The organism is Halorubrum sp. F4 (assembly GCF_027257195.1).
GTDB lineage: Archaea > Halobacteriota > Halobacteria > Halobacteriales > Haloferacaceae > Halorubrum.
Genome location: NZ_JAPDFS010000001.1, coordinates 518048 through 573199, shown reverse-complemented (window position 1 = coordinate 573199; position 55152 = coordinate 518048). Strand labels below are relative to the sequence as shown.

59 protein-coding genes and 2 tRNA genes (1 of these 61 running past the window's edge) are annotated in these 55152 nt (G+C 69.0%); 40 read left to right on the top strand and 21 right to left on the bottom strand.

Translation table 11 applies throughout. The features are described from left to right. On the bottom strand, positions 1–17 hold the start of the coding sequence (locus OKW78_RS02965; RefSeq protein ID WP_281193814.1) for a DUF5806 family protein. 766 nt of this gene lie to the left of the window's left edge; the window shows 17 of its 783 coding nt (coding positions 1–17); its start codon is at positions 15–17; the stop codon falls past the left edge of the window. 119 nt (positions 18–136) lie between these two features. Here OKW78_RS02965 and OKW78_RS02960 point away from each other — a divergent pair, with 119 nt between their 5' ends. Continuing rightward, positions 137–505 (top strand): universal stress protein, encoded by a 369-nt coding sequence (locus OKW78_RS02960; RefSeq protein ID WP_281193813.1) that lies wholly within the window; start codon positions 137–139, stop codon positions 503–505. Continuing rightward, entirely contained in the window at positions 502–1050 is a 549-nt protein-coding gene (locus OKW78_RS02955) for a GNAT family N-acetyltransferase (protein ID WP_281193812.1), read from the top strand. Before OKW78_RS02960 ends, OKW78_RS02955 begins: the two co-directional genes overlap by 4 nt. Before the next feature lie 181 nt (positions 1051–1231). Here OKW78_RS02955 and OKW78_RS02950 read toward each other — a convergent pair whose 3' ends face one another. Together OKW78_RS02950 and OKW78_RS02945 are read right to left on the bottom strand one after the other, a co-directional pair. Beyond that, positions 1232–1987, bottom strand: a complete 756-nt coding sequence (locus OKW78_RS02950; protein ID WP_281193811.1) for a pirin family protein — start codon at positions 1985–1987, stop codon at positions 1232–1234. Positions 1988–2077: 90 nt separating this feature from the next. Continuing rightward, positions 2078–2209, bottom strand: coding sequence for a hypothetical protein (locus OKW78_RS02945; protein ID WP_275263146.1), 132 nt, complete (start codon positions 2207–2209; stop codon positions 2078–2080). Positions 2210–2323: 114 nt separating this feature from the next. On the opposite strand from OKW78_RS02945, the gene OKW78_RS02940 reads away from it, so the two are divergent. The 10 genes from OKW78_RS02940 (at position 2324) to OKW78_RS02895 (ending at position 7823) form a co-directional block, all read left to right on the top strand. After that, complete coding sequence (locus tag OKW78_RS02940; RefSeq protein ID WP_281193809.1) at positions 2324–2608, top strand: DUF357 domain-containing protein; 285 nt, start codon at positions 2324–2326, stop codon at positions 2606–2608. An 84-nt stretch (positions 2609–2692) separates the two neighbouring features. Further along, a complete protein-coding gene (locus OKW78_RS02935; RefSeq protein ID WP_281193808.1) occupies positions 2693–3832 on the top strand; it encodes a M20 family metallopeptidase in 1140 nt (379 codons plus the stop codon). Positions 3833–3945: 113 nt separating this feature from the next. Continuing rightward, complete coding sequence (locus OKW78_RS02930) at positions 3946–4098, top strand: 50S ribosomal protein L39e (protein WP_023498294.1); 153 nt, start codon at positions 3946–3948, stop codon at positions 4096–4098. After that, positions 4099–4377: a 50S ribosomal protein L31e gene (locus OKW78_RS02925; RefSeq protein WP_281193807.1), complete on the top strand. Its 279-nt coding sequence runs from the start codon at positions 4099–4101 to the stop codon at positions 4375–4377. It begins immediately after the preceding gene. Position 4378: 1 nt separating this feature from the next. After that, positions 4379–5044, top strand: coding sequence for a translation initiation factor IF-6 (locus tag OKW78_RS02920; protein WP_281193806.1), 666 nt, complete (start codon positions 4379–4381; stop codon positions 5042–5044). A gap of 105 nt (positions 5045–5149) precedes the next feature. Further along, positions 5150–5326: a 50S ribosomal protein L18Ae gene (gene rpl18a, locus OKW78_RS02915; RefSeq protein WP_281193805.1), complete on the top strand. Its 177-nt coding sequence runs from the start codon at positions 5150–5152 to the stop codon at positions 5324–5326. Then, a complete protein-coding gene (gene pfdA, locus OKW78_RS02910; RefSeq protein ID WP_281193804.1) occupies positions 5326–5781 on the top strand; it encodes a prefoldin subunit alpha in 456 nt (151 codons plus the stop codon). The genes rpl18a and pfdA overlap by 1 nt, the downstream gene beginning before the upstream one ends. An 11-nt stretch (positions 5782–5792) precedes the next feature. Beyond that, positions 5793–6932, top strand: a complete 1140-nt coding sequence (gene ftsY, locus OKW78_RS02905; protein WP_281193803.1) for a signal recognition particle-docking protein FtsY — start codon at positions 5793–5795, stop codon at positions 6930–6932. Positions 6933–7045: 113 nt separating this feature from the next. Next, positions 7046–7120 (top strand) — tRNA-Met (locus tag OKW78_RS02900). A 91-nt stretch (positions 7121–7211) separates the two neighbouring features. Next, entirely contained in the window at positions 7212–7823 is a 612-nt protein-coding gene (locus OKW78_RS02895) for a translation initiation factor IF-2 subunit beta (protein WP_122104928.1), read from the top strand. A gap of 65 nt (positions 7824–7888) precedes the next feature. Here the strand turns inward: OKW78_RS02895 and OKW78_RS02890 are convergent, their stop codons facing one another. From OKW78_RS02890 to OKW78_RS02875, 4 genes are all read right to left on the bottom strand, one after another. After that, positions 7889–8041, bottom strand: a complete 153-nt coding sequence (locus OKW78_RS02890; protein ID WP_281193802.1) for a hypothetical protein — start codon at positions 8039–8041, stop codon at positions 7889–7891. 61 nt (positions 8042–8102) lie between these two features. Continuing rightward, positions 8103–10457 carry an ATP-dependent DNA helicase gene (locus OKW78_RS02885; protein ID WP_281193801.1) on the bottom strand — a complete coding sequence of 785 codons (2355 nt, stop codon included), beginning with the start codon at positions 10455–10457 and terminating at the stop codon, positions 8103–8105. 75 nt (positions 10458–10532) lie between these two features. After that, entirely contained in the window at positions 10533–11705 is a 1173-nt protein-coding gene (locus OKW78_RS02880; protein WP_281193800.1) for an MFS transporter, read from the bottom strand. A 69-nt stretch (positions 11706–11774) separates the two neighbouring features. Beyond that, positions 11775–12434 (bottom strand): HAD family hydrolase, encoded by a 660-nt coding sequence (locus OKW78_RS02875; RefSeq protein WP_066415651.1) that lies wholly within the window; start codon positions 12432–12434, stop codon positions 11775–11777. A gap of 206 nt (positions 12435–12640) precedes the next feature. Between OKW78_RS02875 and OKW78_RS02870 the strand changes: the two genes are divergently transcribed. Next, on the top strand, positions 12641–13057 hold the full coding sequence (locus OKW78_RS02870; RefSeq protein ID WP_281193799.1) for a DUF3830 family protein: 417 nt from the start codon (positions 12641–12643) through the stop codon (positions 13055–13057). 40 nt (positions 13058–13097) lie between these two features. Here OKW78_RS02870 and OKW78_RS02865 read toward each other — a convergent pair whose 3' ends face one another. Continuing rightward, complete coding sequence (locus tag OKW78_RS02865) at positions 13098–13979, bottom strand: NAD(P)-dependent oxidoreductase (protein WP_281193798.1); 882 nt, start codon at positions 13977–13979, stop codon at positions 13098–13100. A 95-nt stretch (positions 13980–14074) separates the two neighbouring features. Here OKW78_RS02865 and OKW78_RS02860 point away from each other — a divergent pair, with 95 nt between their 5' ends. Then, complete coding sequence (locus OKW78_RS02860; protein ID WP_281193797.1) at positions 14075–14590, top strand: TIGR00725 family protein; 516 nt, start codon at positions 14075–14077, stop codon at positions 14588–14590. 22 nt (positions 14591–14612) lie between these two features. Then, positions 14613–14771, top strand: coding sequence for a hypothetical protein (locus tag OKW78_RS02855; protein ID WP_281193796.1), 159 nt, complete (start codon positions 14613–14615; stop codon positions 14769–14771). Positions 14772–14837: 66 nt separating this feature from the next. Here the strand turns inward: OKW78_RS02855 and dph2 are convergent, their stop codons facing one another. The 3 genes from dph2 to OKW78_RS02840 form a co-directional block, all read right to left on the bottom strand. After that, a complete protein-coding gene (dph2, locus tag OKW78_RS02850) occupies positions 14838–15878 on the bottom strand; it encodes a diphthamide biosynthesis enzyme Dph2 (protein WP_281193795.1) in 1041 nt (346 codons plus the stop codon). A gap of 166 nt (positions 15879–16044) precedes the next feature. Next, positions 16045–16194, bottom strand: a complete 150-nt coding sequence (locus tag OKW78_RS02845; RefSeq protein WP_281193794.1) for a hypothetical protein — start codon at positions 16192–16194, stop codon at positions 16045–16047. Between the two features lie 87 nt (positions 16195–16281). Continuing rightward, entirely contained in the window at positions 16282–18477 is a 2196-nt protein-coding gene (locus OKW78_RS02840; protein WP_281193793.1) for a hypothetical protein, read from the bottom strand. 125 nt (positions 18478–18602) lie between these two features. Between OKW78_RS02840 and OKW78_RS02835 the strand changes: the two genes are divergently transcribed. Continuing rightward, on the top strand, positions 18603–19664 hold the full coding sequence (locus tag OKW78_RS02835) for a phosphotransferase family protein (RefSeq protein WP_281193792.1): 1062 nt from the start codon (positions 18603–18605) through the stop codon (positions 19662–19664). Positions 19665–19688: 24 nt separating this feature from the next. Here the strand turns inward: OKW78_RS02835 and OKW78_RS02830 are convergent, their stop codons facing one another. Then, complete coding sequence (locus OKW78_RS02830; RefSeq protein WP_281193791.1) at positions 19689–20489, bottom strand: aldo/keto reductase; 801 nt, start codon at positions 20487–20489, stop codon at positions 19689–19691. A gap of 125 nt (positions 20490–20614) precedes the next feature. Between OKW78_RS02830 and OKW78_RS02825 the strand changes: the two genes are divergently transcribed. From OKW78_RS02825 to OKW78_RS02795, 7 genes are all read left to right on the top strand, one after another. Then, complete coding sequence (locus OKW78_RS02825; RefSeq protein WP_281193790.1) at positions 20615–21451, top strand: helix-turn-helix domain-containing protein; 837 nt, start codon at positions 20615–20617, stop codon at positions 21449–21451. A 90-nt stretch (positions 21452–21541) separates the two neighbouring features. Continuing rightward, positions 21542–21943 carry a BlaI/MecI/CopY family transcriptional regulator gene (locus tag OKW78_RS02820; protein WP_281193789.1) on the top strand — a complete coding sequence of 134 codons (402 nt, stop codon included), beginning with the start codon at positions 21542–21544 and terminating at the stop codon, positions 21941–21943. Further along, positions 21933–24032, top strand: a complete 2100-nt coding sequence (gene nosZ, locus OKW78_RS02815) for a TAT-dependent nitrous-oxide reductase (RefSeq protein WP_281193788.1) — start codon at positions 21933–21935, stop codon at positions 24030–24032. Before OKW78_RS02820 ends, nosZ begins: the two co-directional genes overlap by 11 nt. Positions 24033–24101: 69 nt before the next feature. Then, entirely contained in the window at positions 24102–24872 is a 771-nt protein-coding gene (locus OKW78_RS02810) for a hypothetical protein (protein WP_281193787.1), read from the top strand. Between the two features lie 4 nt (positions 24873–24876). Then, a complete protein-coding gene (gene nosD / locus OKW78_RS02805) occupies positions 24877–26394 on the top strand; it encodes a nitrous oxide reductase family maturation protein NosD (protein ID WP_281193786.1) in 1518 nt (505 codons plus the stop codon). A gap of 2 nt (positions 26395–26396) precedes the next feature. Next, positions 26397–27134: an ABC transporter ATP-binding protein gene (locus OKW78_RS02800; protein WP_281193785.1), complete on the top strand. Its 738-nt coding sequence runs from the start codon at positions 26397–26399 to the stop codon at positions 27132–27134. Next, the gene (locus tag OKW78_RS02795; RefSeq protein ID WP_281193784.1) at positions 27127–28110 is read left to right on the top strand and encodes an ABC transporter permease; all 984 of its coding nucleotides are present in this window, start codon (positions 27127–27129) and stop codon (positions 28108–28110) included. The genes OKW78_RS02800 and OKW78_RS02795 overlap by 8 nt, the downstream gene beginning before the upstream one ends. Positions 28111–28139: 29 nt before the next feature. Here the strand turns inward: OKW78_RS02795 and OKW78_RS02790 are convergent, their stop codons facing one another. From OKW78_RS02790 to OKW78_RS02780, 3 genes are all read right to left on the bottom strand, one after another. After that, the gene (locus tag OKW78_RS02790; RefSeq protein WP_281193783.1) at positions 28140–28877 is read right to left on the bottom strand and encodes a hypothetical protein; all 738 of its coding nucleotides are present in this window, start codon (positions 28875–28877) and stop codon (positions 28140–28142) included. An 83-nt stretch (positions 28878–28960) separates the two neighbouring features. Continuing rightward, on the bottom strand, positions 28961–30103 hold the full coding sequence (locus tag OKW78_RS02785; RefSeq protein ID WP_281193782.1) for a pyridoxal phosphate-dependent aminotransferase: 1143 nt from the start codon (positions 30101–30103) through the stop codon (positions 28961–28963). Further along, positions 30100–30588: an Lrp/AsnC family transcriptional regulator gene (locus OKW78_RS02780; protein WP_122104909.1), complete on the bottom strand. Its 489-nt coding sequence runs from the start codon at positions 30586–30588 to the stop codon at positions 30100–30102. Before OKW78_RS02780 ends, OKW78_RS02785 begins: the two co-directional genes overlap by 4 nt. A gap of 198 nt (positions 30589–30786) precedes the next feature. Between OKW78_RS02780 and OKW78_RS02775 the strand changes: the two genes are divergently transcribed. From OKW78_RS02775 to OKW78_RS02760, 4 genes are all read left to right on the top strand, one after another. Beyond that, positions 30787–31581 (top strand): SDR family oxidoreductase, encoded by a 795-nt coding sequence (locus tag OKW78_RS02775; RefSeq protein WP_281193781.1) that lies wholly within the window; start codon positions 30787–30789, stop codon positions 31579–31581. Positions 31582–31660: 79 nt separating this feature from the next. Next, positions 31661–33442, top strand: a complete 1782-nt coding sequence (locus tag OKW78_RS02770) for an alpha-glucosidase (RefSeq protein WP_281193780.1) — start codon at positions 31661–31663, stop codon at positions 33440–33442. A 270-nt stretch (positions 33443–33712) separates the two neighbouring features. After that, on the top strand, positions 33713–34996 hold the full coding sequence (locus OKW78_RS02765) for an MFS transporter (protein ID WP_281193779.1): 1284 nt from the start codon (positions 33713–33715) through the stop codon (positions 34994–34996). A gap of 135 nt (positions 34997–35131) precedes the next feature. After that, positions 35132–36328, top strand: a complete 1197-nt coding sequence (locus tag OKW78_RS02760; protein ID WP_369335028.1) for an MFS transporter — start codon at positions 35132–35134, stop codon at positions 36326–36328. 13 nt (positions 36329–36341) lie between these two features. Here OKW78_RS02760 and OKW78_RS02755 read toward each other — a convergent pair whose 3' ends face one another. Then, on the bottom strand, positions 36342–37103 hold the full coding sequence (locus tag OKW78_RS02755) for a bifunctional 2-polyprenyl-6-hydroxyphenol methylase/3-demethylubiquinol 3-O-methyltransferase UbiG (RefSeq protein WP_281193777.1): 762 nt from the start codon (positions 37101–37103) through the stop codon (positions 36342–36344). Between the two features lie 227 nt (positions 37104–37330). Here OKW78_RS02755 and OKW78_RS16890 point away from each other — a divergent pair, with 227 nt between their 5' ends. The 3 genes from OKW78_RS16890 (at position 37331) to OKW78_RS02740 (ending at position 38387) form a co-directional block, all read left to right on the top strand. Further along, positions 37331–37765, top strand: a complete 435-nt coding sequence (locus OKW78_RS16890) for a metal-dependent transcriptional regulator (protein WP_281193776.1) — start codon at positions 37331–37333, stop codon at positions 37763–37765. A gap of 89 nt (positions 37766–37854) precedes the next feature. Next, positions 37855–38034 (top strand): hypothetical protein, encoded by a 180-nt coding sequence (locus tag OKW78_RS02745; protein WP_281193775.1) that lies wholly within the window; start codon positions 37855–37857, stop codon positions 38032–38034. After that, complete coding sequence (locus OKW78_RS02740; RefSeq protein ID WP_281193774.1) at positions 38031–38387, top strand: amphi-Trp domain-containing protein; 357 nt, start codon at positions 38031–38033, stop codon at positions 38385–38387. Before OKW78_RS02745 ends, OKW78_RS02740 begins: the two co-directional genes overlap by 4 nt. 35 nt (positions 38388–38422) lie before the next feature. Here OKW78_RS02740 and dpsA read toward each other — a convergent pair whose 3' ends face one another. After that, on the bottom strand, positions 38423–38968 hold the full coding sequence (dpsA, locus tag OKW78_RS02735) for a DNA starvation/stationary phase protection protein DpsA (protein WP_281193773.1): 546 nt from the start codon (positions 38966–38968) through the stop codon (positions 38423–38425). A gap of 324 nt (positions 38969–39292) precedes the next feature. Here dpsA and OKW78_RS02730 point away from each other — a divergent pair, with 324 nt between their 5' ends. From OKW78_RS02730 to OKW78_RS02700, 7 genes are all read left to right on the top strand, one after another. Beyond that, positions 39293–40342 carry an FAD-dependent monooxygenase gene (locus tag OKW78_RS02730; RefSeq protein ID WP_281193772.1) on the top strand — a complete coding sequence of 350 codons (1050 nt, stop codon included), beginning with the start codon at positions 39293–39295 and terminating at the stop codon, positions 40340–40342. Then, positions 40339–41535, top strand: coding sequence for an iron ABC transporter permease (locus OKW78_RS02725; RefSeq protein ID WP_281193771.1), 1197 nt, complete (start codon positions 40339–40341; stop codon positions 41533–41535). The genes OKW78_RS02730 and OKW78_RS02725 overlap by 4 nt, the downstream gene beginning before the upstream one ends. Beyond that, positions 41535–42440 (top strand): ABC transporter ATP-binding protein, encoded by a 906-nt coding sequence (locus OKW78_RS02720; protein ID WP_281193770.1) that lies wholly within the window; start codon positions 41535–41537, stop codon positions 42438–42440. Before OKW78_RS02725 ends, OKW78_RS02720 begins: the two co-directional genes overlap by 1 nt. 89 nt (positions 42441–42529) lie before the next feature. After that, on the top strand, positions 42530–43714 hold the full coding sequence (locus OKW78_RS02715) for an ABC transporter substrate-binding protein (RefSeq protein WP_281193769.1): 1185 nt from the start codon (positions 42530–42532) through the stop codon (positions 43712–43714). A 1-nt stretch (position 43715) separates the two neighbouring features. Further along, complete coding sequence (locus OKW78_RS02710) at positions 43716–44999, top strand: ABC transporter substrate-binding protein (protein ID WP_281193768.1); 1284 nt, start codon at positions 43716–43718, stop codon at positions 44997–44999. Beyond that, positions 45000–45779: an FAD-dependent oxidoreductase gene (locus tag OKW78_RS02705; RefSeq protein ID WP_281193767.1), complete on the top strand. Its 780-nt coding sequence runs from the start codon at positions 45000–45002 to the stop codon at positions 45777–45779. It begins immediately after the preceding gene. Positions 45780–45817: 38 nt separating this feature from the next. Beyond that, entirely contained in the window at positions 45818–46906 is a 1089-nt protein-coding gene (locus tag OKW78_RS02700) for a hypothetical protein (RefSeq protein ID WP_281193766.1), read from the top strand. 17 nt (positions 46907–46923) lie between these two features. On the opposite strand, the gene OKW78_RS02695 is transcribed toward OKW78_RS02700, so the two are convergent. Next, a complete protein-coding gene (locus OKW78_RS02695; RefSeq protein WP_281193765.1) occupies positions 46924–48096 on the bottom strand; it encodes an alanine--glyoxylate aminotransferase family protein in 1173 nt (390 codons plus the stop codon). 164 nt (positions 48097–48260) lie between these two features. Between OKW78_RS02695 and OKW78_RS02690 the strand changes: the two genes are divergently transcribed. Further along, positions 48261–49805, top strand: a complete 1545-nt coding sequence (locus OKW78_RS02690) for an ATP-binding protein (RefSeq protein WP_281193764.1) — start codon at positions 48261–48263, stop codon at positions 49803–49805. A 24-nt stretch (positions 49806–49829) separates the two neighbouring features. On the opposite strand, the gene thrS is transcribed toward OKW78_RS02690, so the two are convergent. Further along, on the bottom strand, positions 49830–51803 hold the full coding sequence (gene thrS, locus OKW78_RS02685) for a threonine--tRNA ligase (RefSeq protein ID WP_281193763.1): 1974 nt from the start codon (positions 51801–51803) through the stop codon (positions 49830–49832). Between the two features lie 464 nt (positions 51804–52267). On the opposite strand from thrS, the gene OKW78_RS02680 reads away from it, so the two are divergent. Beyond that, a complete protein-coding gene (locus OKW78_RS02680) occupies positions 52268–53248 on the top strand; it encodes a PLP-dependent cysteine synthase family protein (RefSeq protein ID WP_281193762.1) in 981 nt (326 codons plus the stop codon). Positions 53249–53308: 60 nt separating this feature from the next. On the opposite strand, the gene OKW78_RS02675 is transcribed toward OKW78_RS02680, so the two are convergent. Continuing rightward, positions 53309–53731: a CoA-binding protein gene (locus tag OKW78_RS02675; protein ID WP_281193761.1), complete on the bottom strand. Its 423-nt coding sequence runs from the start codon at positions 53729–53731 to the stop codon at positions 53309–53311. Positions 53732–53770: 39 nt separating this feature from the next. Further along, complete coding sequence (locus tag OKW78_RS02670) at positions 53771–54370, bottom strand: recombinase RecA (protein ID WP_281193760.1); 600 nt, start codon at positions 54368–54370, stop codon at positions 53771–53773. A gap of 270 nt (positions 54371–54640) precedes the next feature. Here OKW78_RS02670 and OKW78_RS02665 point away from each other — a divergent pair. Next, positions 54641–54715: transfer RNA gene (locus OKW78_RS02665), tRNA-Arg, on the top strand. The last annotated feature ends 437 nt before the right edge of the window (positions 54716–55152 follow it).

Below are 55152 nucleotides of genomic sequence, written 5' to 3'. Positions count from 1 at the left end.
CCGGAAGGTTCGGTCATGTTCGACCACACTCGACGGGCGAATGAAAGGGTTGTGGGTGGCGTCTGAGGCTCCCCCTCGCCGTCGGTCCCGTTCCGCACGGCGAACCCTTTTGAGACCGGCACGCGAGGTGGGTTACATGAAGGTACTCTGTGGGATCGGGGGAAGCGACGACTCCCTCCGGGCGCTCGAGCGGACCGTCGACCGTGCCGCGGTCGCCGACGACGAGCTCACCGTGGCGGTCGTGGAGAACCCGAACGCCGACGCCGACGTGGATGAGGTCACGAAGCGGGCCGAGGAGGCGATCGCCGAGGCGGGGATCGACGCCGAGGTCCGACGCGTCGAGGGCGACCCCGGGAGCCGGCTCGTCGACATCGCCGAACGGGAGGGGTTCGACGAGATAGTTCTCGGCGGCGGACGGACCAGCCCGATGGGGAAGATCACGATCGGCCCGATCGCCGAGTTCGTCCTCTTGAACAGCATGACGTCGGTCACGTTGGTCAGATGAACGATCGACGGTATCCGGAGACGGCGGCCGACCGGTTCGAGCCGCCCCCGATCGCGTTCGTCGACCGGAAGGACCGCGAGATCGAGATACGGGCCTACGACGGTTCGGAGGGGGCCGAGGAGGCGCTGGTGTCGATGTACACCGCCTTCGACCCGTCGGACCGCGCACAGGGGATCCCGCCCGGCGGGGAACCGCGGATCCGCACGTGGCTCGAGGCGATCCTCACGGACGACTGTCTGAACGTGATCGCCTGGTGTGACGACGAGGTCGCGGGCCACGCGACGCTCGTCCCCGACGACGACGCCTACGAGCTCGCGATCTTCGTCCACCAGACGTACCAGGAGGCCGGGATCGGAACGCGTCTCATCCGCGGCCTGCTCGGTCACGGACAGGCCGAGGGCATCGAGAAGGTGTGGCTCACCGTCGAGCGATGGAACCGTGCGGCGGTGTCGCTGTACGAGAAGATCGGCTTCGAGACCTCCAACGCCGAGAGCTTCGAGTTGGAGATGGCGCTTCGGTTGAACGAGTCGGAAGCCGAGGGGTGACGGCCGAACGGGGCGGCCGCCTCTTCCGCTCGCGGATCGACGAGTTTCGCTCGGGAGGAAAGCGAACCGTTTCGCGGTTGCGGTGGCAGCCTATGAGCGTCCCGAAGGGGCGCGAACGGTACGCGAGGGACGCCACGAGCCGAGTCGTTCCTCGAGCGACGAGACCACTCTCCTCCGCCGCCTACCGCCCGATCGTACCCTGCCGGGTGACCGGCGCGTCCGGATCGATGCGGAACGCGACCACGGTCGCGTCGGCGTCGGCCGTCAGCGTGAGCCCCCGCCCGTCGCCGACGAGCAGCCCGCTCTCGGTCGCTTCGAGGGTTTCTCCGCCGCCGGAGACGGTCCCGTCGAACACGTAGAAGTACGTGTCCCAGCCGTCCTCGGCGGGGACGTCGACGTCGTCTCCCGCCTCGAGTCGGACGTCGTGGAGGTGGACCCGGTTTCGAACCGACAGCGGAGCGTCGGAGCCCTCGGGACCGAACAGGTGTCGCCACTCGCCCGCGATCGGCTCCGGAAGGGGTTCGTGCTGGATCCCCGCGGGGAGGTCGAGCTCGTACGGCCGGACGAAGATCTGGAGCATGCGTAAGGGCGGGTCGTCCGCGAGGGTACGTTCCTCGTGCCAGAACCCCTCGCCCGCGTTCATGACCATGAGGTGATCGGCGTCGGTGACGAGCTCGTTGCCCTCGCGATCGTCATGACGCATCACTCCGGCGGGCACCCACGAGACGATCTCCTCGTTTCGGTGTTGATGCATCGGGATCAGCGTGCCGGGGTCCATGAACGACTCGACCACGGTCGAGAGCGGGCCGTACCCGTGGTCCTCGTGGTCGGGACGCAGCCGACCGGGGAAGTTGAATCGGGTTCTGAACGCTCCTTGGTCGTGAAAAACCGTCGATCGCGGGGCGGTGTGAAGCGTCGCCGCCGATCCGGTGCTCATGTGGGTGATACGGGCGCGACGCACAAATAGACGGTGTCTCCCGCTCGACGGCCCGGGTTCGGATGAGAACGTGGAGGGAGCGGTCCGACGTTAGACCCTGAAGGCGGTAAAGAGGAGGAGTAGGATCGAAACGATGCAGACGAACGCGATCCAGGCGACCATGATGATCCCCGCACGCCGCATGGTGAGTTCTTCCCCGCTGAGGATCTTCCCGATGCTCATGCCGCAAGCATCGCTAAGCCGGAATATAAAACGTCGGCTTTCACTCCGCACGAGAGGGGTCGACGGTGCCCCCGAGTGTGAACGGTTTTTGCTCGCCGCCAACGATCGGACCGTATGTCCGCCGACCTCGAGGAGAAGACGGACCGGTACGAGCGGATGCTCGCCGACGCGCTCGACGCCGCGGAGCCGCGTCCTCCGGCGGACACGCCGCTCGGGGACGCCGCCGCCGACGTCGTCGAGATGGCGGAGTCGTACCTCGAGGACGGCCGCCACTTCCGGGCGAACGGGGACCCGGTCAACGCGCTCGCGTCCTACTCGTACGGGTACGGCTGGCTCGACGCCGGTGTCAGAATGGGGTTGTTCGCGGTCCCGGACGACACCGAACTGTTCACCACGTGATACGGCCGCCCACCGCGCGACCCATCGAGCGTCGCCTCGGGCTCTCCCGGCCGTATTTATGTGCCCGACTCCCGACGGGCGAGTATGGACGAACTCGCGGACCTGACCGAACGGCTCGTCTCGATCCCCTCCCACGAGGACGAGACCGCCGCCGGCGACGCCATCGAGGAGTGGCTCCGAACGGAGACCGACGCCGCCGTCGAGCGCGACGCCGCCGGCAACGTCGTCGGATATAAGCGGGCGGAAGGGAGCGACGTCCGTGGAGTCGGGACGGACCCGAACGCGGAGACGTTCGCGCTCGTCGGTCACCACGACGTGGTCCCGCCCGCGGAGCGACAGACGACGGGCGAGGGGACGGACGGGGAGTACGTGGTCGAGCGTCGGGACGGTCGGATCCACGGCCGCGGGACGGCGGACATGAAGGGCGCGGTCGCGGCCTGTCTGCTCGCGTTCCGCGACGCGATCCCGCCCGCCGGTCGCGAGCTCGCGGTCGCCTCCTTCGTCGGCGAGGAGACCGGCGGCGAGGGCGCGCGACACGCCATCGACGCGGGGTTCCGCCCCGAACACGCGCTCGTCGCGGAAGGGTCGACGAACTACTCGAAGCCGGGCGTGACCGACGTGGTCGTCGCACACAAGGGCCGCCGGGCGTCGACGCTCGTCGCGCAAGGGGCGTCGGCGCACGCCTCGGAACCCGAGGCGGGCGAGAACGCCATCTATCGAGCCTGTGACGCCGTCGACGTCGTTCGCGACCTCGACGCACCCGAGACGACGGTGTTCGGCGAGCCCGTGACGGGGTCGGTCGTCGTCACGATGTTCCACGGCGGCGACACCTGGAACGTGATCCCCGACCGGTGTGAGGTGACGATCGACGAGCGAACCGTTCCCGGCGAGCGGGCGGACCTCGCTCGCGCCGAGAGCGTCCCGGGCGTCGAGTGGACCGTCGACCAGGACCTCCCGCCGATGGGCTGTGGCGACGACGCGTTCGCGGACGCAGCGCTCGCGGTCTCACGCGAGGTTCACGAGGAACGCGGGCTCGACCGGCCGGAGCACGTCACCAAACCGCACGCGACCGATGCCGGGTGGCTCTCGGAGGCCGGGACGGAGTGTCTCGTGTGTGGCCCCTCCGAGCCCGGCGAGGCACACACGGAGACCGAGAGCGTCTCGATCGACGTGCTCGGTCGCTGTCGCGACCTCTACGCGGGGCTCGCGGAACGCGACTGGTGACCGGATCGACGGTCGAGCGCCGACGGATCGGCGGCCGAAAGTCGATTCGAGGCCGGAACCGACGCGACCGTATGGAAGGGGTTTTATGCGGTCCGGCGGAAGTGTGGCCCACTATGGGAGACAAATCGAAGGCCAAAAAGAAGCGTCTGGCGAAGGCGGAGCGCCAGAACACCCGCGTCCCCGCGTGGGTCATGATGAAGACCGACATGAACGTCACGCGAAACCCCAAGCGGCGCAACTGGCGCCGGAACGACCTCGACGAGTAAATGAGCACGAGTGATTTCGAGGAGCGTGTCGTCACCGTCCCGCTCCGCGACGCCAAGGAGAAGCCCGTCCAGCAGCGCGCCGACTACGCCGTGAAGATCGTCCGGGAACACCTCGCGAAGCACTTCTCGGTCGACGGCGACGACGTGATCCTCGACGCCTCCGTCAACGAGGCCGTCTGGGCGAAAGGTCGGCAGAACCCGCCGAGCAAGCTCCGCGTCCGCGCCGCCCGGTTCGTCGAGGACGGCGAGCCGGTCGTCGAAGCCGAGCACGCCGAGTAACGTGTTACGGGCGACCTTCACCGGCTCGTCGTACGTGGGGGTCTTCGCCCGCGTCGTCGACGACCTCCTTCTGGTCAGGCCGGACGTCGACGACGACCTCGCCGACGACCTCGGCGCGGAACTCGACGCCGACGTGCTCGCGACCACCGTCGGCGGCTCCAACACCGTCGGATCGCTCGCGGCCGGCAACGAGAACGGCGTCCTCGTCTCCGAGCGCGCGACCGATAGGGAGAAGGAGCGGATCGCCGAGGCCGCAGACCGGGAGGTCGCCGAGCTTCCCGGCCGGATCAACGCCGCCGGCAACGTCGTGTTGGCCAACGACTACGGCGCGTACGTCCACCCGGACCTGCCGCGCGAGGCGATCACGACGATAAAGGAGACGCTCGACGTGCCCGTCGAGCGCGGCGACCTGGCGGACGTCCGGACGGTCGGCACCGCCGCGGTCGCGAACGACACGGGCGTCCTCTGTCACCCGAAATCCCGTGAGTCGGAGCTACAAGCCGTCGAGGAGGCGCTCGACGTTCGAGCGGACCTCGGGACGATCAACTACGGCGCGCCGCTCGTCGGCTCCGGACTCGTCGCGAGCGACGACGGGTACGTCGTCGGCGAGGACACGACCGGCCCCGAACTCGGACGCATCGAGGAGACTCTCGGGTTCATCGACTGAGCGTCGAGAGATCCGCTTACGCTCCCGTTTTCGTCGCTTCTTTCGATACCGTTCCGCCGTCCGCTTTTAGGAAGATACTTCCCTGTCCCTGCCGGATGCCTGGACATGAGTACTTACACCGTGAGCGGACGGTTCCAGAGCAGGGACGGCTTCCAGCCGTTCAGCAAGGACGTAGAGGCGGAAAACGAGAACCTCGCACGCGAGCGCATCTACACGCAGGTGGGTAGCCAGCACGGGCGAAAGCGCACCCAGATCGAGATCGAGGAGGTGTCGGCGGCATGATGGGCGGCGGACAACAGCAGCTCCAGCAGCTCTCCCAGGAGCTTCAGGCCCTCGACGAGGAGCTCGAAGCGCTCGAGACGGAGGTCGAAGGATACCGCCAGGAGAAGGCCGACATCGACGAGGCCGTCGAGGCCATCGAGACCCTCGAGACCGGCGCGACGGTCCAGGTGCCGCTCGGCGGCGGCGCGTACGTTCGCGCGGAGGTCCAGGACATCGACGAGATCGTCGTCTCGCTCGGCGGCAACTACTCGGCCGAGCAGGCACAGGACGACGCCGTCGACGTACTCCGGCGCAAGCAGGACGCACTCGACGACCGGATCGCGGAGACCGAAGAGGAGATCGACGAGCTGGAAGACGAGAGCCAGGAGCTCGAACAGCAGGCCCAGCAGATGCAACAGCAGATGCAACAACAGCAGATGCAGCAGATGCAACAACAGCAGGCCGACGACGAGTGAGGTAACGGACCGTGTTCGACGGACTGAAGGACAAGCTGAGCAGCTTCCGTGAGGACGTAGAGGAGTCCACGGAGGGTGAGGAAGTCTCCGAAGACGAGGAGACTCACGAAGGCGAGGACGCGACGGCGGACCGCAACGAGCCGTCCGGGACCGGCTCCGCAGCCGAGACGGCCGGATCCGCCGCGGACGCCGACGCCGCAACCGGATCGGCGAAGGCGGCCGACTCCACTTCCGCGGACGATGCGGCCGACGCCTCGACGGAGCCGAGCACCTTCCAGCGCGCGAAGGCGTTCGCGACCGGCCGGATCATCATCGAGGAGGAGGACCTAGAACAGCCGCTCTGGGACCTCGAGATGGCGCTCCTGGAGAGCGACGTGGAGATGAGCGTCGCCGAACGGATCCTCGAGACGGTCCGCGAAACGATGCTCGGCGAGTCGCGAAAGCAGGTCGAGACGACCGGCGAGCTGGTCGAACGGGCGCTTCACGACGCGCTCCTCGACGTCATCGCCGTCGGTCAGTTCGACTTCGAGGAGCGCGTCGCCGAGGCCGAGAAGCCGCTGACGATCGTCTTCACCGGCGTCAACGGCGTCGGCAAGACGACCACCATCGCCAAGCTCTCGGAGTGGCTCGAGGCGCGCGGCTACTCGTCGGTGCTGGCGAACGGCGACACCTACCGCGCGGGCGCGAACGAGCAGATCGCCGAACACGCGGAGCGGCTGGACCGCGAGCTGATCGCCCACGACCAGGGCGGTGACCCCGCGGCCGTGATCTACGACGGCGTCGAGTACGCCGAGGCGAACGACGTCGACGTCGTTCTCGGCGACACCGCCGGTCGACTCCACACGAGCGACGACCTGATGGCGCAACTCGAGAAGATCGACCGCGTCGTCGACCCGGACATGACGCTCTTCGTCGACGAGGCGGTCGCCGGGCAGGACGCGGTCAACCGCGCGAAGGAGTTCAACGAGGCCGCCGAGATCGACGGCGCGGTGTTGACCAAGGCGGACGCCGACTCCTCCGGCGGCGCGGCGATCTCCGTCGCGTACGTCACCGGTAAGCCGATCCTCTTTTTGGGGACCGGCCAGGGATACGACGACCTGACGCGGTTCGATCCCGAGGCGCTCGTGGACAGTCTGCTCGGCGAGGAGTAGGCCGTCATCCGCACGGTGACGGGCTCGGACTCATTTATAAATCGCACGGGAGCGAACCGCACACGGGCGGCGGGATCAGAACCCTTAACAGTTTACCCCGATTTGTTCACGATAGCGGGATGGGATAGCCAGGAGATTCCGCCGGGCTCATAACCCGGAGATCGGTAGTTCAAATCTACCTCCCGCTACTTCTCTTCGACGATCACTCCGACGGGAGTCAGTCGTCTCGTTTCGGACCAACCCGGAAGCGATTTCCGTCGGCCAGCCGTTCGTACCCGTATGGAATACGAATCGAGCCTCGACCGTGCGATGGACGCGGTCCCGGACTTCGACGGATCCGACGAGCGGCTGTCGGTTCCCGACCCCGAAGCACAGAAGGACGGCGCGTTCACCCGACTGACGAACCTCTCGGCGATCGCCGACGCGCTGAGCCGCGACCCCGAACACGTCCACTCGAAGATCCAACAGGAGCTCGGGACGGCCGGCCAGTACGAGGACGGCCGCGCGCGCTACAGCGGGAACTTCCGCGAGCGCGACTTCCAGGCGGCGATCGACTCGTACATCGAGTCCTTCGTCACCTGCTCGGAGTGCGGCCTGCCCGACACGCGACTGGAGACGGAGAACCGGACGCCGATGCTCCGGTGTGAGGCCTGCGGGGCGTTCCGACCGGTCGCCAAACAGACGACGTCGAACACCCAGCGCCAGGAGGAGGCCATCGAGGAGGGCAACACCTACGAGCTGGAGATCGTCGGCACCGGCCGCAAGGGCGACGGCGTCGCCGAGCGCGGCGAGTACACCGTCTTCGTCCCCGGGGCACAGGAGGGCGACACCGTCCGGGCGTACATCAAGAACGTCTCCGGCAACCTCGCGTTCGCCCGCCGAGAGAACTAGCTACGACTCCATCGGACGCTCGAACTCCTTCGACGGCCACGACGTTCCGACACCTCGCGGTCCGATCAGTCCACTCGCCCGGCGACCATCGAGTGGGCGGTCCTGCCGACGTGTCGGGATACGAGCGAGTCGGCCTCCTCCGCGGATTCGAGGACGCGCTCCAGCGGGCAGTCGCGGCAGACGGCGTGGTACACTCGGGGTCGACTGGTGGATTCCATACGTCTCCCCCGTTCTCCGACGACGTAGTTAGGACCCGGCTTCCCGACCGGTAACGTCACCCTATTCGCCGGTTTCGAACCCGTCCAGGGCGACGGAAAGCATGTCGGTGCTGACCGGCTGGAACTCCTCGCGTTCGTGTTCCGGGAGGTACTCGCGGACGCCGTTCCAGGACTCGCGGGCGTACCGTGCGTCGAGGAGGACGCGAACGCCGCGCTCGTCCGGGCCTCGGATGACCCTGCCGATCGCCTGTCGAGCCTTCCGGACGGCGGGAACGGTGAGCGCGGTCTCGAAGCCCGATTCGAAGCGTCGGTCGTACGCCGTGATCACCGCCCGCGTTCGGGGTCGAGCGGTGTTGATGATGGGGACGCCACAGACGACCGCCGCGGAGAGCCGGTCGCCGCGGTAGTCGACCCCCTCGGTGAGCGTTCCGCGGAGGCTGGTGACGAGCACCTTCCCCTCGCCCGCGAAGAACGCGTCCTTGAGCGACTCGGTCTCACGGTCGCCGGAGGACTCGTCGATGAGCACCGGCTTCTCGAGGCGCGCGTCGAGCTCATCGGCGAACCACGCCGCCTCGGCGTAGTTCGGCGCGCCGACCAACACGTTGCCGTCGCGGCGCGCGACCGTCTCGACCGCGTCGAGATGGGCGAGCCGAGTGTCGGTCCGCTCGCCGGGCGCGCCGCGGTTGGCGTGGGTGAACTTCGGCGCGTCGACGGCGAAGCTCGCGCGATTCTCCTGCGGGAACGAGAGTCCGTACGTCCGTTCGACGACTGGCCGGCCCCGCTCCGCCAGGTGGTCGAGACCCGTCACCTCCCGGAACACGTCCATCGGCTCGAGCGTCGCGCTCATCACGACGCCGCCGCCGAACTCGCCGAGCCGCTCGCCGATCGGCTCGCTCGGGAGGCAGTTGTACAGCGCGAGGCTCCCGTTGTACGCCCGCCGCCAGGAGTCGGGCGGTTCGGTCCCGTCGTGGGTCCGCTCGAGGTCGATCGCCCGGAAGAAGTCCGTGTACCCCTCGCGATACCACGCGTTCAGCGTCCGCCCGACGCCGGGAGCGGCGCGCCGTTTGTCCTCCTCGGAGAGCGAGTCGAGGACACGCTTGACCGTCGCGCCGACGGCGGGCGCGCGCGACCAGACGCGGTCGCCGTACCCGGCCTCCCTTGCCCACGTCGTGATCGCGTCCTCGCCGGGCTCCTCGGGGTCCCGGAGCGGGATCTCGTCGTCGTCGAGTTCGCGCATCGACGCGCGCCAGTCGGGGCGTTCGCGGTCGAGATGGGCGGTGACTCGACGGTCGATCTCCGCCCGGAGGTCCGCGTAGAACTCCCGCACCGCCTCCAGCTCCTCGAGCGTCACGTCGCCGTCCTCGAGCTCCCCGCGAACGAGGGCGGCGTCGTCCGACTCCGCGCCTTCGGTTTCGAACGAGAGCGGCTGAACGACGCGCGTGATCTCCGAGACGGCGTCCCTGAGGCTCGCGTCGGCGACCGCGTCGCTGACGAGGTCCCGGACGCGCGGCTCGAGCATGTGTGCCTCGTCACAGACGACGAACGTCGACTCGTCGAGGAGCGCCCCCGTGAACGTCGCGGTCGTCGTCGGGTCGAAGGCGTGGTAGTAGTTCCCGATCACGACCTCGACCTCGGGCACGAGCGTGCCCATCACCGAGTGGGGACACGAGCCGCGGCTCGCCGAGAGGCGGACGAGTTCGTCGGCGTCGACGTGGCCGAGCTCGGTAACGTCGAACGGGACCGCCTCCGCCGGATCGCCGCCGTCGTCGGGGATGTCGTCGAGGAAGCCCGCATAGAACGGGCAGAACTCCGTCTCGCCGAACGTCTCGGTGTCCGGGCGGTACGGGGTCGGCTCGCCGTCGACGGCCAGGTAGTCGGCGGCTCCGCCGCCGTCGACCGATCCGGTCGCGGTTCCCGAATCCAACAGGCCGACCTGTTGGCTTCGCGCCTCGCTCGCGAGGGTGCCGGCGCTCGTCTCGCCGCCCTCGCCGACGAGGTTGCGGGTGCGTTCGCGGAGTCCCTCACATCGCTCGTAGACGTTCTCGCGATCGATCCCGCCGCGGTTCTCGCGTGCGTACGGACAGACGTCCGCCTTGCCGACGAGCGTCAGTCCGGATACGGGATCGTAATCGTCCGGGAGGTTCGCGTTGACGGCGTCGAGGTCCGTCTCGAACTGACGGAGCTGCTGTTTGACGCTGGTGAGCACGAACACGCGCTCGAAGTCCGAGTCGGGGTCGCGGACGCGGTCGATCCCCGCGGTCAACGCCAGCATCGTCTTGCCGGTTCCACACGCGCCCTCGAGCGCGAGGAACCCGCCGTCCTCGGCGGCGTCGATCGCGGCGTCGATGCCGTCCGCCTGCTCGGGGTACGGTTCCTCGTGGCCGAAGACGTCGGCCCACGGCGGATCGTTCGTCACTACGACCGGGTTACGCCCGACCCCGGATAAACCTTCAGAGCGGACGCGGGAGGCCGCCGTCGAATCGTCTCCCGGTCACTCGACGGTCCCGCGTCCGCCGGGGAGTCCCCTGCCGGCGTGGAGCGCCCCGAGAACGACCGCGACCGTGAGGACGCCGAGCCCGCCGGCGACGAACGCGGCGTCGAACCCGATCCGCTCGGCCGCGACGCCGAGCGCGCCGCTACCGGTCGATTCGAAGAGGAGGGCGATCCCGCTGAAGACGGCGTACGCGCTGGCGCGGTTGTCCGCGGGAAGCGAGTCGAGGAGGAACGTGTCGGCTGCGGGAAACATCGCGTGGATCACGAAGCCGATCGCGACGGTGGCGGCGACGATCGTCACGGCGGATTCGGCGACGACGAGTCCGAGGAGCGCGCCGGCAAAGGAGACGAGGATCCCGAGGAGGTACGGGATCTGCGGGAGTCGGTCGGCGAGCTGGCCGCCGAACCAGAACGCGGGAAGCCCCGCCGCGAAGACGACGGTGAGAAGCGAGTTCGCGAACGGGGTCGAGAGTCCCTTGATCCCGGTCAGGTACGTGACGTAGAAGTTGAACACGCCCTGCCAGACGAACCCGGGTGCCGCGACGACGACGATCACGAGGAGGATCACCCGCCAGTGGGAGAGCGCAGACCGGAAGTCGCGGTCCGCGCCCGCGCTCTCGGGAAGGGGATGCCGGCGGAGCACGACGAGGAGGACCCCGGTAACCGCGAGCGCCGCGACCGCGAGCAGCCGGAAGACGTCGCTCCAGCCCGCGACGAGGAGGATCCCGACCACGACGCCCGGAGCGACCACGGCCGCGAGCTGGCTCGCTGCACCGTGGATCCCGATGGCTCGGCCGCGCCCGCTCGGGAAGAGTTCGGCGACGAGCGGCACCGCCGCGACGAAGTACGCTCCCGAGGCGAGCCCGATGGAGAGCGCGCCGACCTGTAACGTCAGGATGGACTCGGCGCTGCCGGCAACGGTCGCGGCGGCCGCGAGCGCGACGCCGGATCCCAACACGACGTAGTGTCGCGGGACTCGCGTGAGGAGGTAACCGACCGGGATCCGCGGGAGCGCCGACCCCAGCCACACCAGCGTCGTGACGGAGCCGACGACCGCGGGGCTCGCCCCGAACTCCGAGCCGATCGTCGGGACGAGGGGCGCGAACGCGACGCGTCCGAGGTTGATCAGGAAGACGAGTCCACAGAGCGTCCCGAAGGTCCGCCGAGTCATGCCGGTCGGGCCCGACGGTTCTCGGGGGGGACCGGGCCGGTCAGAACCGGCGGAACGATCTCCCGACCGTCACACGCCACAGACGTCGAAGAGGTCGTCCAGCGTCTCGATCTCCCAGGTGGGCCAGACGTTGAGTTCCCAGTCGCGGCGGTGCGGGCGGCGGATGAACGCGGAGTCGACGCCGGCGTTCTCCGCGGCCTTCACGTCGGACTCGTTGTCGCCGACGAAGAGCGCCGAGTCGGCGTCCAGATCGCCGAGCGCCCGCTCGAGGTAGTGCGGGTTCGGCTTCCGAAGCTGGAGGCTGTGGATCGTGGGCTCGCGGCCGTAGGCCGCGCCGAACTCCTCGAAGCCGTCGAAGTGGTCGACGAGGAAGTCGACGGTCGCCTGCTGGTTCGAGGAGACGATCCCCATCTTCACGTCGAGGTCCTCGAGGGTGTCGAGGTCGTCGTAGGGCGTCTTTCGGCCCGCGCGGGCCTCCTGCTGTTGGGCTCTCGAGACCACGTCGTCGCGCGTCCGCCAGAACGACCCCGGATCGAGGTCGTACGTCTGACAGACGGTCCCCACGCTGCCGGGGGTCGCGCCGATCGTCATTCGCTCTACGTCGTCGGGGTCGGGGTCGTCGACGCCGCACTCCTCGAACGCGTCCCGGGTCGCCTCCCGGAGCACGTCGAAGCGCGTGCGGCCGACGAGAACACCGTCGTTGTCGAAGACGACGGTATCGTATCTCATAACGTCAGTCCTCGCCCGACGCTTAAAAACGTTTCACCTCAGTATCGGTTTCGATTCCGAGAGATCCCTGATTCACGTTCTCTCGACGGGAAAATCGAGCCATATGGGATATGAACCTGCGTCATCGGATGAACCGACCGATACCCGCACCGACGACATCGTTAACACTTCGCCCGCCGCCGACACACACGACACGAGGTCAACCCATGATAACGATCGACATCGATGGAACGACGTTCACGGCCGAGCTCCACGAGGACCGAGCGCCCGAATCGGTCGCGGCGGTCCGCGAGTTCCTGCCGCTGGAGTCGGAGCTCATGCACGTCCGCTGGAGCGGCATCGCCACCTGGATAAACATCGACGAGATCGACCTCCCCGAGATCCCCCGGGAGAACCACACGGTCTACCCGTCGCGCGGCGACCTCCTGTTGTATCCGGGGTATCGGAACGAACAGGAGATCCTCCTCCCCTGCGGGCCGACGTGCTTCAAGAGTCCCGCTGGCGAACTCGCCGGCAACCACTTCGCGACGGTGGACGCGACCGCGGAGGAGCTTCGCGAGATCGAACGGGCGACGCTCCGCGACGGCGTCCACGACGTCGAGATCAGCATGGGCGACTCGTAGCGACGGCCAGGATCTGAGGGCACGGAGCCGTCTCAGTGGTTCACTTCGACGCCGCGTCGAACTCGCCCTCCCTGTCGTTGAGCAGCATCCAGTACGTGACGAGCGCCGCGGCGTGGCCCTCCCCGTCGTCGACCCGGCGCGAGGTCGCCTTGTACGCCTCGTGGATCACGCCGGTCAACGGGAGGGCGGTTCCCCGTTCGTCGGCGAACTCCCGCGCGTAGCCGAGGTCCTTGTTCCAGATCGCCAGCGTTCCGAGCCCCTCCATCGCCTGACCGAACTCGCCGGTGAAGTAGCCCTCGTACATGTCGAACTCGAGGAAATCGGTGAACGGCGTCGGGTCGACCCCGTTGTCACGGACGAACTCGACGACCTCGGCGTCGACCGCGTGGTGGCCGGCGTAGCGCATCTGGAGCCCGAGCTTGAACACCGTCGCGTCGGGGACCGCCCCGATGCGGACGTGGTCGTCCGCGATGACATTCAGGACCTCCGCGGCTCGCTCGTAGGCCCGTTCGGATCCCCCGGCCATGACGTGGTACCCCTCCCGCGGCGAGCCGCCGGTGATCGTCGCCTCGACGAAGTCGGCACCCACCTCGGCACACAGTTCCTCGCAGGCGACGGACGTGTCCGGGTGGGTCGTCGACGCGTCGACGATGAGCTGTCCTCGGGCGAGCTCCGCGAGCAACCCGCCCGTGCCCTCCATCGTCGCCTCCACTTCGACCGAGCCGGGAAGCGCGAGGACCACCACGTCGGTGTCCCGGGCGACCTCGGCGGGACTCTCCGCGGCGCTCGCACCGCGGTCGGTCGCGTACGCCACCTGGTCGTCGTCGACGTCGAACGCCGTCACGGGATACCCCGCGTCGCGTAACCGGTCGACGAACCCCTTGCCGATGTAGCCGACGCCGATCACGCCGATGGAAGTCATCGTCGACCGATCGGCGCGACGCCCCAAAGCGGTATCGGCGGCGGTCGCCTCGGGGGACCCCTCGGTTTTTGTACACCTGCGGCGGACGGTCGGACATGCGAGTCAGCGTCATCGGCGGGAGTTCGATCCCGCCCGAGACGGCGGCGGTCGCGGAGGAGTTGGGAGCGAAACTCGCCGATCGCGGCCACACCGTTGTCTGCGGCGGGCTCGGCGGGGTGATGGAGGCGGTCTGTCGGGGAGCCCGCGAGGCGGGCGGGAGCGATGAGGGGGACGGGATCGTCGAGACGATCGGGATCCTTCCGAGCGACCGCCGCGAGGACGCGAACCCGTACGTCACCACGCCGATCGCGACCGGAATGGGCCACGCCCGCAACGCGCTCGTCGTGATGAACGGCGACGCCGCGGTCGCGGTGAACGGCGGTCCCGGGACCCTCTCGGAGATCGGGCTCGCGCTCGCACTCGGCCGGGCGGTCGCGGGGATCGACACGCACGACGTGGAGGGCGTCGAGGCAGTCGGCTCGCCGAGCGAGGCGGTCGACTACGTGGAGAGAGCCGTCGGGAGTGTGGAAGAGGCCGTCAGGAACGAGGAAGACGCCGGAAATCGTATGTGAATGCGTCGCGTACCGCCGACCGATGGCCCTCGCTATCGTCCTCCTCTACGGCCTCGTCGGGTTCGGAGTCGTGGCGTTCGCCGCGTTCGTCGGGTCGATACGGGCGCTCCAGGTGTACTTCGATCCCGACGCGGACAGCTACTTCCTCGACGACGACCACGACCCGCCGAACCTCCGGTAGGGTGACACCGAAGGCTCCCGGGAGGGCGGTATCGAGAGCTCCCGGAAGGGAGGCGTCCGCGGCGATCTACCAGGTGTCGTGGAACGTGTCGAACTCGATCTGGTCGAGGGGGCGCTCGCCGATCGCGGCCTCGTACTCGCCGGGCGTCAGCATGGGCTTGTGGAAGCGCGGGCCGTCGTCGGTCGTGATCCGGGGACAGCCGGTGTTGACGAACGCGTCCATGTCGAAGTTGCGAAGGCGGTCCGGGGTCACCTCGTCCATCGTGATGAGGTAGGCGTCCTCGTTGTTCTCGACGATCTCCTGTGCCTGCTCCCAGCGACCCTGTCCGATCTTCGTACAGAAGATGACGCCCCACTTCTCGGCGTCCATCGCCTTGTGGACCGAGGCGTACCGCTGTTTCAGGAACTGGTCGTGTTCGGCGATCGAGACTGCGTTGTTGACGGGGTCGGCGATGACGACGGTCTTCTCGGGGTGTTCCATCGCGAGCCCGACCGGGTGGAACTTCCCGCCGCCGACGTACAGCACCTGGTCGGCCGGAATGTCCGCGGACGCGTAGTTACAGCCGAGCACCTGTCCCTCCTTCGTGAGGCGGTCGTCGCCCCGGCGGGTGTGGACCTCGTAGCCGCGCTCCTCGAGCCAGTCGGTCATCTCCTCGAAGCGGTTCATGTGCTGGGCGGTCGTCACGAGTCCCACGTCCGGGTCCTCCTCGGGGTCCGGAAGCTCCGCGAGCGACTCCTCCATGATCGGGAAGGGGTCGACGTTGGAGAAGAGCGGCACGTAGACGATGCTGTCGGACTCCTTCATCGGCGTGTGCCCGAAGTGAACGAACACGTCGGTTCGGCGCATCAGGTAGGTGTCGAGGTCGCACGCGCCGTAACACGGCTGGCCCGACAGCATGAACGTCACGTCGTCGGGGGCGACCTCGCGGAGGTCGTCGGCGACCTGCGGGCCGCGGCGTTTGAGCCCCTCGGGGAACTGGAGGCCGACCTTGCTCGCGTTCCGCTCCTCGATGGCCTCGACGATCCGGTCGAGTTCGTAGTCCCACTCTCGGTCGTGTTTCAGCGACATCCCCGTCTTGGTGAGGTCGCCCTCCGTGGACCCGCTCATGTCGATCTGATCGTGGGTCTGGACGGTTAAACCGCGCGTTCGACGGTCGAAGGGTCGACACTAGTCGAACTCGGTCGGATCGGCTTCGATCGAACCGAGACCGGCCGGGCCGCCCGGAGGGAGACCGCCCGAACCGGAACCGCTCGGGGCGAGACCGCGCCGAACCCTACTCCATATCGCTGCCGCGGAAAAGCGCCAGTTCCTCGGCCTCGTAGATGTTGATGAGTTCGTTCACGATCTCGTCGTACTCCTCGTCGTCGATCCGCAGCGCGTCGAGTCGCTCGACGGTCGACTCGTCGAGGTGTATCTGTGGCATGGACGACGGTTGGCCGCCGGGATTCAAAAACACCCGGTCGGGTTCGCGGACCTCGAGAGGACGTCCACGGACCCGCCCGGCTTCGGATCACTCCCCATCGAACCGGGCGGAGATCCCGTCCTCGGCCGGCGCCGACCGGTCGGCGAGCGCGCGACGGGCCGACCGCCGGACGTCCGCCTCGACGAGCCCGTCGCGCTCGAAGGCGACCGTGCCGTTGAGTTCGACGACGCTGTCGGCCTCGGGGACGAGGTCGAGCACTTCCGCGGTCGAGAGCGGGCGGGGGGCCTCGCGTTCCGTGCCGATGAGCTCCGGCACGGTGTCCGCCCACTCGAAGAGCGGATGGTACTCCGTGCCGACTCGCGCGGCGGTCGACGGGAACGAACGCCACGTGACCGCGTGTTCCGTCTCCGAGAGCGAGCGAACCCGAACCAACCCCTGAGCGCCCGCGCGCTCCGGCGTGACCGCGATCGCGGACGGATCGCCGGCGAGACGGACGCCGGCGTGCTCTCGGACACGCGCGAGCGTGACGCTCGCCGCGAGCGGCGTCGCGCTCGCCAGCAGTCCGACGAGCGTCCGGACCCGTTCCGCGTCGAGCGTGCCGTCGACGGCGAGCGACGCGAGCGATCCGGCGTCCACCGACGCCAGGGCCGGCGCGACGCGCCCGGCGCGCTCGAACACGGTCGTGGTCGGCACGCGCTCGAGGGCCGCGACGTCGACGACGCCGCCGGCACAGGCGACGCGGGTTCCGTCGATCGGAAGCGAACACGCCGACAGACCGACGTCCGGATCGGCGAGCCGATCGCGAAGCTCCTCGCGGGTCGGCCGGACGAGAACCTCCCACGAGTCGACGCCGTCGGGCGGCCCCGGCTCCGTCATCGCTCGCTCGAACGCCCGGGCCCGCTCGTCCGAGTCCGCGATCAACGACACGCGCAGGTCGCCTTTCGTCGGACGGGACCGCGCGAGTCCGTTCTCGTACGCGGCGGCGGTCAGGGCGGCGGTGCCGGACGGAAGCGGCACGTCGTCCGGGTTCGGCGTCCCCTCATCGACCGCCAGCGTCGGAGCGGTCGCGGCCGCGACCGCGGTCGGCGAACCGGACCCGGCGGGCTCGCCGCGCTTGCGCGAACTCTCGCGGTCGTCGGAGGCCGTCGCCACCGACGATCCGCGAACCCGGATCGGCGCGAGCAGGTGCGCGAGGTGGCCGAGCAGTTCCATCCCCGACGGCCCGGGTCGAAGGACCGCCGTCGTCGGCCACTCGGGGAGGTACGGCTCGACGGTCCCCGGATCGACCTCGAGGTACTCCATCAGCCGGTCGGCCATCGGCCGATCGGCCAGGTTCGGGGGATAAAACGGCAGGTCTCCACCGATCCGCTCGTACTCGTATCGATCGGAAGGGACGTACCCCTCGGTCCGGGCCAGCGAGTCCAGAAGCAGCGTCGTTCCGAGAAGCTCCGAAACCCGACGTTCGAGCGCGGGGCCCTCGCTCGGCAGCGGCTCGACGTATCCGCTCTCGAGCCGAAGCTCCGGATCCGAACCGGACACGACGGTCGCTCCGAGGTAGTAGGCCAGCGGTGCGACCCGATAGACGTCGGCGTACGCCGCCGGGACCGCGATCTCGACGCCGGCGTCCGGGATGTCGAGGTGGTCGGGGACCTCGAGCGCCTCCCCGCGCCTGATCCGCGGGGGATACCCGCGGAGGGTGGGCCAGGACCGCTCCGGCGACGCCTCGGCGATCGACGAGCCGAGCGCCGACACCGCCGTCATGAGCGCCTCCGGGTCGTCGGGGACGGAGATCGTCGCCTCCGGACGGGTGTGAAGCGATCGCCCGCCGACGGTCACGGTCGTCGGTCCGTCGAACTCGACCTCGACGGCTCTGCCGCCCGCCATCCCGGTCGCCGATACCTCGACGTCGACCGCGCGGACGAACGCCTTCGTGGCGCCGACGACGTCGAAACAGTAGGCGCCGCGCGACAACTCGAGGTCCTCGCTGAGTTCGGCGACGAACTCGCCGCCGGACTCGCGGACGCTCACCGTCGAGTACTTGGGGATCGAGAACGACTCGGCGTCGAAACTCACCGCCCGGTCGACGGGGAGCGCGAACAGGTCGGTGATCGCGGGCCGCGGCTCCGGCTCCCGGTCGAAGCGAAGCGAGAGCCGCTCGCCTTCGATCGCGTCGCGGACGTGGAGCGTCTCCCCCTCGGTCTCGAAGGTCACCCGTCGATCGTCGTTCGAGTGATCGTCGTCCGGGTGATCGTCGGCCGGGCGATCACCGTTCGATCCGGTCATCGGACGAGGAAGTCGCGGGGAGCGTATGACCCTGTCGGTCGCTGCGAGGGTCCGGGAAACCGCCGCCACCTCGCGGATCGAACCACCGGCGGAACGCTTTTTCTCGTCGCCCGGCCACCGAAGGCATGGACGATCCCGTCGAGGCGGCCCTCGCCGCCGCCTTTCCGGACCGTCGGGTCGAAGGGCTCGTCGGCGTCGGTCCCTCCTGGAACGGCGGCAACGAGACCGTCGGCGTGGACTTCGCCGACGGCGACCGCGCGTACCTCAAGGTCGCGATCGCGGGTGACGGGAGCCGGATCGCCCGCGAACGGGCGGTCCTGGAGTACGTCTCGGCGCGACGGCCGATCCCGGTTCCCGCGGTCCTCGCCGCCGACCCGGACGCGGACGTCCCCTACCTCGCCACCGCGCCCGCGCCGGGTCGGGACCTCCACGAGATCCTCGAAGCGGCGGACGACGACCGGCGGGAGGCGCTGCTCCGGCGGGTCGGCGCGACGCTCGCGACCCTCCACGCCGAGCGGTTCGAGAGCCACGGCGAGATCGTCGGCCGCGGCGGAAGGGTCGGCGTCGGGGAAGCCGTCGACGGCGGCTCCGACGACGTCGTTCCCGGCCTCGACGTCGAAACGGCCTCGTGGACCGACACGCTGCTCGCGACGATCGAGCGCACCCGCGAGATCGGCACGACCGACCGGCTCGCCCGCCACTTCGACGCCGCCATCGACTGCGTCGAGTCGAACCGGGAGCGGCTCGACGGCGCGCCCGCGGCGCTGCTCCACGGCGACGTCGCGCCGCCCAACGCGTTCCTCTCGGAGGAGGGACGGACGGGCGGCGTTGCGGGCGACGGAACGGAGGACGGGGCCGGCGACGACTCCTGCGTGGGCCTCCTCGACTGGGAGCTGTCCCACGTCGGCGACCCCGCCCGCGACCTGGTCCGCGCGCGCGACCAGCTCTGTAACGGCTTCGACTACGAGGGCCCCGAACGGTTCGGCGAGGCGGTGTACGCGGGATACCGCGACCGCGCCGGCGGGCTCCCCGAGGGGTTCGCGGACCGACGGCCGATCTATCGGGTGGTCCGGGTCCTCGGGCGGTCGGGATTTCTCGACCAGTGGGTGACGTACCTCGACGAGCCGATGACGGACCTCGTCGAGCGGATCGACGCGGAGCTCGAAACGCGGCTCGCGGCGGTCTGAAGGACGTTTCCGGATCCCTCCGCTTCAGTCCCCGTTCCAGGCGGCGTCGACCGGGTCGATCGTCCGCTCGCCGCCCGCCAGTCCGTCGATCACTTCGAGGTCCGCGTCGGACAGCTCGAGGTCGAGCGCCGCGAGGTTCTCCCTGACGTGTGCGCCCGTCGACTTCGGGATCGGGACTACGCCGCGCGCGAGCGCCCACGCCAGCGCGACGACCGCCGGCGAGGCGTCGTTGCGGTCGGCGATCGTCCCGAGCGTCGGGTCGTCGAGCAGCTCTCCACGCGCGAGCGGCGAGTACCCGACGAGGTGGTGGTCGAACTCGGCGGCCAACTCGCGGAGTTCGGGCTGCTGGAACCGCGGGTGACACTCGACCTGATGGGCCGCGATCGGCGAGTCGAGGATCGCTCGAGCCCCCCGGAGGAGGTCGGGCGTGAAGTTTGAGACCGCGACGTGGTCGGTCAGGCCCTCGGCGCGGAGCTCGTCGAAGACCGGCAGGGTCGCCTCCGCGTCGTACGCCTTCGTGGGCCAGTGGACGTACAACAGGTCGACTTCATCGAGTCCCAGGCGGTCGAGGCTCTCGCGGGCCGTCTCCCGGACGTCCTCCGGCGCCAGGTTCCGCGGGTGGATCTTAGTGGCGACGACGACCTCGTCGCGGTCGACGTCGGCAGCCGCGATCCCCTCGCCGACCGCGGCCTCGTTGTCGTACATCTGTGCGGTGTCGACGTGGCGGTAGCCGGCCTCGAGCGCGGTCACGACGCTTTCCGTACACTCCTCGGGGTCGTCGAGACCGGAGGTTCCGAGCCCGAGTCCGAGGTCGATCGGTGGCATACCGACACGTCCCTCCGCCGGGTGAAAAGCCCACGCCAGCCGGTAACGATCGTTGGCCTTCGTGATCGAGACACGCGGAAGATCGGGTTTTCACCGCGTAGGAACCCCGTCCTCGTTATTTGCGTATGGGAGACGTAGCCTCGACCACGATGAGCGACGGGATCCACGTTCAACTCGCGGTGTCGGCCTGCGATAGCTGTCCCGTGGCGACGCTCTCGGCGTCGACCGAGGTCGAGGACGTCCGGGTCGACCCCGTCGACGACACGGTCGAGTTCGTCGCGCCGGACCCACCGGACGACCCGCCCTCCGTACTGGAGTTCGTCGAGTTCGGCGGGCGCGCACACGGTCGATACGCGATCGATCACGACGGGGCCGAGCACGCGCGCCCGGCGACCGACGGAGGGATCGCCGTGGACGCGTCGACCGACGGACCGACCGCCCCCGTCGATGGGGCGACCGCGCCCGCCGACGACGGGATCGACCCGAACGCCGCCGCCGAGACCGGCGGAGGCGCGGTGGGCGGCGACGGGACCTGCGCCGGCTGCTCGTGTGGCGGGCTCACCGCGGCGTTCGCTGATTTCCCCGTCTCACCCCGCGAAACGCGGATGGCGGACGGAGACCTGCTGGTCTCGTTCGTCCTGAGCGGACACGAGGAGCTCGAGTCGGTCGTCGACGGCTTCGAGAACGCCGGCCTCGACGTCGAGCTTCGCCGGCTCCTCGTCGACCGCCGTCCCGACGAAGAGCGGTGTGACGTCGTCCCCGTCGACCTCACCGGCGTGACCGACCGTCAGGCCGAGGTCGCGGCGCTCGCGGCCGAACGCGGCTACTTCGAGCCCGACGGCTCGTCCGCCGCGGACCTCGCCGACGAGCTCGACATCGCGAAGTCGACCGTTTCCGAACACCTCCGGCTCGTGACGGCGTCGCTCTTCTCGCAGTTGTTCGCGGACGGGCAGGGTACTTAAACCTCCGAACAGTTCGGCGGGAGACTTGGGGGAGATTCGACCGTAGTGATCACTAGCGGGGTCGAACGACGCCGTTCGGCTCCGGCAACCATGACCCAGTGGACACAGCTCGGACCGCGGGAACGCGAGGTCCTCTCGGTCCTGCGGCGCGCCGACGCGCCCCTCACGGCCCGCGACCTGCTCGACGCGGTGCGGAGCCGCGGCGACGAGGTCGCGTACACGACCGTCAAGCGGACGGTCGATCGGCTGGTCGAGAAGGGCCTCGTCGAGCGCGACGCCGAGACGTACCGGGGGACGACGCGCCACCGGTACCGCTTCGACGTCGAGGCGGCTCGCGACCGACTCGTCCCGGCGTTCGCCGAGGAGTTGCGAGCCGTACTCGGCGAGTCGGCGGCGGAGCGACTCGCCCGCGCGGTCCGAACGGAACGCGACGGCGGCGACGGTGGAGACGCCGGCGCCCCCGACGCCCGACCACGACACGATGACTACTGATCCGAATCCGACCGACGACCGGGAGGCACGGGCCGACGAACACCGCGACGACGCGGCGGGGACCGCCTCCGCAACCGAGGACGGGCCGGCCGATGACGAGCCGACCGGCAACGAACCGACCGACGACGGCCCCGAGATCGTCGACGGCCGAACCGTCGAGCACCTGATCACCGACCACGAGCGCGACATCGCCGCGACCGCGGAGGGGACCGACGCCACGGCCGCCCGTCGCCCCAACCTCGACCTTCCGCGGCTGGAGCTCGGCCGTCGCGACTTCATGAAGGCCGGGGCCGCGGTGGGCGCGATGACCGGTCTCGCGGGCTGTACGAGCGTCCTCTCCGACGAGGGGAACGGCGGGGACGGCTCGTCCGGCGCCAGCGGAGAGCACAGCGTCCCGCCGGGCGAACACGACGAGTACTACGGCTTCCTCAGCGGGGGTCACACCGGCGAGATCCGCGTCGTCGGGCTCCCGTCGATGCGCGAACTCATGCGGATCCCCGTGTTCCAGGCCGAGAGCGCGCGGGGGTTCGGTCACGACGCGAGGACGACCGAGCTGCTCGAGGAGGAGGGCGGCGGCTACACGTGGGGCGACACCCACCACCCGCGCGTCTCCCAGACCGACAACGACTACGACGGCCGCTGGCTGTTCGTCAACGACAAGGCGAACGGGCGGATGGCCCGCGTCGACCTGGAGTACTTCGAGACGGACGCGATCACGAACGTCCCGAACTCGCAGGCCGTCCACGGGGCGTGTATGCAGCTGCCGGACACCCAGCTCGTCTTCGGCGTCGGGGAGTTCCGCGTGCCGATGCCGAACGACGGCCGCGACGTCGACGACCCCGACGCCTACGGCTCGGTCCTCACCGCCATCGACCCCGAGACGATGGACGTCGAGTGGCAGGTCGAGGTCGACGGCAACATGGACAACGGCGACGGTGGCAAGGAGGGTCGCTGGTTCTTCGCGACCGGCTACAACAGCGAGGAGGGCGTCACCCAGGGGGAGATGACCCGCGCGGACCGCGACTACGTGAAGGCGTTCGACATCCCCGCGATCTGGGACGCCGTCGAGGCCGGCGAGTACGAGGAGATAAGCGGCGTGCCGGTCGTCGACGGCACCATGGACAGCTCGCTCAACGAGGGCGACCGTCCGATCGTCCGGTACGTCCCGACGCCGAAGAGTCCGCACGGGGTCAGCGTGACGCCGGACGGGAGCTACGCGATCGCCTCCGGCAAGCTCGACCCGACCTGTACGGTCATCGGCGTCGAGGAGATCGCGGAGGTCGACGACCCGGCGGACGCGATCGTCGGCCAGCCCCGCGTCGGGATGGGACCGCTCCACACCGCCTACGACGACCGCGGCCACGCGTACACGACGCTGTTCATCGACTCACAGGTCGTCAAGTGGGACTACGAGGCGGCCGTCGAGGCCGAGGCCGGCTCCGAGGAGCCGATAATCGAGAAACACGACGTCCACTACAACCCCGGCCACCTCATCGCGAGCGAGTCGTACACGGCGTCGCCGCAGGGCGACTACCTCGTCTCGCTGAACAAGCTGTCGAAGGACCGGTTCCTCCCGGTCGGGCCGATCCACCCCGAGAACGACCAGCTGTTCCACATCGGCGACGACGACGCCGGGATGGAGCTGATCAAGGACAAGCCCTCGTACCCCGAGCCGCACGACGCCAGCATCGTCCACAAGGACAAGATCGAGCCCGCGAAGACGTGGGACTCCGACGACTACGACCTCGACTTCGTCCCCGAGGGCGAGGAGTCCTTCGAGCGGATCGACGAGAGCACCGTCGAGATCGAGATGTGGGCGCGCCGCAACGAGTACTCGTTCCCCGAGGTGACGGTCCGGGAGGGCGACGAGGTGACGATCCGGATCTCCAACGTCGAGACCACGAGCGACGTGATCCACTCGCTGGCGATCCCGGAGTACGACATCAACCTCGCGTTGGCGCCCCAGGACACCCGCGAGGTGACGTTCACGGCGGACGAGCCCGGCGTGTACTGGGCGTACTGCGCGTACTTCTGTAGCGCGCTCCACCTCGAGATGCGCTCACGGATCCTCGTGGAACCGCGGGACTGAGGCACCGAGCGACGAACCGTCGGGCCGCTGAACGCGTCCGATCCACGCCACCACCCCGGAACACACGCCATGACAGCCCCACTCGACCGACTGAGAGAGCTCAGACGGGCCCTGCCCGTGACGGCGGCGGCCATGTTCGTCGTCGCGCTCACGGTGCCCGTCTGGCGGATCGCCTTCGAAGCGCCCCAGTACCCGGAGGGCCTGCTGGTCACGCTCTACGCGTACCCGCGGCTCGGCGGCGACTACGCCGAGGTCCAGGCGCTCAACCACTACGTCGGGTTCTACTACCCCGATCCGGTGTTCGTCGAGCCGAACTACGCGGTCCATCCGGAGGCGATCGCCGCGCCGGAGTGGATCCTGGGGCCGGTGGTGTTCCTCGCGGTGGCGGCCGCGGGGGTGTTCGTCGCGGTCGCGCCGACCGAGCGGAAGCTCCGGCTCGGATTGTTCGGACAGCTGATCGGTGCCACGGTCGCCTTCGTCGGCACGTTCGCGATCGTCCAGTACCGGCTCTACCAGGCCGGCCACGCGCTCGGCGAGGACGCGCCGGTCGTCGGCGTCGCCGAGTTCACGCCGCCGCTCTTGGGCGGGTATCAGATCGCCAACATCAGCGGCGTCGCGTGGTTCGGCCCCGGGGGCTACCTGGCGGGATTCGGGTTCCTCCTGCTCGTGGTCGCGTTCCTGTTGCGCGACTCGCGAGTCACGATCGGCGAGGGGTTCGGGGCGCTCCGGGACCGGATCTCTCGCGGCAGGGGCGACGGCCCGGACGAGTCCGGACGCGACCGACCGGTGGAGGACGACGAACCGACCCCGACCGCCGATCGGTCCGGAACGGAGGTGTGAGTCCATGTCCCGCCTTTCCCCGGTCGGTCGGCTCGTTCCGGCCCCTGCGGTGTTGCTCGCGGCCGCGGTCGTCGCCGCGCTCGTCCTCGGCTGCGCGGTCGCGGCGGCGGGCGTCGGCGGAGGGGTTGACGTTGACGGAGGAACGGCCGGCGGCGTGCCGGACGCGCCGAACGCGGCGGACGATCCCGTCGTCGAGACCCCGACGTACGACCCCGACCCGCCGACGGAGCCGGGGGCCGCGACGGTCGTGAGCGACGGCGAGGCGGTCGGAACCTACGACGACCTGGCCGCCGCCGTCGACGCCGCGGAGCCGGGCGACACCGTCGAGATCGCGGGCGTCTTCGAACCCGAGGAGACCGTCGTCGTCGACACGCGGAACGTGGCCCTCCGCGGCGCGGGACCTGACGTCGCGATGATCGACGGCGGCGGCGAGGACACCGTGATCGCGGTCCGCGCGGAGAACGTCACCGTCGAGGGGATCCGGCTCCACGACTCCGGCGCGGACCTCGAGTCGGAGGACGCGGGCGTGTTCCTCGCCGAGGAGGCAGACGGCACGACCCTGTCGGAGCTGTACCTCACCGACGTCGCGTTCGGCGTCTGGGTGAACGGTGCGGACGAGGTGACCGTCCGCGACTCGCGGATCGAGGGCACCGCGGACGCGCGGTTCGTCGACCGCGGCAACGGGATCAACCTCTGGGAGACGACTGGCAGCGAGATCCGGAACAACGAGATCACCGGGGTCCGCGACGGGATCTACTTCTCGTGGGCCTCGGGGGTCGAGACGACCGGGAACACCCTGTGGGACCTGCGGTACGGCGTCCACTACATGTACTCGGACGACAATCGCCTCGCGGACAACGTCGCCGCCGACAACGACGTGGGCTACGCGTTGATGGTGAGCGAGGGCGTCGAGGCCGTGAACAACACCGCGGTCGCGAACCGCGGGAAGAGCGGCCACGGGATCCTGCTCAAGGAGATAGAGGACAGCGTCGTCCGCGGGAACGACCTCGTCGCCAACGGGAACGGCGTCTTCCTCTACAACGCCCAGAACAACGAGCTGCGGAACAACCTCGTGTACGCGAACGGCGTCGGCGTCCACCACAGCGCCGACACCCAGGGGACCGCGGTCGTTGGCAACGACTTCGTCGGCAACGACGAACAGGTCCTGACGACGACCCGCGAGCTGCTGGCGTGGAACGGGACGGACGGCGGGAACTACTGGTCGGACGCCCGCGTGGCCGACAGCGACGACGACGGCGTCGGCGACGCCAGACACCGGCCGGCGGGCGCGGCGGAGCGACTCGTCCAGGAGCACCCGACCGCCGCCGTCTTCGCGAACGGCCCCGCCTTCGACGCGATCCGGCTGGTCGAGAGCCGGTTCCCGGTCGTCGAGGCCGCGGGGATCGTCGACCACCGGCCGCTCGCGTCCCCCTCCCACGACGTCGAGCCGTATCGCCCGTACGCCGCGGCCGTCGACCCGGCCGTGGAGTACGACGACGACCCCGGAGACGAACACCACTGACCATGCGAATCGACATCCACGACGTCCACAGACGGTACGGCGACCTCGAGGCCCTCGCCGGGGTCGACTTCACGGTCGAGCCCGGCGACGCGTACGGCCTCGTCGGCACCAACGGCGCGGGCAAGTCCACGCTGTTCCGGCTGGTCGCCGGCCACGAGCGCCCCGACGCGGGCCGCGTCGTCGTCGGCGGCCGCGACGCCGCGGCGGTCGGCTGGCGGGTCCGCGAGGACATCGGGTTCCTCCCGGAGCGCCCCGGCTTCCCGCCCGGCGAGACGGGCCGGGAGACGCTCGCGTTCCACGCAGACGTTCGCGGGGTCGGGTCCGGCCCCGCGGACGTGGTCGAGCGGATCGAGGGCGCGGCCGCGACCGTCGGGCTCGCCGACGCGATCGACCGCCCGATCGGGGGATACTCGAAGGGTATGCGCCGCCGGCTCGGACTGGCTGCCGCCCTGTTGGCGAACCCGTCGGTGCTCCTCCTCGACGAGCCGACCGCGGGGCTCGATCCGAACGGCGTGGCCGCGCTCCGGGAGGTCCTGACCCGTGTCCGCGACGGGACGAACGCCACCGTCCTCCTGGCGTCGCACGCGCTCCGGGAGGTCGAGCGGGTCTGTGACCGGGTCGGGATCGTCGACGACGGCCGGCTCCTCGCGGAGGGAACCCTAGACGAGCTCGCCGAGGGCCACGAGGACGGACTCGAGGGGGCGTTCGTCTCGCTCACCGGAGGTGGTCGCGATGCCTGACCGCCGCGAGGGGGACGCCCTCGACGAGCCGGACGAGGGGATCCCGGACGGCGGGGTCGCCGTCGACGACGCGAAGGCGAGCACGAGCGCGGCCGAGCCCGTGGCCGACTCGACGGCGACGGGCGAGACCGCCGCGGACGCATCGGTCCTCGCCCGTCTCCTCGGCGGGCTGCCCCGTCCGGGGGTCGTCCTCCGGCTCGCGCGCCGCGAGGCACGGCTGACGGTCCGGCGCGGCTGGGCGCTCGGACTGACGGTCCTGCTCGCGGTCTTCGCCGTCCTGCTGGCGACGTTCAGTGGGTCGAGCGTCGCGCCGAGCGGGTACGACCCCGTGATCGCGAGCTACGTCGAGCTGGCGACGTTCCTCGTGCCGCTCGCGGCGCTGGCGTTCGGCCACGGCGCGATCGTCGGCGCGGCCGAGCGCGGGCGACTGGGCGTGCTCCTGACGCTGCCCGTCTCGCGCGCGGAGACCGCCCTCGGGATCCTCGCCGGGCGCGCGGCCGTCCTCGGGAGCGCCGTCGTCCTCGGGTTCGGCGTCCCGGGACTGCTCCTGTTGCGGGAGTTCGGACTGGCGGGCTGGCCGACGTTCGCGTGGTTCCTGGCTGCCACGGTCGCAGTCGCGGTCGCGCTCCTCGGGGTCGGCGTGGCGATCTCCGCGCTCGCGCCCACCTCGACGTTCGCGCTCGCCGGCGCGCTGCTCGTCTGGGTGTGGACCGCGCTGGTCCACGACCTGCTCGCGCTCGGCGTGCTCTCGGCGTTCGAGGGGGCCGGCGACCTCGTCGCCGCGATGGTCGTCTCGAACCCGGTCGCGACGTATCGCCTGCTCGCGCTCGCGCCCACCGAGGCGGCGAGCGCCGGCCTCGCGGCGGCGCTCGAGGGAAGCGGGCTCTCGACCGGGATCCTCCTCGCGTCGCTGCTCGTGTGGGTCGTGCTCGCCGGCATCGTCTCCGCGGTCGCGCTCCGTCGAAAGCGGGTCTGACCCGGCGTCGACGGGGTCGGACTTCCGGGTCAGACGGTCACGCCGATCGCGGCGGCGACCCCGGGGAACTCCGTGAGAAGTGCGTACCCGAACATGCCGACGAGGACCGTGCCGAGCACGATGCTGCCCGCGGATCGACCGAACATCCGGACGACGGTCTCCAGTTCGCCCCCGTTCGTGACCCGAAACGTCGGGGTCTCCTCGCCGTCGCCGATGTACGCCCGCGCGTCGCCGAGGTCGGCGTCGGATTCGACCGCGGGGATCTTCTGTCCGATCACGTGGACGCCGTCGCCGGGATCGATGCGGTTCTCCGTCTTCTTGATGTCGCCGCGTCGACTGCTGTACTCGGTGTCCAATCCGAGGGTCGCGGCGGCGGGCTTGACCGGGATCGATCCCGTGTCGTCGTCGGCCAGAAACGGGACCGAGTCGCTTCCCGAATCGAGCGTTCGCCACTTCGTCTCGTACTCGCCGTCCTCGTTCTTCTCCCGCTCCTTCCGTTTCTTCGAGTAGCTGTACGCCAGACACTGGGCGTTGTCGTACGGCGACCGGAGGGTCCCGGACAGCGGTTCGGCGGTCCCCTCGACCTCGATCGTCCCGTCGGCGAGGTGCGCCTCGCCGATCGGGATCGGATCGCTCGCCCAGACCGCGACCGTTCGTCTGAGTCCGTTGATCCCCCAGACCACGAGATAGACGCCGAGAAGTCCTCCGACGCCGGCGAGAGCCAACCCGACCATCCTTTCAGTTATCGGACCGATCACGGTGGACACGAGCGATCACCTGCGGTCCCGATCTTCGTGTCAACTATTCAATCTTGTGGGTGAGTGCCAATGAGAAGCGACGAACGTCGTCGTCAGTCCCGCCCCTCGACGAACGTCGCGATCCGGTCGGTGGCCTCCTTCAACTCGCGCATCGAGGTCGCGTACGACACCCGGAGGTGCCCCTCGCCGCCCGCGCCGAAGACGGAGCCGGGGACGACCGCGACGCCCTCCGCCTCCAACAGCTCCTCGGCGAACGCCTCGTCGTCGCCGCCACACTCGGGGAACGCGTAGAACGCCCCGCCGGGCTCGAACGTGTCGAGTCCCATCTCGTTGAACCGGGAGACGACGAGCCGGCGGCGGCGGTTGTACTCGTCGACCATCTCGCGGACCTCGTCGTCACAGCTCCGGAGCGCCTCCAGTGCCGCGACCTGAGCCGTCGTCGGCGCGGAGAGCATGGTGTACTGGTGGATCCGGTTCATCGCGTCGATGGCGTCCGCCGGCCCGAGCGCGTAGCCGAGCCGGAGCCCCGTCATCGCGTACGCCTTCGAGAAGCCGTTGACGACGACGGTTCGCTCGCGCATCCCCGGCTGGGTCGCGATCGACGCGTGGTCGGCCCCGTAGGTGAGCGCCGAGTATATCTCGTCGGCGACGACCCGGAGGTCGTGCTCGCGGCAGAACGCCGCCACCTCGGCGAGCTCCGCGTCCGTCATGGTCGCGCCGGTCGGGTTGTTCGGGTAACAGAGGACGAGCAGGTCGGCCTCCTCGGCGCCGGCCGCCGCCAGCCGCTCGCGAGTGAGCGCGAAGTCGTCCGCGGCGCGCGTCGGCACCGACAGCGGCTCGCCGCCCGCGAGTTCGACGCCCGGGGCATAGGAGATGTAGGTCGGCTCGTGGATCGCCACGGCGTCGCCGGGGTCGACGAGCGTCCGGAACGCTAAGTCGACCGCCTCGCTCGCGCCCGTCGTCACGAGGACCTCCTCGCCGGGGTCGTACGACTGGTCGTACCCCTCGTGGTGGGTCGCGATCGCCTCGCGGAGCTCCGCAGTTCCGCGGTTGGCGGTGTAGGAGGTCCGCCCGCGTTCGAGCCCGCCGATGGCGGCGTTGCGCGCGGCCCACGGCGCGGAGAAGTCGGGCTCGCCGACGCCGAGCGAGATGACGTCGTCGCGCGCCTCCGCCAGCTCGAAGAACTTCCGGATCCCCGATTCGGGGAGTTCGCGGGCGCGGTCGGCCGTCCTCATGGCGAGACGGAGAGCCGGTCGTCGTCGTCGCCGTCGGCGAAGCGGACCCCGCCGTCCTTGTACGTCTCCATGATGTAGTGGGTGACCGTCTGAGTGACCTCCGGCATCGGCGCGACCTGCTCGGAGATGAATCGCGAGACGTCCTGCATCGACCCGCCGAGCACCTCGACGGCGAAGTCGTAGTCGCCGGAGACGAGATGTAACGCGTCGACCGCGGGGAACTTCGCGATCCGGTCGGCGACCTGCTCGTAGCCGGTCTCGCGGTCGAGCTCGACGTTGATCTCGACGATCGCACGGATCTTCCCGACCTCCGTGCGGTCCCAGTCGACGACGGCCTGGTAGCCGTGAACCACGCCGTCCGCCTCGAGCGACGCGATGGCGTCCTCCACCGCGTCCGCGTCGAGGCCCGTCTGGGCCGCGATGTCCTCGATGTCCTCGCGAGCGTTCCGCGCCAACACGTCGAGTACCTCGCGCTCGGCGTCCATACCGACACGTCGCGGGGTGACGGTTTGAATATGGCGACCCGCGCAAGCCTCCCCGGGAGGGTTCTCGAAGGAACTCGAAGCCACGGAACGGATCCGAAGCCGACCCGGTACGGACCGAAGGAATCCGAAGCCACCTGATGAGATCGGTTCTCACACCCGACCGTTATGTCCCCGCCGTCCGACGTGGGGTCCGTACCCATGACTGCGGACGACACATCGACGGCGGGAGATTTGACGCCGGACGCTTCGACACCGGACACCGCACTCGACGACGCCGCCGCCCTGATCACGGGCGCGAGCTCCGGGATCGGCGAGGCGACCGCCCACGCGCTCGCGTCGCGCGGCGCGGACCTCGCGTTGCTGGCGCGGCGACGGAAGCGACTCGAGGGGATCGCCGAGACCGTCGAGACGGAGTACGGCGTCGAGGCGGTCGTCGTCGACGGCGACGTTCGTGAGCGGGAGACCTCGGCGGCGGCGGTCGAGTCGGCGGTCGACCGGTTCGGCGGGCTCGACGTCGTCGTCGCCAACGCCGGAGTTGGCCGCGGCGGCGACGTGGAGACGATGACCGACGAGGAGTACTTCACGATGCAGGAGACCAACGTGGACGGGACGTTCTTCCTCACCCGCGAGGCGCTCCCGCACCTGCGGGAGGCCACGGGGACGCTCGTCGTCGTCGGGAGCTTCGCCGGGAGGTTCCCGCGTTCGTTCAATCCCGTCTACGCCGCGAGCAAGTGGTGGGTTCGGGGGTTCGCCCACAGCGTCGCCGCGCAGGTCGGCGACGACGACGTGGCCGTCTCCGTGGTCAACCCCTCCGAGGTCCGAACCGAGTTCGGCAGCGAGGAGGGCGAGCCCTTCGAGGAGCGGTTCGAACCCGGCAGCGTCACCGAGCCCGAGGAGGTCGCGGAGGCGGTCGCGTTCGCGGCGACGCGCCCCGGGTCGACGGCCCAGGAGATCGATCTCTTCCGGCGCGGCAAGTTCACGGACACGTTCTAGGGTTCCCGGTAGCGGACCCGGGGCTCGGGTTTTCGTCTTCCGCTACCGTTAGGTGGCCCCTTCGTGACGTGTACACGAGATGAGCGACACCGGGGAACACGGGAGGGGCGACACCGGGGAACGCGGGACGAGCGACATCGGGGTGGCCGACCGCGAGTGGTGGAAGGAGGCGGTGATCTATCAGATCTATCCGAAGAGCTTCGACGACGGCGACGGCGACGGCGTCGGCGACCTGCCCGGGATCACGGAGCGCGTCGGCTACCTCGACGACCTCGGGGTCGACGGCGTCTGGCTGTGTCCCGTCTACGAGTCGCCGATGGCCGACAACGGCTACGACATCAGCGACTACCGGGCGATAGACCCACAGTTCGGGACGATGACCGACTGGGAGGAGCTACTCGAGGCGCTCCACGCACACGACGTCCGGCTGATCATGGACCTGGTCGTGAACCACACCTCGAAGGAACACGAGTGGTTCCGGCGGTCGCGCCGGGAGGAGGACGGCTACGAGGATTTCTACCACTGGGTGGAGGGCACGCCCGACGAGCCGCCGAACAACTGGGAGTCGCTGTTCGGCGGGTCGGCGTGGACGTACGACGACCGGCGGGAGGCGTGGTACCTGAGCATCTTCGACCCCGCACAGCCCGACCTCAACTGGCGGAACCCGGCGGTGCGCGAGGCGATGACGTCGGTCGCGGAGTTCTGGCTCGACCGCGGGGTCGACGGCTTCCGACTCGACGCGGCCAGCCACCTCTCGAAGGCGGACGGCTACCCCGACGGCGACCCCGCGAACGCGGTCACCGGCATCGAGCGGTTCACGCACGGCCCGCGGCTCTCCGCGTACCTCGGCGAGCTGTGTGCGGAGACGATCGCGAAACGAGATGCCGTCACCGCCGCGGAGATGGGGGCCACGTCGCTGGAGCAGGCGACCCCGTACCTCGCCGACGACGCCGTCGGCGTCGACATGATCTTCCAGTTCGACCACCTCGAGCTCGGCGACGCCGCGAGCGGTCGGCTCGACGCCGACGACTGGGGCGAGTGGGACCTCCGCGAGCTGAAGGCGACGATCGATCGGCGACAGGAGCGGCTCGCGGACGTGGGCTGGGACCCGCTCACGCTGTCGAACCACGACCTCCCGCGGGCGGTCTCGCGGTTCGGCGACGAGGCGTACCGGCACGCGTCGGCGACGCTGCTCGCGACGTTCCTGTTGACGATGCGGGGAACCCCGTTCGTCTATCAAGGAGCGGAGCTCGGCGCGACCAACGCCGCGTTCGACGACCTCTCCGAGGTCGACGACCCCTGGATCCGCGGGAAGGTCGACGCGCTCCTCGCGGAGGGGGCGATCGACTCGTTCGACGAGGTGCGCGACGTCGTGAACTACCGCAGCCGCGACCACGGTCGAGTCCCGATCCCGTGGACTGACGGCCCGAACGGCGGGTTCACCGAGGGCATGCCGTGGCTCGATCCGAGCTCGCGCGGTGCCGAAGTCGACGTCGCGTCCGCGCGGGAGGACCCCGAGTCCGTGTGGGCACACTACCGGGAGCTGATCGACCTCCGGCACGAACGCGACGTGCTGGTGTACGGCGACTACGAACCCCTCTCGCCGGACGACGAGCGGCTCTTCGCCTACGAGCGGACGCTCGGCGGCCGGCGCGCCGTCGTCGCGCTCGGCTGGTCCGACGAGGGCGCGACGTTCGAGCCGCCGAGGACGGACGGGGACGCGGGATCGACGGCGACGGGTCAGGACCCGGAACTCCTGTACTGGAACTACCCCGATCCGCCGGTTCCGCCCGCGACCGGTGCCGACGCCATCGACCTCCGGCCGTACGAGGCGGTCGTCTACGAGGTGACGCCGGAGTAGCTCCCGACGGTCCCTCACGCCTCCGCCGATTCCCAACCACCGCCGACTCCCAACCTCCGCCGATCCCTCACTCCCCCTCGGAACCGATCGGCGCGCCGCATTCGGGACAGACGTCGTCGGCACGCGAGACCGCGAGGTCACACGCCGGACAGAACCGGCGGTCGCAGGCAGGATCGCCCATGTCCGACCCGAGGCGGTCCAGCGGCAAAAACCCCGGCGCGTTCCGCCGCGAACCGTAACCCCTTTTGAACCCGTGATCGGCGTAGAGGTGTGAGCAACGCCGACAACCGATCGCAGTTCTGGGCGCTGTACCTCACGCGGTTCGCGGAAGGGTTCGGGTTCATCACGCTGTTGACGCTCCTGCCGACGTACATCAACACGCTCGACCCGCAGGCGACGACCGTGCTCGGGGTGACGGTCTCGGCCGGGTTCATCATCGGGATGTACACGACCGGCTTCACCCTGGCGCAGACCGTCGCCGTGGTGCCGCTGGCGTGGGTCGGCGACCGGTTCGACAAGCGGCGCGTCCTCCTCGTCGTCCTCGCGGTCGGCGCGGCGGTGTACGCGCTGTTCCCGATCGTCGACTCCTCGGGATCGTTCGTCCTGATCCGCGCGCTCCAGGGGGTCGCGGTCACGGGGGCGTCGTTGATGTCGCTCTCGATCGTCGGCCAGATCGCCGACGTGGGAACCCGCGCCGACAAGATCGGAAAGGCGAACGCGGCCTCGTTCGCGGCGTCCATCGTCGGATCGCTGTCGGCGGGCGCGATCTACGACGCCGTCGGTTTCGGCCCCATCTTCACCGTGATCACCGTACTCATGGTCCTCGCGTGGGTCGTCGTTTGGGGCGTCCTCGACGCCGACCCCACCCGCGTCGAGGGGTTCCCCTTCACCGACCTCGCGGTCAACCGGAAGATCGTCTCGATCACGGCGTTCCGCGCGCAGTACGCCTTCGCCGTGACGATGGTCCGGACGTGGGTCCCGATCTACGCCGGGACCGCGATGGCCTCCGGCGGGCTCGCCGTGGGCGCGACCGCGGTCGCGGTCACCGTCACGATCGAGAAGGCGACGAACATGGTGGGCCAACTCTTCACGGGTCGACTCTCTGACGGGTACGGTCGATCGCTCTTCGTCTTCGCAGGCGGCGGGGCCTACGGGCTGGTCGCGATCTCCATTCCCTTCGCACCGGGGCTCGGGACGACGCTCGGAGCCGACGTGACGCTTCCGTTCCTCGGCGAGTTGCCGCCGGCGTACCTCCCGCTCGTCGCGTTCTCGGGACTGCTCGGCGTCGCGGACTCCTTCCGCGAGCCGGCGAGCATGGCGCTCTTCGCGGACGAGGGGACGGACGAGGGCGGGGTCGCGTCCAGTTTCGGCATCCGCGAGCTCGTCTGGCGGCCCGGCTCGGTCGCGGGGCCGCTCATCGCCGGCTGGCTGATGGTCGAGGTGAGCATGGCCTCGGTGTTCCACGTCGGCGGCGCGTTCGCGGTCACGGGCGTCCTCGCGTTCCTCGGGATCCTCGTCCACGACCACGGTCGCGACGCCCTGACGACGTGGTGAGGTCGAGACGCGCCGGCGACGGGGGCGCGTCGCTCCCTTCACGATCCGACGTCCGATCACGCTCTCCGGCGATCCTTTCAGGGAATGGAAGGTTCAAACCCCGGAAGCCGGTGGATCGAGTGGGTGTCTCCCCTCGTGCGCTACGTCTCCGCTCCGAAACGGGTGATCACGGATCTGCAGGGCGACGGTCGCGGAAAGGCGCTGTCGGCCGTCGCGTTCGGCTGGTTCCTCTCGATCAGCACCCGGATGATCTATCCGGCGCTTCTCCCGTCGATCCGGTCGGCCTACGGGCTCACGCTCACGACGGCCGGCCTCCTTTTGACCGTGTTGTGGATCGCCTATGGGGTCGGACAGCTCCCGGGCGGGATGCTCGCCGACTGGGCGGGCGAGCGGCCGTTGCTCGTCGCGAGTTCGCTTCTCGCGGCCGCGATGCTCGCGCTCGTCGTGATCGCGGAGTCGCCGCCGGTGCTCTTCGTCGGGACCGCTCTCTTCGGGCTCGCCACGGCGACGTACGGCGTTTCACGGTTCACCGTCCTCAAGGACATCTATCCGGACCGGCTCGGCACGGCGACCGGGGTGACGATGGCCGCGGGCGACGTGGGGAACGCGGTGATGCCGCCGGCGGCGGGGTTCCTCGCGGGCGCGATCGCCTGGCAGTACGGCTTCGGGTTCGTGATACCGTTCTTCGTCGTCGCGGCGGTCGCGTTGTGGCTCACGATCCCGTCCGGCTCCGTCGGGACGGTCCCCCTTCGCGAGGCGTTCTCGGTCGGTGACCTCGCCGGGCTGTTTCGGCGACCGGTCGTCCGTCACTCGATCGTCCTGCTCGTCCTGTGGGCGACGGTCGTCCAGGCGTTCATCGGTTTCTACCCGACGTACCTGATCGACGTGAAGGGGGTCCCGTCGACGACGGCCACGGTCCTCTTCGGGTTCTTCTTCGCGCTCGGCAGCCTCGTCAAGCCGGTCGCGGGACGGGCGTACGACCGCGTCGGCGTTCGGTATCCCCTGGCGGTCATGATGGGCGTGACGGCCCTGACGCTCGCCGCGCTCCCGTTCGCGAGCGGAGTTCCGTCCTTCGTCGCGCTCACGGTGCTCGCGAGCGCCATCCTCGGCTACGAGACCGTCGTCATCTCCAACCTGACCGACCACCTACCGGACGGCTCGAGAGGAACGAAACTCGGCGCGTTGCGCACGGTCTACATCATGATCGGCGCGTTGAGCCCCGTGGCCTTCGGCGGGATCGCCGACCGCGGCTACTTCGACGAGGGGTTTCTCGCGATCGCGGCGGTGAGTCTCCTCGTCGTGGCGTTCGTCCTCGTATTCGTCGATTACTGACCCCTCGAGACCGCTACCGCTTCGAGAGCGCCGCCCGGTAGTGGTACCCGTCGTCGCCGCGAGCGACGTCGACGACCGTCCACCCGGTTCCGACCGCGGCCTCCCGCAGCCGATCGGGGCTGAACAGCCGGAGCTGGAGGACGGGATCGCGCTCCCCCTCGTACTCGAAGAACATCACGCGGTGGGCGAGCCCGGGCGTCGGGTCCTCCCGATACCCGATCACCTCGGCCGTGGCCGGATGCTCCGGGTCGTAACAGTCGACGACGGCGGTCCCGTCCGGTCGGGTCACGAACGCGAGGTCGTCGAGGAACGCCGAGAGCCCCCGTATCGACCCGACGAGCCCGAGGTGGGTTCCGTTCAACAGGACGGAGCCGAACCGGTCGCGCTCGAAGTCGTCCCGGAGGTCGAACATGTCCCGCTCGCGGGCGTCCGCGACGCCGCGTTCGCGCATCGTCTCCACGAGCGCCGGACTCGGTTCGGTCGCGACGGTCTCGAACCGGTCCTGGAAGTACAGCGCGTGGCGGCCGGTGCCGGCGCCGACGTCGAGGAGCGGTCCCTGGAGGTGGGAGACGAGCCAGGCGTTCGTCCCTACGGAGGGATCGAACGGCGTGAAGTAGAACGACTCGATCGGATGCTCCGTCGTCTCCGCCCCGTCCGAGTGGAGGAGGGGTTCGGTCCGTTCGCCGCGGTGGTGGTCGCGGATCGCCCGGCCGAAGGCGTCCGGGGCGGGGGACGGGTCGGCGTCCGGATCCGAACCGGCGTCGTCGTCGCTCATGTTCGGTGCCATGACACGATCCGGCAAAAATCCCCGTTGAGGATCGGTACCGCGGTACGAACGACGACCCGGACCGTCTCCGAGGAGTCGGAGATGTTTTTGGCAGACCTAAAAAACGGAAGCGTTTTGTGTGTTTAGGTTGCCCTAATCCGTGTGTCGAGGGATCCGATGTCGCTCGAAGTCGACGCATACCGCCCGATCCGGGGCTCACGAGGGGGCGAGCGGCCGTGACGCGGACGGCGCGGTACCTCCTCGCGTTGTACATCGCGGAGCATCGATCGTCGCCGCCGATCCCCTCGGGTCGGGTCGCGGAGCTGGTCGACCGCTCCCCGGCCGCGGCGACGGAGATGCTTCAGCGGCTCGAGACGGACGGGCTCGTCGACCTCGAGCCGTACCGCGGCGCGACCCTGACGGACGCCGGTCGCGAGCGCGCGGCGGATCTCCACGAGGCGTACGTCGCGCTCTCGTGGTTCTTCCGGGACGTCCTCGACCTCGACGCACACGAGCACGAGGCCATGGAGATGGCCGGACTGCTCAGCGCCGAGGTCGCCGACCGGCTCGTTCACCTCCTCGTCGACGGGGACGGCCGGCCCGACGTGGACGCCCGCCTCGACGCGGACGGCCCCCTCGACCTGCCGACCCTCTCGACGTCACGGGAGTGAAACGACCCTCGGGACGGCAGTCGGCGTCGACCGTTCCCGTTCGTCGTCGACCGGACCCTTTTTGTTTTAGGTATGCCTAAACGGAGTCGATGCCGACAGGAGCTCAGTCCCGCAACGAGCCTCGACCCGGATCCGAGCGCGAACCCGAACCGGATCGAAAGCCCGATCTAACGGTCTGTGAGGGCAGCCCGGGCCGATCGGTGTTCATCGAATCCGGGAACACGGACGGCTGGATCGCCGTCGACGACCCCGTCGAGGTAACCAGATGACCGGCCTCGACGACGCTTCCGCGGGCGATTCGTCGCCCGCGGTGGAGCCCGAAGACCGGGACGACTCGTCGCCGGACGTGGAGTCGGACCCGACGCTCGTCCGTTCGGGTCGAAACTTCGAACGCGAGTATCGGCTCGACGCGAGCGAGGCGGGGTCGTTCCTGGTGGAGTTGGGCGAGAAGCTCGGTGAGGGTGACGAGCTCCGGCTCGCGACCGACGAGTGGGAGCTGCCCTTCGCGTTCGGCGAACCAGTCGAGCTCGAGATCGACTTCGAGGGAACGGGGGAGTCGAAACTGGAGATAGAAGTGGAGCTGCCCGGGCGAACCGACGACACCGCGCCCGACGTTCGGTGAGGTTCAACCGTGACGGAGCGGATCCGACCGTCGCGTCAGTTCGTCGCGGACTCGACGACGAGGCTGTCGTCCTCGAGGTAGTGTTCGATGTGGTGGGCGTGCTCCTCGATGTCCTCGAGCTGTTCGCGAAGCATCTCGCCGGTGGCGTAGTCGCCGAGCCCCTCCGCGAGTTCGACGTGCTGGCGGTAGCTCTCGATGATGTCGCCCATCATCTCCAGGTCGTTCGCGAGTGAGGTCCGGACGTCATAGACGTCCTCGTCCTCGGGTTCGACGGTCGCGTTCTCCGCGAGCGTGGTCATGCTCGCGTGCGGTACCCCGCCGAGGGCCTGGAGCCGCTCGGCCAGCTCGTCGGCCGCCGCCTCGACGTCCTCGTACACCTCCTGGAGGAAGACGTGGATGTCGAGGAACTCCGCACCCTCGACGTTCCAGTGGTGCTTGTGGAGCTGGTGATAGAGGACGTACGCGTCCGCGAGGTCCGAGTTCAACGCCTCGATGATCTGTTCGGCCTTCTCGGTCTCGAGTCTGAGTGCGTTCTCCTCGACGGTGCCGGCGCGCTGTCGGGTTTCCTTTTGCGTGCTCATGACGACCGTAGCTACGGGCCGCACCCACTTATATCTTATCAACATGTATACACTTTTCGCACGGCCTAAAACTCGGTCCACATCGATCTCGACGCGTAGAGATCCGGCACTCGTCCAGAAATGTAACGTTCGATACGTGTTCGTCTTCACCGGTTCGGTACGGTCGAGGATCGATCGAACGCGACGTGGCCCACGGCAGCGACCGGTTTCGGGAGGCCTAAGATCCGAAAGCGATTTACTTCTTTAGGGAAGCCTAAAACATATGCCGACCCACACCGACGGGGAACCGTTCGATCGCGAGGGATCCGTGAGCGGAGGTGGGACGTGACCGAGCCGTTCGACCGCGACGTCGTCGTGGTCGGCGGTGGCCCGGCCGGCGCGTCGGCCGGCGTCTTCCTCGCTCGTGGGGGGCTGAACGTGACGGTCCTCGATCGTGGTCGGTCGTCGATCGCCCGCTGTGCGCACCTGGAGAACTTCCTCGGGTTCCCGGCGGGGATCGACGTCGGGACGTTCTCCGACCTCACGCACGACCATCTCCGACGGGCGGGCTGTACGGTCGTCCCGGACCTCGTCGAGTCGGTCGAGCGGTGGAACCCCTCCGAGGGCGGCTCCGAGGATCTCGACGCCGACTCGGACCGCCTCGACGACTCCGGTACCCCCGGTGCCGATGCGGGCTTCCGCGTCACGCTCCAGGACGGCGAGCCCGTCACTGCCCGTCGAGTCGTCGCGGCCACACGGTACGGCGGCGAGTACCTCCGCGGGCTCGACGACGACGCGATGTTCGAGACCCGCGAACACCACGGGGAGACGACGGAGCACTTCGACCGTGAGTACGCCGACCGGGACGGAACGACGCCGATCGGCGGGCTCTACGTCGCCACCCCGTCGGAGGCGGATCGACAGGCCATCACGGCGGCCGCGCGCGGAGCCCGCGTCGGCAAGCGGGTCGTCGCCGACGCCCGGATCGACGACGGCTGGTGGCCCGCGGCGGCGGAGGGCGTCGACTGGACCCGTCGTGAGGCCGAACTCGACGACGAGTGGACCGACCGCGAGCGCTGGCGCGAGTGGTTCGATACACACCACGCCGACGCGCCGGCCGATCCGGGTTCGGATCGGTTCGCACGGGTCCGCGAGGCGGCCGTCGACGACGCCCTCTCGGCGTACGTCGATGCCGAGGACATCGAGTCGCGGGCGGCGGCCGGCCAGCGGGCCGTGGCCGAACGACTGGACCCGAGCGCGGTCGTCGACGCCCATGACGCCGACGCGCTGCTCGACGCGCTGGACGACGGGGCGATCGCCGAGTACGTGGCCGAAGGGACGAGCGACGTCGATCGGGAGGACGTCTCGGAAACCGTCGGGGGCGACGCCCGATGAGCGGCGAAGGGTCGACGGTCGGCGGCGAGTCGACCGCGGAGGGAGGGGCCGCGAGACCACGACCGACCGACCGGAGCCCGATCGGGTGGCTGTTCGACGCGAAGTTGGTCGCCGTCGCGGTCGGCAGCCTCTCGGTGATCGTCGCGGCCGGGCTCGTTCAGGTGAGCTTCGGCGCCTACTCGATGACGGTCGGTCAGGCGTGGCGCGCGGTCCTCGATCCCGCCGTCCTCCTCGATCCGCGATGGCTGCTCAACTTCCTCGTCGGGGAGGAGCTGATGCGGACGATAACCGGATTCGGCGGCGAGCTTCCCCAGTTGACCCGCGAGACGCTCATCGTCTGGAACATCCGGCTGCCGCGGGTGGTCGTCGGGATCCTCGTCGGCGCGAACCTCGCGGTCTCCGGGGCGATCTTCCAGGCGGTGACGCGAAACGAGCTGGCGAGCCCGTTCATCCTCGGCGTCTCCTCGGGCGCGGGGCTGACCATCCTGCTGACGCTCGTCGTCTTCGGCAGCCTCTCGGCGTTCCTCCCGCTCATCGCGGCGCTCGGCGGATCGGTCGCCTTCCTGATCGTGTACGCGATCGCCTGGAAGAACGGGACCAGTCCCGTTAGACTCGTGCTCGCGGGCGTGATCGTCGGGACCGTCTTCAGCTCGCTGCAGACGGCGCTTTTCTTCTTCGCCGACGACATCGGCGTCGTCCAATCGGCGATCGCGTGGACCACGGGGTCGCTCACCGGAACCGACTGGGAACAGGTCCGGCTGGCGCTGCCGTGGACGCTCGTCGCGGTGGCGCTCTCCATCGCGGGCTCGCGGCAGTTGAACCTCCTGTTGCTCGGCGAGGGGACCGCGAAGGCCCTCGGAATGTCGATCGAGAAGGTCCGGTTCGCGCTGTCGGGCGTCGCGGTCCTCGCGGCGGCCGCCAGCATCGCCGTGGCGGGGATCGTCGGCTTCGTCGGCCTCATCGTCCCCCACGTGGTTCGGAACCTCGTCGGCAGCGACTACAAGCGGTTGATCGTCGGCTGCCTGTTCGTCGGCCCGGCGCTGATGGTCGGTGCCGACGTCGGCGCACGGCTCGGAATGAGCGTGATCACGGGGGCGGACGCACAGATCCCGGTCGGGATCGTGACGGGGCTGGTCGGGGGGCCGTACTTCCTGTACTTGATGCGGAAACAACAACACATGGGTGAGATCTGATGTCGACCGACGGACTCGAACGGACGCCACCGGACGAAACGGATGGAACCGACGGAGCGAACGGAACGGCGGGCTCGGCGACCGCGAAACGTCCCGACGCCGCGGCAGACGACGCGAGCGTCCTCGGCGGCGAGGACCTCGTGTTGGGGTATCCGAACGCCGAGGAGCCGGTCGTCGACGGCGAGTCGATCGCCGCGGCGCCCGGGGCGGTCACCGCGCTCGTCGGCCCGAACGGGTCGGGCAAGAGCACCCTCCTGAAGGCCCTCGCGAACCAGTTGGAACCCGAGGACGGGTCGGTGCTGCTCGACGGACGCGACGTTCACTCGATGGACACGAAGGCGCTCGCGCGGAAGCTGGGACTGCTCTCACAGGAGAGCACCCCGCCGAACGGCATCACGGTCGAGGACCTGGTGTATCACGGGCGGTATCCGCATCGGGGCTTCTTCGAGCGGACGACGACGGAGGACGCGAGAGCGGTCGAGCGCGCCATCGACCTGGCCGGCTGTGGCCACCTGCGTGACCGGGAAGTGGGCAGCCTCAGCGGCGGACAGAAACAGTTGGCGTGGATCGCGATGGTGCTCGCACAGGACACCGACGTGCTGCTCCTGGACGAGCCCACGACGTTCCTCGATCTCCACCACCAGATGGAGGTGATGGAGATCATCGAGACCCTGCGCGACGAGAGCGAGGTCACGGTGGTCGTCGTCCTCCACGACATCGAGCAGGCCGCGCGGCTCGCCGACCGCATGGTCGCGCTCAAGGACGGCGAGATCCGCGCTCGCGGTCCGCCGGAGGAGGTCGTCACCGAGGATCTCCTCGCGGACGTCTTCCGGGTCGACGCCGAGGTCGTCTCCACCGACCGCGGGCCGCGGGTGACCCCGCTCAGCGCGCGTCACGCGGATTGATCGGGCTGTTCGCGCGGGCGGTCGTGTCGATTGTTTTAGGCTGGCCTAAAGATCGGAACGGTTAAATTTGTTTAGGATGGCCTAAAAGTATGCCCAAAGAGGACGCGGTAGCCGGGGAACCGACCCGCAGAGCGGTCGCGAAGTACGGCGGCGCGGTCGCTCTCGGCGGCCTGCTCGCCGGCTGTACCGACGCCGAGTCAGATCCGGCCGGCTCCGCGACGGACGACGCCGGCGACGAGAGCTACACGGCGTCCATCTCGCCGGTTGGCGAGGTGACGTTCGAGTCGCCGCCGGAGACGGTGTTCACGCGACTCACCCACCACGCCGACATGGCGTTCGCGCTGGGACGGGGTGACGGGATCACCGCGATGCACGCGCCCGACTACTACGATGGACTCTGGAACCAGTTCGTCGAGCGTCTTCCGGGCGTCTCGCTCGACTGGTCGGGACGCTACTCCTCGTGGGAGCCGGACAAGGAGAAGTTATACGAGCTCGACAGCGACGTCCACCTCGCGGACCCCGCATGGATCACGCAGCTCGACGCCTGGGACCGGGCGGACATCGACGAGATCTCCGAGAAGGTCTCGCCGTGGTTCGGCAACTCCCTCAGCGACCGCCACCAGGAGCCGACGCCGGAGTGGGCCGACGGCTACGAGTACTACGGTCTCTGGGACCAGTTCGAACTCGTCGCCGAGGCCTTCGACGAGCCCGAGCGGTACGAGGCACTCGCGAGCGTCCACGAGGAGCTCCTGTCGACGATCGAGTCGCGGCTTCCGCCGGAAGGAGAGCGGCCGACCGTGGTCATGATCGCCGCCGCCGACATCGAGGAGATCTACGCGTACACGCTGAGCAACCCCGGCTTCCTCACGTCGCACACGCGCCCGCTCGGCCCGCGAGACGCGTTCGAGGGGAGCATCGAGTCCGGCACCGTCGTCGACTTCGAGACGATACTCGAGGCCGATCCCGACGTGATCCTCTACCTCGGTGGCATGGAGCCGGGAACGGACATGGCCGGCCGGCGGACCGCCTTCGAGGAGGACCCGGTCGGTTCGGAGGTCACTGCGGTGGAAAACGATCGCATCCATCCGCAGGGTGCCCGATATCAGGGGCCGATCCTCAACCTCTTCCAACTGGAGATGACCGCGAAACAGCTCTATCCGAAGGCGTTCGGCGAGTGGCCCCGTTACGAGGAGGGGCCGTATCCGGAGATCCCGGAGACGGAACGCCTGTTCGACCGGGAGCGCGTCGCGGACGCGATCAACGGGGAGTTCTGATATGAACGATACACACGACGGATACGACGCGGATCCGACCGATCCCGACGCGATCGACGGACCGACGCGGCGGGACGCGATCACGTACGGCGGTTCGGTCGCCCTCGGCGGGTTGATCGCCGGCTGTACGGGCGGCGAGTCGACGGCGGATCCGTCCGGGGACGCTTCGTCCTCGACGGAGGGAGGGACCGACGACGGCGCGGACGGCTCCGCGGAGACGGAGGGAGACGGCGCGGGACACGCCGCGACGCTCTCGCCGATGGGCACCGTCGAGTTCGATTCGGTTCCCGAACGCGTCTTCACCGTCTTCACGGGGTACGCCGACATGGCGGTGGCGCTGGGTCACGGCGACGCGGTCACGTCCGTCTACGTCCCCGAGATGTCGGGAACGACGATGAACCGCTACTACGGCGACCTGGAGGACGTCTCCTTCGAGTGGGAGGACCTCTTCGACCCGCTGAGCGAGGGACTCGCGAAGGAGCGGCTCTACGAACTCGACGCGGACGTCCACCTCGCGGACCCCGCGTGGGCGTCGACACAGGAGAACTGGGACCGAAGCGACGTCGAGGAGGTCGGATCGCGGGTCGCGCCGTGGTTCGGGAACTTCTACAGCGGGACGCGGGCCGCCCCCCCGTCAGGGTACGACGACTACGAGTACTACGACCTGTGGGAGGTGTTCGGCGGCGTCGCCGACGTCTTCGACGAACGCGCCCGCTACGAGGCGCTCGCCGCGGTCCACGAGGACCTCCTCGAGACGATCCGGAGCGACCTCCCGCCGGAGGACGAACGCCCGACCGCGGTGCGCGTCTCGCTGGCGGCCGACGGCGAGTCCTTCTACACCTACCACCTGAACGAGCCGGGATACTGGCTCGCGGACACCCGGCCGCTCGGCGCGATCGACGCCTTCGCCGAGGAGGAGTGGGGCGGTCTCTGGGGCGAGGTCGACTTCGAGGCGATGGCGGAGGCCGACCCGGACGTAATCCTCCACCTCTGGGGGTTCACGCCCTCGCGGAGCATGACGGAGTTCCGATCGACGCTCCGGGAGCACCCCGTCGGCGCGGACCTGACCGCGGTGCGGAACGACCGCCTCCACGCGCAGGGCATGCGGTACCAGGGACCGATCATGAACCTGTTCCAGATCGAGATGACCGCGAAACAGCTCCATCCAGAGACGTTCGGCGAGTGGCCCCGCTACGAGGACGGCGACGGCTATCCCGAGTTCTCCGAGGCGGAACGCCTGTTCGACCGTGAGCGAGTCAGCGACGCCGTCGCGGGTGACCTGTAGATGTCCGACCGCGACGTCGTCGTCGTCGGGGGCGGTCCCGCCGGACTCTCGGCGGCCGTCTTCACGGCCCGTCACGGGCTCGACACGCTCGTCGTCGACTCCGGCGGCTCGATCCTTCGCCGGAACGCCCACCTGGAGAACTTCCCCGGGTTCCCCGTCGGCGTCAACGCGCGCCGCCTGCTCGACCTGCTCGGCGAACAGGCGGAGAACGCCGGCGCGGCCCGGACGACCGCTCGAGTCACTCGAATCGCGGTCGTCGATGTCGACGACCCCGGGAGTTCGGATGAGCCGGACGACTCCGCTTCGAGCGGGCCTCGATTCGCGATCACGACTGACGACGACGACCGGGTCCGGACGCGATACGTCGTCGCGGCGACGAAAAACGCGACCGGCTACCTCGAGGACGTCGACGGCGTCGGCCTCATCGACCGCGGGAAGACGTTCGTCGACACGGACGAGCGCGGACGGACCGGCGTCGAGGGGCTGTATGCGGCGGGACGCCTCGCGGAGAAGCCGCACCAGGCGGCGGTGTGTGCCGGCCACGGCGCCGAGGTGGCGGTCACGCTGTTGGAGGACGACGACCGGCCGTTCTACCACGACTGGGTCGCCCCGGATGGGTACTTCTCCGATCGCGGCCGGCCGATCCCGCCGGGGTGTGAGGAGATGGACGACGAGGAGCGTCGGCGACGTGAGGCCGAGTCGCTCGAGACCGCGCGGGAGCGCTTCGCGGAACCGCACCCCGACGACCAGGAGACGCACCCGAGCCTCCGCGAGGACTGACCGGTGTGGAGAGCGTCCGCCCGTTCGACGGAGGACGAATGATCGGCACCACGCTCGAGGAGGTCCGCGACCACATCGAACGGCTCGCCGACGAGGAGGGCGACTACTACCTCGTCTGCGCGCGCTACGGCGACCGTCCGGTTCCCGCAGCTGGACTCCGGTTCGGGGACCGGGCCACGGCGCGGGCCGCCGCGCGTGCGACCGAGCAGTACCGGGCCGCGCTCCGTCGGTACGACCCCGCCGTCCCGCGATACGACGTCATCGTCTGTCAGCTGTGTGATCGTTCTAGACGCCCCTCCGGGCGGAACGCGCTCCGGCACGCGTCGTACCCTGGCGGGACCGGCGGAGACGACGAGAACGAGGGGAACGCCGTCGACGAGGAACGCTGGACCCTCTCGGAACCGGTGATCAACGGTCCGGCTCGCCGGAACGAACGACGGCGGCGGCTGGTGGAGCGCTGTCACCGCATCGCGGCCGCGGTCTTCGAGGCGCTCTCCGAGGGCGGCTGGCGCGACGTCGAGACCGCGGTACTGGACCGCTACTTCGGACTCGCCGAGAGCGTGCCGGACCCCGACGACCTCTGTCTCTGCCTGCTCGAGGGGATGGCGGCGGAACTCGAAGACCGACTCGCGGCCGCGGACCAACTCGAGGTCCTCTCCCGGGCCGCGGTCCGTCTCGAGGACCCGTCGATCGACCCGTTCGACGTCGACGACGGAGTCGCGGGACCCGACGACGATCTCGCGGTGGACCATGACGACGATGACGGCGAAGTCACCCGGTTCTCCTCGACCCTCGAGGGCCTCCGCGAGGACGGGATCCTCGAGGGATTCACTCACGTTTCGACGCCTCCGGCGAGTCTCGATCTCGACACCGGGATCGAGGGATCCGTTGAGACCGCCCGGATCTCCGGTTACGCGCTTTCGGCGCGGAACGGGTCGCTGCCGGTGTTGCCGATCGTCGTCGAGTTCCTTCGGCGTGCTCCGGAGCGCCGGCCTACCGGAATTCGGGTCGAGCCGACCGACGGCGGATGGACGGTACGTGTGGAGTTCGCCGACGACGGCGACGGCGACGCTGACGCCGACCCGCAGGGCCTGGCGGTCGCTTCGATCGGTTCATCCGAGCCGTGACCGACTCGGACCGGTGGCTATCCCTCGAATCCCTGTTCGGCGAGCGCGTCCTCGAGCGCCGCCAGCAGGAACTCGACGTTCTGGGGGCGCGCCGAGTAGCCCATACAGCCGATCCGCCAGATGTCGCCCGCGAGATCGCCGAGCCCCGAGGCGATCTCGAGGTCGTACTCGTCGAGGAGGTGGTCGATGACCGCGGCGTCGTCGATCCCGTCGGGCACCCGGACCGCGTTGAGGCTGGGCAGCCAGTACTCGTCGGGCGCGTTCATCTCCAGCCCGAGTTCCTGGAGCCCACTCTTGAGGTCGCCGGCGACCGCACGGTGGCGCTCCCACCGGTTCTCGATGCCTTCCTCGGCGACGAGCCGGAGCGCCTCGCGGATCGCGTACACGTTGGTGATCGGTGCGGTGTGGTGATACGCCCGATCGTCACCCCAGTACCCCTCTAAAAGCGAGAGATCGAGGTACCACGAGCGTGGCTGCTCCTCGCGGCCGAGCACCTTGTCCATCGCCCGGTCGTTGAGCGTGAGCGGGCTCGCGCCCGGTGGACACGAGAGACACTTCTGGGGACCGGAGTAGGCCACGTCGACGTCCCACTCGTCGACGCGCATCTCGACGCCGCCGAGCGACGTGACGCAGTCGGCGATCACGTACGCGTCGTGGGCGTGTGCGATGTCGGTCAGCTCCGGCACCCCGGGCTGGAGGACCCCGGTCGACGTCTCCGCGTGGACGAACCCGAACACGTCCGGCTGGTGCTCGTCGAAAGCGGCCTCGACGTCGGCGGGGTCGAGCGGCTCGCCCCACGGCGCGTCGACCTCGACGACCTCGCCGCCGGCACGTTCGGCCATCGAGGCCATCCGTCCGCCGAAGTAGCCGTTCGTCGGGACGAGCATCGTGTCGCCGGGTTCGACGAGGTTGCCGATCGCCGCCTCCATCGACGCCGACCCGGTTCCCGAGACGGGGATCGTCCACTGGTTGTCGGTTCGGAACGTGTACCGCAACAGCTCCTGGACTTCGTTCATGATCTCGATGAACGAGGGATCGAGGTGTCCCACGAGCGGCGTGCTCATCCCGCGCAGCACTCGCGGGTGGACCTCGCTCGGTCCCGGTCCCATCAGGGTCCGGTTCGGCGGCGAGAGTTCCCCGAATTCGGGCGCTTCGTCGTCCGCGACAGTCTCCAACGATCGATCGGACATACAGGGCGTTCTCGTGGCGGACGTAAAAAACGCGACGGAAACACGGTCGGCGCGAGCTGCGAGGTACCGGTCAGCCCGTGTCGGGATGGATCTGTGTCCATCGTCCCGGCGGAAGGGGTGGATCGACCCCGGCAAGTGAAGTGGTCGGGTGTCCTCCCGATCGTATGAGCGATCCGCCGTTCGTCTCGACGTCCGCGGCCGATCTCGAGACGATCCTCGACCGGATGGCGGACGGGTTCTTCGCCGTCGATGCCGACTGGAAGATCACGTACGCGAACGAGACCGGGGCCGAGATCCTTCGAGAGGCGATCGACGACGACGTCCTGGCGTCCGTCGACGGGATCGAGGGACTCCATCTGTGGGAGGCGATCCCCGATGCGGTCGACACGGACTTCTACGACCGGTATCACGAGGCGATGGAGAGTCAGGAGCAGACCGCCTTCGACGCGTACTACGAGCCGCTCGGGGCGTGGTTCGACGTGCGGATGTTTCCGTCCGACACCGGGCTCTCGATACACTTGCGCGACACCACCGACCGGCGGGGGATCGAGCGCCGACAGGAACGAAGCCTTCGTGCGATCCAGCGACTCTACGCCGTCTCGTCCGACCGCGACCGTTCCCTCGAGGCGAAACTCGAGGCCATGCTGGAGTTGGGCTGTGAGTACCTCGACGTGCCGAACGGCTTCCTCACCCACATCGAAGCGGGAACACAACACATCGAGGCGGCCCACGCGACCCATCCGGGCCTCCAGCCGGGCGAGAGCTGTCCGCTCGACGAGGCCTACTGTAAGCGGACCGTCGAGCTCGACCACCTGTTGACCGTCGTCGACGCGGCGGCGGAGGGATGGGAGGGCGAGCCGGCCTACGAGCGGTTCGGGCTCGGGACCTACGTCGGGGGTCGCGTCGAGGTCGACGGCGAGCTGTACGGCACCCTCTGTTTCGCCGACACGGCCGCCCGCGAGGACCCGTTCACCGACCTCCAGCGGACGTTCGTCGAGCTACTGACCCGCTGGGTAAGCTACGAGTTCGAGCGCCGGCAGGCGAAGTCACAGCTTCGGCGGGAGCGCGACCGGCTCGAGGAGTTCGCGAGCGTCGTCAGCCACGACCTCCGGAACCCGCTGAACACCGCGACCGGCCACCTCGACCTGCTCGCGGCGGAGTGCGACAGCGACCACCTGGAACCGGTCGATCGGTCGCTCTCGCGGATGGAAGCGCTCATCGAGGACCTGCTGACGCTCGCACGGGACGGCGTGAGCGTCGAGGAACTGACCGACGTCGACCTCGCCGAGACGGCCCGCGACGCGTGGGCGACCGTCGAGACCGCGGACGCCGAGTCGGTCGTCGACCTCGACGGCGACTCGATCCGCGCGGACGGCTCGCGGCTCCGCCAACTCCTCGAGAACCTGTTTCGGAACGCCGTCGAGCACGGCGGGACCGACGTGACCGTCCGGGTCGGGGTCCTCGCGGACGGATCGGGGTTCTACGTCGCCGACGACGGCCCCGGGATCCCCGAGTCGGAGCGCGATCGGGTGTTCGAGATGGGACACACGACGAACGAGGAGGGAACCGGGTTCGGGCTCGCTATCGTCGCGGAGATCGCGTCCGCGCACGGCTGGGACGTGACGGTGACCGAGGGTCTCGAGGGCGGCGCACGCTTCGAGTTCGCGGGCGTCGAGTTCGTCGAGAATCCGTCACCGAGCGACGACTGATCGGCCGGTTCGGCTCGACGGCGGCTACTCGTCGATGAAGTCGGGTTCGACGCGTTTCTCCTCGTACTCCTCGACCAGGTGGTCGACGAAGTCGTCGAGGTCGACGTCGCCGCGCTGGTTCTCGAAGCGGTCGCGAACGGAGACGGTGCCCGCCTCCTGCTCGTCGTCGCCGACGATCACCATGTACGGGAGCCGGTCGTCGTGTCCCTGCCGGATCTTGCGGCCGACCGTCCAGTCGCGGTCTTCGACCTCGACGCGGATCCCGGCGTCCGCGAGCGCGTTCTTCACGCGATGAGCGTACCCCAGCGTCTCGTCGGAGACGGGGAGGATCCGGACCTGTTCGGGCGCGAGCCAGAGGGGGAAGTTCCCGTCGAAGTGCTCGATGAGCACCATGAAGAAGCGCTCGTAGCTCCCGTACAGGGCCCGGTGGATCATCACCGGGCGGTGTTCCTCGTTGTCCTCACCGGTGTAGGTCAGCCCGAACCGCTCGGGCATGTTGAAATCGAGCTGGACCGTCGGGCCGTCCCAGACGCGACCGAGCGCGTCCTCGAAGCCGAAGTCGATCTTCGGGCCGTAGAAGGCCCCGTCGCCGGGCTCGACGTCGTAGTCGTAGCCGCCCGATTCGAGCACGTCACGCAGCTGCTCCTCGGCGGACTCCCATATCTCGTCGCCGCCGACGGACTTGTCGGGCCGGGTCGCGAGCGCGACCTCGACCTCGAGGTCGAGCGTCTCGACGACTTCGAAGATCATCGAGATGACGGACTCGATCTCCGCGCGTATCTGGTCGGGCCGGACGAACAGGTGACCGTCGTCGATGGTGAACGACCAGACCCGCGAGAGTCCCGAGAGCTCGCCGCGCTGCTCCTTCCGGTACACCTTCCCGTTCTCGAAGTAGCGCTTGGGAAGCTCGCGATACGACCACGACTGCTGGTCGAAGATGGTCGCGTGGCCCGGACAGTTCATGGGCTTGAGCCCGTATTCCTCGTCGTTGACGTCGAGGAGGAACATGTCGTCCTTGTAGTTCTCGTAGTGACCCGACTGCTTCCACAGCTCCGTCCGGAACACGTGGGGAGTTTCGACCTCCTCGTAACCGTTCCCGCGGTTGAGCCCGTTCGCGAACGCGGAGAGTTCGTTCAGGACGGTCTTGCCCGGCGGGTGATACAGCGGGAGCCCGGGACCGGTCACCGTCGGGATCGAGAAGAGGTTCATCTCCTGGCCGATCTTGCGATGGTCGCGTTCCTTCGCCTGCTCGCGCATCTCGAGGTGTTCCTCGAGGTCCGACTCCGAGGCGAACGCCGTCCCGTACACGCGGGTCAGCGTGTCGTTCTCCTCGTCGCCGCGCCAGTACGCGGCCGAGACCTCGAGCAGCGCCGCCGCCCCGACCTCGCCGGTCGACTCCACGTGCGGGCCCCGACAGAGGTCCTGCCAGCCGTCCTGGACGTAGAAGGTGACCTCCTCGTCGTCGGCCTCCTCCTCGAGGATCTGGCGTTTGTACTCGTTGTCGGCGTAGATCTCCAAGGCGTCCTCGCGAGGACGGACGACGCGCTCGACGTCGTAGTCGGCCGCGATGATCTCGTCCATCTCCGCTTCGATCGCCGCGAGGTCGTCCTCGTCGAGGTCGACGTCGGTCACGTCGTAGTAGAAGCCCTCATCGGTCGGGGGGCCGATCGTGAGCGTCGCCTCCGGATGGAGCCGCTGGAGCGCCTGTGCGAAGACGTGTGCGGCGGTGTGACGCAGGACGGTCAGGTACTCGTCCGAGCCTTCAGTGACGATCTCGATCCGGTCGCCGTCCCCGACCTCGGCGTACTTCTCGACGAGTTCGCCGTCGATCTTTCCGGCAACCGTGTCGCTGCCGAGTCCGGGGCCGATCTCGTAGGCGACGTCCTCAACCGTCGATCCGGCCGGCACGGAGAGCTCTGACCCGTCCGGGAGGACGACCGTCACGTCGGCCTGCGCGTCCGTCTCGCTCATACCCTCGGAAAACCGGACGAGCGGCATAAGTGTTGTTCGATCCGCCGGGATCGGGTCGACGTGAGACCGGCCCGTGAGGTAGCGCGGTACCGTTCGTGCCGCTCGGCCGTACGTGTTTGGAGACGTGATCACGGAGAACACGTCCAGCCCCAACCGCGAGTCCTCGCGGTTGTTCCTTTGAACCGCACCCGACCGCACTACCGGAAGACGTTCCTGCTCGCTTCGCTGTGCGGGCTACGACCTCCGTACTCCCGTTCGTTTCACTCGCGGGACCGCACCCGCACCTCTCCCTCTCCAGCCTCACCCCTCCCCAGCCTCGCACCGGCCGCGCCGCCGAGCGGTCCGGCGGCGCGGCCGCTGCTCCCTCGCGCGATCCGGCTCGCGCCCCGAGGGCGCTCGCTGGCACGCGCCGCCGCAAAACACCTCCCGTCGGTCGACGACGCGTCCCAGCGATGGAAACACACAAACCGACCGGCAACCCTTGCCCCAACATGACCACCCATCGCGAGCCCCTCCCGTCGGTGCTGGAGACGATCGGCGAGACGCCGATCGTCCGGGTCCACGACTCGCCGGACGCGGTGCCGGTGTACGCGAAACTCGAGTCGTTCAATCCCGGCGCGAGCATCAAGGACCGGATCGGGAAGTACATGCTCGAACGCATGCTCGAGCGCGGGGATCTCGAGCCGGGCGGGACCGTCATCGAGCCGACCGCCGGCAACACCGGGATCGGGATCGCGGTGGCCGCCGAGCAGCTCGGAGTGAACGCCGTCTTCGTCGTCCCCGAGCGCTTCTCGGTGGAGAAACAACAGCTGATGCGGGCGCTCGGCGCGGACGTGATCAACACGCCGACCGACGAGGGAATGGGCTTCGCCATCGACCGCGCCCACGAGATCGCGGAGGAACTGGACGACGCCGTCGTCCCTCAACAGTTCTCGAACCCGCTCAACGTGGAGGCACACTACGAGACGACCGCTCCGGAGATCGACGACGCCCTCGACGGCGAGGTCGGGGCCGTCGTCGCCGGCTGCGGTACCGCGGGTACCCTCATGGGAACGGCCCGCTACTTCCGCGAGCGAGATCCCGGGACGCACGTCGTCGCCGTCGAGCCCGCCGGCTCCGCGTACCGCGAGTTCTTCGGCGAGGACGTGGATCACGAGGAGTACAAGACGGAGGGGATCGGCACCCACGACATCGAGACGAACGAGCTGTTCGACCCCGACCTCGTCGACGAGATCCACGCGATCCCCGACTGCGAGGTCCACGAAGAGATGGGTCGGCTCGCCGCAGAGGAGGGCCACCTCGTCGCCTCCTCGGCGGCAGCGAACGCGCTCGCCGCGAAACGGGTCGCCCGGGGCATCCACGAGGGCGCGATCGACGTCCCTCACGACGGCGTCGTGACCGTCTTCCCCGACTCCTCGGAACGCTACCTCTCGAAGGGGGTCTATCGCGACTTCGCGGAGTGGGAGGGCTGACGCCCCCGTCCGTCGCCAACGCTCACGGGCTGACGCCCGGCGTCCGATCCGGATCCGGCGTCACCCGAGCAGCCGGCCGTGCTCGACCTTCATACAGCGGTCCTGGATCACGTCGATCCCCTCGGCCTCCGCGTCGGCGGCCGCCTCGTCGTGGCTGATCCCGAGCTGGAGCCACGCGATCCCCGCGTCGCCCCGTTCGGCGTGTCGATCGCGTACCGCCTCGAGGATCTCCGGTGCCTCCTCGCTCGGCCGGAACACGTTCACCACGTCCACCTCCTCGTCCACGTCGGCGAGCTCGTCGTAGGCGGGCTCGCCGAGCACCTCGTCGGCGAACGGGTTCACCGGGATCACCCGGTAGCCGTGTCGCTGGAGGTACGCCGGGATCCTGTGGGCGGCCTTCTCCTCGTTCGTCGAACAGCCGATCACGGCGATCGTGTCGGCCGAGAGCGCACGCTCGAGTCCCGCATCGTCAGTGATGGGCATGCGCATGTTCGGTCGGCAACGCTCGTAAAGCTTGGCAGCTCAGGCCAACCGGATCTCGACTTCGTCGTCCTCCGAAACCGTCACGATCCCGTCGAACAGCTGTTTGAGGGTGTTCAGGCTCTGGTCGTCGTGCGCGGTCGAGTCGATACTGAACAGCCCGAGCCCGTTGACGCTCTGGACGCGACCGGTGAACACGTGGAGAAACCGGAAGACCGTCTGGAGGTCCGAGTACATCAGAAGCGTCGACAGCGAGTGGACCATGACCCGGTTTCGGTCGATCCCACGGTCGCCGAACGCCTGGAGGAACTCCGAGAGCTTGATCCCGATCCCGGTCATGTCGACCGGGGATGAGGCGTACTTGATCCGGTCGGAGTCGCGGACGTCGGACCCTTGCTGACGGGTGACGCAGTCGACGACGGCCACGGGCTTCCCCTCGTAGGGCGTCCGCTTCTCGTAGTCTTTCAACACCCGATCGGCACCGTCCTTCGTCGTGACGACGATCGCCCCGTCACCCCGATCGGTTCCGTCCGCGAGAACGTCCATCGCGAGCGAGCGCTTCCCGGTGAGCGGCGGTCCGGTGAGAAGCAGGCTCGTTCCCGGTTCCACCTCCGCGTCGAGGTGAGGGGTCAGATCATACATGCATGTACCTCGATCGCGGGGGGATGGACGCGGGCCACTCGTTCGACGACCGTCTCCGACCGGGATACATCGACTACGGAAAACATCTCCAGTCCCGATAATATTCTTTTTGATCGGTCGCCGCTCCGATGGGGACGCGGATCGGATCGTCCGAGACGACGGCGAATCCGCCGCAGTCGGAGGATCGACGGCGTGCGATACTGGAACTGAACGTCGACGATCGATCCGGATCGCGGGACTTAAAACTATCAGCGGGATATCGATGGGTACGGGCGCTTAGCTCAGTCTGGATAGAGTGCTTGGCTTCGGACCAAGTTGTCGCGGGTTCAAATCCTGCAGCGCCCATCTGAAATAAACCTTCTCCGGCGCAAATATAATTCGCTGCGTAGAGGGAATCATACTGCATATTTCTGGACTTTAGCGTTTATCGAATTCTCTAGAAAGTTCGTTCCAATCCCGTTTTTGAAAACGGCTCTGCCGCGTCTTGCGATTCGCTCCGCAAATCGGGGTGATCGGCAGTGAGTCTCGGCAACGAGACGAACGGCGCGAACACCCTCACTACCGACGGCCCGGGTGAGTTCTGGTGTCCGTTCTGCGGAAAGCGGTGTACTCGGAACTCGTCGAGTCTCCTCGAGTACGGACACGATCTCGACTGTCCCGAACGTCCTAGCGAGCTCACGATTCCCGAACGGTGAGCCGTCCAGCTGCGCACCGGCCCACCTCCCTACGGGTTCGGCTCCGTCAGAAGACCTCGCTCGACGCGATCTCCATTAGTCTCTCCA

What these genes read in the sequence shown, in the direction of transcription:
- OKW78_RS02795 (WP_281193784.1), top strand. Translation starts at nt 27,127, where the DNA reads ATGCCTGACCGCCGCGAGGGGGACGCCCTCGACGAGCCGGACGAGGGG.
- OKW78_RS02925 (WP_281193807.1), top strand. Translation starts at nt 4,099, where the DNA reads ATGAGCACGAGTGATTTCGAGGAGCGTGTCGTCACCGTCCCGCTCCGC.
- OKW78_RS02855 (WP_281193796.1), top strand. Translation starts at nt 14,613, where the DNA reads ATGGCCCTCGCTATCGTCCTCCTCTACGGCCTCGTCGGGTTCGGAGTC.
- OKW78_RS02875 (WP_066415651.1), bottom strand. Translation starts at nt 12,434, where the DNA reads ATGAGATACGATACCGTCGTCTTCGACAACGACGGTGTTCTCGTCGGC.
- OKW78_RS02770 (WP_281193780.1), top strand. Translation starts at nt 31,661, where the DNA reads ATGAGCGACACCGGGGAACACGGGAGGGGCGACACCGGGGAACGCGGG.
- OKW78_RS02800 (WP_281193785.1), top strand. Translation starts at nt 26,397, where the DNA reads ATGCGAATCGACATCCACGACGTCCACAGACGGTACGGCGACCTCGAG.
- nosD (WP_281193786.1), top strand. Translation starts at nt 24,877, where the DNA reads ATGTCCCGCCTTTCCCCGGTCGGTCGGCTCGTTCCGGCCCCTGCGGTG.
- OKW78_RS02710 (WP_281193768.1), top strand. Translation starts at nt 43,716, where the DNA reads ATGAACGATACACACGACGGATACGACGCGGATCCGACCGATCCCGAC.
- OKW78_RS02935 (WP_281193808.1), top strand. Translation starts at nt 2,693, where the DNA reads ATGGACGAACTCGCGGACCTGACCGAACGGCTCGTCTCGATCCCCTCC.
- OKW78_RS02950 (WP_281193811.1), bottom strand. Translation starts at nt 1,987, where the DNA reads ATGAGCACCGGATCGGCGGCGACGCTTCACACCGCCCCGCGATCGACG.
- rpl18a (WP_281193805.1), top strand. Translation starts at nt 5,150, where the DNA reads ATGAGTACTTACACCGTGAGCGGACGGTTCCAGAGCAGGGACGGCTTC.
- OKW78_RS02725 (WP_281193771.1), top strand. Translation starts at nt 40,339, where the DNA reads ATGAGCGGCGAAGGGTCGACGGTCGGCGGCGAGTCGACCGCGGAGGGA.
- OKW78_RS02845 (WP_281193794.1), bottom strand. Translation starts at nt 16,194, where the DNA reads ATGCCACAGATACACCTCGACGAGTCGACCGTCGAGCGACTCGACGCG.
- OKW78_RS02785 (WP_281193782.1), bottom strand. Translation starts at nt 30,103, where the DNA reads ATGAGGACGGCCGACCGCGCCCGCGAACTCCCCGAATCGGGGATCCGG.
- OKW78_RS02780 (WP_122104909.1), bottom strand. Translation starts at nt 30,588, where the DNA reads ATGGACGCCGAGCGCGAGGTACTCGACGTGTTGGCGCGGAACGCTCGC.
- OKW78_RS02755 (WP_281193777.1), bottom strand. Translation starts at nt 37,103, where the DNA reads ATGAGCGACGACGACGCCGGTTCGGATCCGGACGCCGACCCGTCCCCC.
- OKW78_RS02675 (WP_281193761.1), bottom strand. Translation starts at nt 53,731, where the DNA reads ATGCCCATCACTGACGATGCGGGACTCGAGCGTGCGCTCTCGGCCGAC.
- OKW78_RS02960 (WP_281193813.1), top strand. Translation starts at nt 137, where the DNA reads ATGAAGGTACTCTGTGGGATCGGGGGAAGCGACGACTCCCTCCGGGCG.
- OKW78_RS02945 (WP_275263146.1), bottom strand. Translation starts at nt 2,209, where the DNA reads ATGAGCATCGGGAAGATCCTCAGCGGGGAAGAACTCACCATGCGGCGT.
- OKW78_RS02680 (WP_281193762.1), top strand. Translation starts at nt 52,268, where the DNA reads ATGACCACCCATCGCGAGCCCCTCCCGTCGGTGCTGGAGACGATCGGC.
- OKW78_RS02860 (WP_281193797.1), top strand. Translation starts at nt 14,075, where the DNA reads ATGCGAGTCAGCGTCATCGGCGGGAGTTCGATCCCGCCCGAGACGGCG.
- OKW78_RS02835 (WP_281193792.1), top strand. Translation starts at nt 18,603, where the DNA reads ATGGACGATCCCGTCGAGGCGGCCCTCGCCGCCGCCTTTCCGGACCGT.
- OKW78_RS02810 (WP_281193787.1), top strand. Translation starts at nt 24,102, where the DNA reads ATGACAGCCCCACTCGACCGACTGAGAGAGCTCAGACGGGCCCTGCCC.
- OKW78_RS02775 (WP_281193781.1), top strand. Translation starts at nt 30,787, where the DNA reads ATGACTGCGGACGACACATCGACGGCGGGAGATTTGACGCCGGACGCT.
- OKW78_RS02840 (WP_281193793.1), bottom strand. Translation starts at nt 18,477, where the DNA reads ATGACCGGATCGAACGGTGATCGCCCGGCCGACGATCACCCGGACGAC.
- OKW78_RS02740 (WP_281193774.1), top strand. Translation starts at nt 38,031, where the DNA reads ATGACCGGCCTCGACGACGCTTCCGCGGGCGATTCGTCGCCCGCGGTG.
- pfdA (WP_281193804.1), top strand. Translation starts at nt 5,326, where the DNA reads ATGGGCGGCGGACAACAGCAGCTCCAGCAGCTCTCCCAGGAGCTTCAG.
- OKW78_RS02870 (WP_281193799.1), top strand. Translation starts at nt 12,641, where the DNA reads ATGATAACGATCGACATCGATGGAACGACGTTCACGGCCGAGCTCCAC.
- OKW78_RS02940 (WP_281193809.1), top strand. Translation starts at nt 2,324, where the DNA reads ATGTCCGCCGACCTCGAGGAGAAGACGGACCGGTACGAGCGGATGCTC.
- OKW78_RS02820 (WP_281193789.1), top strand. Translation starts at nt 21,542, where the DNA reads ATGACCCAGTGGACACAGCTCGGACCGCGGGAACGCGAGGTCCTCTCG.
- OKW78_RS02830 (WP_281193791.1), bottom strand. Translation starts at nt 20,489, where the DNA reads ATGCCACCGATCGACCTCGGACTCGGGCTCGGAACCTCCGGTCTCGAC.
- OKW78_RS02895 (WP_122104928.1), top strand. Translation starts at nt 7,212, where the DNA reads ATGGAATACGAATCGAGCCTCGACCGTGCGATGGACGCGGTCCCGGAC.
- OKW78_RS02825 (WP_281193790.1), top strand. Translation starts at nt 20,615, where the DNA reads ATGGGAGACGTAGCCTCGACCACGATGAGCGACGGGATCCACGTTCAA.
- dph2 (WP_281193795.1), bottom strand. Translation starts at nt 15,878, where the DNA reads ATGAGCGGGTCCACGGAGGGCGACCTCACCAAGACGGGGATGTCGCTG.
- OKW78_RS02745 (WP_281193775.1), top strand. Translation starts at nt 37,855, where the DNA reads ATGCCGACAGGAGCTCAGTCCCGCAACGAGCCTCGACCCGGATCCGAG.
- OKW78_RS02670 (WP_281193760.1), bottom strand. Translation starts at nt 54,370, where the DNA reads ATGTATGATCTGACCCCTCACCTCGACGCGGAGGTGGAACCGGGAACG.
- OKW78_RS02865 (WP_281193798.1), bottom strand. Translation starts at nt 13,979, where the DNA reads ATGACTTCCATCGGCGTGATCGGCGTCGGCTACATCGGCAAGGGGTTC.
- thrS (WP_281193763.1), bottom strand. Translation starts at nt 51,803, where the DNA reads ATGCCGCTCGTCCGGTTTTCCGAGGGTATGAGCGAGACGGACGCGCAG.
- OKW78_RS02705 (WP_281193767.1), top strand. Translation starts at nt 45,000, where the DNA reads ATGTCCGACCGCGACGTCGTCGTCGTCGGGGGCGGTCCCGCCGGACTC.
- OKW78_RS02690 (WP_281193764.1), top strand. Translation starts at nt 48,261, where the DNA reads ATGAGCGATCCGCCGTTCGTCTCGACGTCCGCGGCCGATCTCGAGACG.
- OKW78_RS02880 (WP_281193800.1), bottom strand. Translation starts at nt 11,705, where the DNA reads ATGACTCGGCGGACCTTCGGGACGCTCTGTGGACTCGTCTTCCTGATC.
- dpsA (WP_281193773.1), bottom strand. Translation starts at nt 38,968, where the DNA reads ATGAGCACGCAAAAGGAAACCCGACAGCGCGCCGGCACCGTCGAGGAG.
- OKW78_RS02890 (WP_281193802.1), bottom strand. Translation starts at nt 8,041, where the DNA reads ATGGAATCCACCAGTCGACCCCGAGTGTACCACGCCGTCTGCCGCGAC.
- OKW78_RS02715 (WP_281193769.1), top strand. Translation starts at nt 42,530, where the DNA reads ATGCCCAAAGAGGACGCGGTAGCCGGGGAACCGACCCGCAGAGCGGTC.
- OKW78_RS02720 (WP_281193770.1), top strand. Translation starts at nt 41,535, where the DNA reads ATGTCGACCGACGGACTCGAACGGACGCCACCGGACGAAACGGATGGA.
- OKW78_RS02695 (WP_281193765.1), bottom strand. Translation starts at nt 48,096, where the DNA reads ATGTCCGATCGATCGTTGGAGACTGTCGCGGACGACGAAGCGCCCGAA.
- OKW78_RS02930 (WP_023498294.1), top strand. Translation starts at nt 3,946, where the DNA reads ATGGGAGACAAATCGAAGGCCAAAAAGAAGCGTCTGGCGAAGGCGGAG.
- OKW78_RS02955 (WP_281193812.1), top strand. Translation starts at nt 502, where the DNA reads ATGAACGATCGACGGTATCCGGAGACGGCGGCCGACCGGTTCGAGCCG.
- nosZ (WP_281193788.1), top strand. Translation starts at nt 21,933, where the DNA reads ATGACTACTGATCCGAATCCGACCGACGACCGGGAGGCACGGGCCGAC.
- OKW78_RS02700 (WP_281193766.1), top strand. Translation starts at nt 45,818, where the DNA reads ATGATCGGCACCACGCTCGAGGAGGTCCGCGACCACATCGAACGGCTC.